Origin of the sequence: Pseudoduganella namucuonensis, assembly GCF_900116645.1 — a bacterium.
Taxonomy (GTDB): domain Bacteria; phylum Pseudomonadota; class Gammaproteobacteria; order Burkholderiales; family Burkholderiaceae_D; genus Rugamonas; species Rugamonas namucuonensis.
In genome coordinates this window covers 115,344-162,135 of sequence record NZ_FPBO01000017.1, presented here as the reverse complement: position 1 = coordinate 162,135, position 46,792 = coordinate 115,344, and the positions used below count along the sequence as shown (strand labels likewise).

General features: G+C 68.1%; 47 protein-coding genes (1 of these 47 running past the window's edge). 21 read left to right on the top strand and 26 right to left on the bottom strand.

Going from position 1 to position 46,792, the window contains the following annotated elements; translation table 11 throughout:
- Together BM436_RS18805 and BM436_RS18800 are read right to left on the bottom strand one after the other, a co-directional pair.
- The coding region (locus tag BM436_RS18805; RefSeq protein ID WP_093557059.1) for a GDP-mannose 4,6-dehydratase at window positions 1-875 on the bottom strand (875 nt) is incomplete at its 3' end.
- A 164-nt stretch (window positions 876-1,039) separates the two neighbouring features.
- The gene (locus BM436_RS18800; protein WP_093557058.1) at window positions 1,040-3,358 is read right to left on the bottom strand and encodes an NADP-dependent malic enzyme; all 2,319 of its coding nucleotides are present in this window, start codon (window positions 3,356-3,358) and stop codon (window positions 1,040-1,042) included.
- Window positions 3,359-3,691: 333 nt separating this feature from the next.
- Between BM436_RS18800 and BM436_RS18795 the strand changes: the two genes are divergently transcribed.
- From BM436_RS18795 to thiL, 3 genes are all read left to right on the top strand, one after another.
- A complete protein-coding gene (locus tag BM436_RS18795) occupies window positions 3,692-3,904 on the top strand; it encodes a hypothetical protein (RefSeq protein WP_093557057.1) in 213 nt (70 codons plus the stop codon).
- A 63-nt stretch (window positions 3,905-3,967) separates the two neighbouring features.
- Window positions 3,968-4,375: a hypothetical protein gene (locus tag BM436_RS18790; protein ID WP_093557056.1), complete on the top strand. Its 408-nt coding sequence runs from the start codon at window positions 3,968-3,970 to the stop codon at window positions 4,373-4,375.
- Window positions 4,376-4,393: 18 nt separating this feature from the next.
- Entirely contained in the window at window positions 4,394-5,365 is a 972-nt protein-coding gene (gene thiL / locus BM436_RS18785) for a thiamine-phosphate kinase (RefSeq protein WP_093557055.1), read from the top strand.
- Window positions 5,366-5,371: 6 nt separating this feature from the next.
- On the opposite strand, the gene BM436_RS18780 is transcribed toward thiL, so the two are convergent.
- The 3 genes from BM436_RS18780 to BM436_RS18770 are packed head-to-tail and all read right to left on the bottom strand — an operon-like array spanning window position 5,372 to window position 10,610.
- Window positions 5,372-7,966: an EAL domain-containing protein gene (locus tag BM436_RS18780; RefSeq protein WP_093557054.1), complete on the bottom strand. Its 2,595-nt coding sequence runs from the start codon at window positions 7,964-7,966 to the stop codon at window positions 5,372-5,374.
- Complete coding sequence (locus tag BM436_RS18775; protein WP_093557053.1) at window positions 7,963-10,011, bottom strand: sensor histidine kinase, YfiR-like protein-associated; 2,049 nt, start codon at window positions 10,009-10,011, stop codon at window positions 7,963-7,965. Before BM436_RS18775 ends, BM436_RS18780 begins: the two co-directional genes overlap by 4 nt.
- Window positions 10,008-10,610 (bottom strand): TOL_0243 family YfiR-like periplasmic protein, encoded by a 603-nt coding sequence (locus BM436_RS18770; protein ID WP_093557052.1) that lies wholly within the window; start codon window positions 10,608-10,610, stop codon window positions 10,008-10,010. Before BM436_RS18770 ends, BM436_RS18775 begins: the two co-directional genes overlap by 4 nt.
- A gap of 198 nt (window positions 10,611-10,808) precedes the next feature.
- Between BM436_RS18770 and BM436_RS18765 the strand changes: the two genes are divergently transcribed.
- From BM436_RS18765 to BM436_RS18745, 5 genes are all read left to right on the top strand, one after another.
- Window positions 10,809-11,291, top strand: coding sequence for a CinA family protein (locus tag BM436_RS18765; RefSeq protein ID WP_093557051.1), 483 nt, complete (start codon window positions 10,809-10,811; stop codon window positions 11,289-11,291).
- A gap of 81 nt (window positions 11,292-11,372) precedes the next feature.
- Window positions 11,373-12,101 carry a P-loop NTPase family protein gene (locus tag BM436_RS18760; RefSeq protein WP_093557050.1) on the top strand — a complete coding sequence of 243 codons (729 nt, stop codon included), beginning with the start codon at window positions 11,373-11,375 and terminating at the stop codon, window positions 12,099-12,101.
- Between the two features lie 13 nt (window positions 12,102-12,114).
- On the top strand, window positions 12,115-12,609 hold the full coding sequence (traM, locus tag BM436_RS18755) for a conjugal transfer transcriptional regulator TraM (protein WP_093557049.1): 495 nt from the start codon (window positions 12,115-12,117) through the stop codon (window positions 12,607-12,609).
- 94 nt (window positions 12,610-12,703) lie between these two features.
- Window positions 12,704-13,006, top strand: a complete 303-nt coding sequence (locus tag BM436_RS18750; protein ID WP_093557048.1) for an ArsR/SmtB family transcription factor — start codon at window positions 12,704-12,706, stop codon at window positions 13,004-13,006.
- Between the two features lie 4 nt (window positions 13,007-13,010).
- A complete protein-coding gene (locus BM436_RS18745; protein ID WP_093557047.1) occupies window positions 13,011-14,063 on the top strand; it encodes a cation diffusion facilitator family transporter in 1,053 nt (350 codons plus the stop codon).
- On the opposite strand, the gene cysK is transcribed toward BM436_RS18745, so the two are convergent.
- A complete protein-coding gene (cysK, locus tag BM436_RS18740) occupies window positions 14,057-14,992 on the bottom strand; it encodes a cysteine synthase A (RefSeq protein WP_093557046.1) in 936 nt (311 codons plus the stop codon). The genes BM436_RS18745 and cysK overlap by 7 nt on opposite strands.
- Before the next feature lie 94 nt (window positions 14,993-15,086).
- Window positions 15,087-15,584: an FKBP-type peptidyl-prolyl cis-trans isomerase gene (locus BM436_RS18735; RefSeq protein WP_093557045.1), complete on the bottom strand. Its 498-nt coding sequence runs from the start codon at window positions 15,582-15,584 to the stop codon at window positions 15,087-15,089.
- Window positions 15,585-15,645: 61 nt separating this feature from the next.
- Here BM436_RS18735 and thpR point away from each other — a divergent pair, with 61 nt between their 5' ends.
- A complete protein-coding gene (gene thpR / locus BM436_RS18730; protein WP_177307326.1) occupies window positions 15,646-16,194 on the top strand; it encodes an RNA 2',3'-cyclic phosphodiesterase in 549 nt (182 codons plus the stop codon).
- An 8-nt stretch (window positions 16,195-16,202) separates the two neighbouring features.
- Here the strand turns inward: thpR and tcdA are convergent, their stop codons facing one another.
- The gene (gene tcdA / locus BM436_RS18725) at window positions 16,203-17,054 is read right to left on the bottom strand and encodes a tRNA cyclic N6-threonylcarbamoyladenosine(37) synthase TcdA (protein ID WP_093557043.1); all 852 of its coding nucleotides are present in this window, start codon (window positions 17,052-17,054) and stop codon (window positions 16,203-16,205) included.
- Window positions 17,055-17,140: 86 nt separating this feature from the next.
- On the opposite strand from tcdA, the gene pdxH reads away from it, so the two are divergent.
- Both pdxH and BM436_RS18715 read left to right on the top strand, forming a co-directional pair.
- Window positions 17,141-18,373, top strand: a complete 1,233-nt coding sequence (gene pdxH, locus BM436_RS18720) for a pyridoxamine 5'-phosphate oxidase (protein WP_093557042.1) — start codon at window positions 17,141-17,143, stop codon at window positions 18,371-18,373.
- A gap of 79 nt (window positions 18,374-18,452) precedes the next feature.
- Window positions 18,453-19,688: a class I SAM-dependent methyltransferase gene (locus BM436_RS18715; RefSeq protein ID WP_093557041.1), complete on the top strand. Its 1,236-nt coding sequence runs from the start codon at window positions 18,453-18,455 to the stop codon at window positions 19,686-19,688.
- Here BM436_RS18715 and BM436_RS18710 read toward each other — a convergent pair.
- The 3 genes from BM436_RS18710 to msrA are packed head-to-tail and all read right to left on the bottom strand — an operon-like array spanning window position 19,649 to window position 23,773.
- On the bottom strand, window positions 19,649-22,189 hold the full coding sequence (locus BM436_RS18710) for a hybrid sensor histidine kinase/response regulator (protein WP_229490464.1): 2,541 nt from the start codon (window positions 22,187-22,189) through the stop codon (window positions 19,649-19,651). The genes BM436_RS18715 and BM436_RS18710 overlap by 40 nt on opposite strands.
- A 6-nt stretch (window positions 22,190-22,195) precedes the next feature.
- Window positions 22,196-23,230, bottom strand: a complete 1,035-nt coding sequence (locus tag BM436_RS18705) for an HD domain-containing phosphohydrolase (protein ID WP_093557040.1) — start codon at window positions 23,228-23,230, stop codon at window positions 22,196-22,198.
- A gap of 3 nt (window positions 23,231-23,233) precedes the next feature.
- Complete coding sequence (gene msrA, locus BM436_RS18700; protein ID WP_093557039.1) at window positions 23,234-23,773, bottom strand: peptide-methionine (S)-S-oxide reductase MsrA; 540 nt, start codon at window positions 23,771-23,773, stop codon at window positions 23,234-23,236.
- Window positions 23,774-23,903: 130 nt separating this feature from the next.
- Between msrA and BM436_RS18695 the strand changes: the two genes are divergently transcribed.
- Both BM436_RS18695 and BM436_RS18690 read left to right on the top strand, forming a co-directional pair.
- Window positions 23,904-24,407, top strand: coding sequence for a flavin reductase family protein (locus BM436_RS18695; RefSeq protein ID WP_093557038.1), 504 nt, complete (start codon window positions 23,904-23,906; stop codon window positions 24,405-24,407).
- A gap of 17 nt (window positions 24,408-24,424) precedes the next feature.
- Window positions 24,425-25,609 carry an acyl-CoA dehydrogenase gene (locus tag BM436_RS18690; RefSeq protein ID WP_093557037.1) on the top strand — a complete coding sequence of 395 codons (1,185 nt, stop codon included), beginning with the start codon at window positions 24,425-24,427 and terminating at the stop codon, window positions 25,607-25,609.
- Between the two features lie 65 nt (window positions 25,610-25,674).
- On the opposite strand, the gene BM436_RS18685 is transcribed toward BM436_RS18690, so the two are convergent.
- The 13 genes from BM436_RS18685 to BM436_RS18625 all read right to left on the bottom strand — a co-directional run bounded on the left by BM436_RS18685 (window position 25,675) and on the right by BM436_RS18625 (window position 40,078).
- A complete protein-coding gene (locus BM436_RS18685; protein WP_093557066.1) occupies window positions 25,675-26,355 on the bottom strand; it encodes an OmpW/AlkL family protein in 681 nt (226 codons plus the stop codon).
- 47 nt (window positions 26,356-26,402) lie between these two features.
- Window positions 26,403-27,776 (bottom strand): SGNH/GDSL hydrolase family protein, encoded by a 1,374-nt coding sequence (locus BM436_RS18680; RefSeq protein ID WP_093557036.1) that lies wholly within the window; start codon window positions 27,774-27,776, stop codon window positions 26,403-26,405.
- Between the two features lie 147 nt (window positions 27,777-27,923).
- Complete coding sequence (locus tag BM436_RS18675; RefSeq protein WP_093557035.1) at window positions 27,924-29,477, bottom strand: alpha/beta hydrolase family protein; 1,554 nt, start codon at window positions 29,475-29,477, stop codon at window positions 27,924-27,926.
- Between the two features lie 39 nt (window positions 29,478-29,516).
- Window positions 29,517-31,124 (bottom strand): alpha/beta hydrolase family protein, encoded by a 1,608-nt coding sequence (locus BM436_RS18670; RefSeq protein ID WP_143133215.1) that lies wholly within the window; start codon window positions 31,122-31,124, stop codon window positions 29,517-29,519.
- A gap of 51 nt (window positions 31,125-31,175) precedes the next feature.
- Window positions 31,176-32,348 carry an L-threonylcarbamoyladenylate synthase gene (locus BM436_RS18665; RefSeq protein WP_093557033.1) on the bottom strand — a complete coding sequence of 391 codons (1,173 nt, stop codon included), beginning with the start codon at window positions 32,346-32,348 and terminating at the stop codon, window positions 31,176-31,178.
- Window positions 32,345-33,553: a 5-(carboxyamino)imidazole ribonucleotide synthase gene (locus BM436_RS18660; protein WP_093557032.1), complete on the bottom strand. Its 1,209-nt coding sequence runs from the start codon at window positions 33,551-33,553 to the stop codon at window positions 32,345-32,347. Before BM436_RS18660 ends, BM436_RS18665 begins: the two co-directional genes overlap by 4 nt.
- A 1-nt stretch (window position 33,554) precedes the next feature.
- Window positions 33,555-34,055, bottom strand: a complete 501-nt coding sequence (gene purE, locus BM436_RS18655; RefSeq protein ID WP_093557031.1) for a 5-(carboxyamino)imidazole ribonucleotide mutase — start codon at window positions 34,053-34,055, stop codon at window positions 33,555-33,557.
- Between the two features lies 1 nt (window position 34,056).
- Window positions 34,057-34,953, bottom strand: a complete 897-nt coding sequence (locus BM436_RS18650; protein WP_093557030.1) for a phosphoribosylaminoimidazolesuccinocarboxamide synthase — start codon at window positions 34,951-34,953, stop codon at window positions 34,057-34,059.
- A 102-nt stretch (window positions 34,954-35,055) separates the two neighbouring features.
- Window positions 35,056-36,120: a class II fructose-bisphosphate aldolase gene (fba, locus tag BM436_RS18645; RefSeq protein ID WP_093557029.1), complete on the bottom strand. Its 1,065-nt coding sequence runs from the start codon at window positions 36,118-36,120 to the stop codon at window positions 35,056-35,058.
- Between the two features lie 68 nt (window positions 36,121-36,188).
- A complete protein-coding gene (pyk, locus tag BM436_RS18640) occupies window positions 36,189-37,637 on the bottom strand; it encodes a pyruvate kinase (RefSeq protein ID WP_093557028.1) in 1,449 nt (482 codons plus the stop codon).
- 100 nt (window positions 37,638-37,737) lie between these two features.
- Complete coding sequence (locus BM436_RS18635) at window positions 37,738-38,949, bottom strand: phosphoglycerate kinase (protein WP_093557027.1); 1,212 nt, start codon at window positions 38,947-38,949, stop codon at window positions 37,738-37,740.
- A gap of 63 nt (window positions 38,950-39,012) precedes the next feature.
- Window positions 39,013-39,345 carry an AzlD domain-containing protein gene (locus BM436_RS18630; RefSeq protein ID WP_093557026.1) on the bottom strand — a complete coding sequence of 111 codons (333 nt, stop codon included), beginning with the start codon at window positions 39,343-39,345 and terminating at the stop codon, window positions 39,013-39,015.
- Window positions 39,338-40,078 (bottom strand): AzlC family ABC transporter permease, encoded by a 741-nt coding sequence (locus tag BM436_RS18625; protein ID WP_093557025.1) that lies wholly within the window; start codon window positions 40,076-40,078, stop codon window positions 39,338-39,340. Before BM436_RS18625 ends, BM436_RS18630 begins: the two co-directional genes overlap by 8 nt.
- 150 nt (window positions 40,079-40,228) lie before the next feature.
- Here BM436_RS18625 and BM436_RS18620 point away from each other — a divergent pair, with 150 nt between their 5' ends.
- From BM436_RS18620 to BM436_RS18605, 4 genes are all read left to right on the top strand, one after another.
- The gene (locus tag BM436_RS18620) at window positions 40,229-40,435 is read left to right on the top strand and encodes a zinc-finger domain-containing protein (protein WP_093557024.1); all 207 of its coding nucleotides are present in this window, start codon (window positions 40,229-40,231) and stop codon (window positions 40,433-40,435) included.
- A gap of 26 nt (window positions 40,436-40,461) precedes the next feature.
- The gene (locus BM436_RS18615; RefSeq protein ID WP_093557023.1) at window positions 40,462-40,881 is read left to right on the top strand and encodes a YybH family protein; all 420 of its coding nucleotides are present in this window, start codon (window positions 40,462-40,464) and stop codon (window positions 40,879-40,881) included.
- A gap of 72 nt (window positions 40,882-40,953) precedes the next feature.
- Window positions 40,954-41,946 (top strand): YheT family hydrolase, encoded by a 993-nt coding sequence (locus tag BM436_RS18610; protein ID WP_093557022.1) that lies wholly within the window; start codon window positions 40,954-40,956, stop codon window positions 41,944-41,946.
- 3 nt (window positions 41,947-41,949) lie between these two features.
- Complete coding sequence (locus tag BM436_RS18605; RefSeq protein ID WP_093557021.1) at window positions 41,950-42,612, top strand: DUF2946 family protein; 663 nt, start codon at window positions 41,950-41,952, stop codon at window positions 42,610-42,612.
- A gap of 12 nt (window positions 42,613-42,624) precedes the next feature.
- Here the strand turns inward: BM436_RS18605 and BM436_RS18600 are convergent, their stop codons facing one another.
- Window positions 42,625-43,716, bottom strand: a complete 1,092-nt coding sequence (locus tag BM436_RS18600; RefSeq protein WP_093557020.1) for an FUSC family protein — start codon at window positions 43,714-43,716, stop codon at window positions 42,625-42,627.
- Between the two features lie 40 nt (window positions 43,717-43,756).
- Window positions 43,757-45,247, bottom strand: coding sequence for a beta-barrel assembly-enhancing protease (locus tag BM436_RS18595; RefSeq protein WP_093557065.1), 1,491 nt, complete (start codon window positions 45,245-45,247; stop codon window positions 43,757-43,759).
- A 120-nt stretch (window positions 45,248-45,367) separates the two neighbouring features.
- Here BM436_RS18595 and moaC point away from each other — a divergent pair, with 120 nt between their 5' ends.
- From moaC to BM436_RS18575, 4 genes are all read left to right on the top strand, one after another.
- On the top strand, window positions 45,368-45,883 hold the full coding sequence (gene moaC / locus BM436_RS18590) for a cyclic pyranopterin monophosphate synthase MoaC (RefSeq protein WP_093557019.1): 516 nt from the start codon (window positions 45,368-45,370) through the stop codon (window positions 45,881-45,883).
- An 80-nt stretch (window positions 45,884-45,963) separates the two neighbouring features.
- Window positions 45,964-46,170, top strand: coding sequence for a hypothetical protein (locus BM436_RS18585; RefSeq protein WP_143133214.1), 207 nt, complete (start codon window positions 45,964-45,966; stop codon window positions 46,168-46,170).
- Entirely contained in the window at window positions 46,170-46,631 is a 462-nt protein-coding gene (locus tag BM436_RS18580; protein WP_093557017.1) for a type II toxin-antitoxin system VapC family toxin, read from the top strand. The genes BM436_RS18585 and BM436_RS18580 overlap by 1 nt, the downstream gene beginning before the upstream one ends.
- Window positions 46,632-46,764: 133 nt before the next feature.
- Window positions 46,765-46,792, top strand: the 5' end (the start) of a protein-coding gene (locus BM436_RS18575) for a flagellar brake protein (protein ID WP_093557016.1). It continues 683 nt past the right edge of the window; 28 of the gene's 711 nt are visible here — the first part of the coding sequence; its start codon is at window positions 46,765-46,767; its stop codon lies off the right edge, out of view.

The window sequence follows — 46,792 nt, the reverse complement described above, 5'->3', positions numbered from 1 at the left end:
ACCAGCACCTTGCCGGTCTGGGCGTCGTGGCCGGTCTCATGGTCCGCGCTGCCCTGCCATTCGATGGCGATGTCCACCGCCTTGAAGGCCATGGTGACGAAGTCGCGCACGGTCTCGGTGCGGTTGGTCGCCAGCACGTAGGTGTCGGGCTGGTCGGCCTGCAGGATGCGCCACATGCCTTCCACGTATTCCTTGGCGAAGCCCCAGTCGCGCTTGGCGTCCAGGTTGCCCAGTTCCAGCGTCTCCAGCTTGCCCAGCTTGATCTTGGCGACCGAGTCGGTGATCTTGCGGGTGACGAACTCGCGGCCGCGCAGCGGCGACTCGTGGTTGAACAGGATGCCCGAGCAGCCGAAGATGCCGTAGGACTCGCGGTAGTTCACCGTCATCCAGTGCGCGTACAGCTTGGCCACGCCGTAGGGGCTGCGCGGATAGAACGGGGTGTCTTCCTTTTGCGGGATGGCCTGCACCTTGCCGAACATTTCCGAGGTCGACGCCTGGTAGAAGCGGATCTTCGGGTCGACGATGCGGATCGCCTCGAGCAGGTTGACCGGACCGACGCCGGTGATCTCGGCGGTGGTGATCGGCTGCTCGAAGGAGACGCCGACGAAGCTTTGCGCCGCCAGGTTGTAGATCTCGTCGAAGCCGCCCGTTTGCAGCAGGCGGATGCTCGAGCTCAGGTCGGTGAGGTCGTATTCGACCAGTTTCAAATTCGGGTGGTTCTGGATGCCGAGCTCTTCGATGCGCCAGAAATTGACCGAGCTGGTGCGGCGGTAGGTGCCGGTGACTTCATAGCCTTTGCCCAGCAGCAATTCCGCGAGGTAGGCGCCGTCCTGGCCGGTGATGCCCGTAACGAGGGCTTTCTTAGTCTTTTGCATGGTTTTTTTGCGTTTTCAACAAGCATAGATAGCCGAGCATTGTAACAGAGACATGCACGGACCCCGTGGACGCGCCGGGGCCATTACAACACTTACACATTGTTACAGGGAAACTTCTGGAAAGAAAAAAGCCAGCCGGAGCTGGCTTTTTCCCGAAACGCGGATCAGCCCTTGCGCTGGGCGACCGCGTCGACCACGCACAGCGCGGTCATGTTGACGATGCGGCGCACGGTGGCCGACGGGGTGAGGATGTGCACCGGCGCGGCGCAGCCCAGCAGGATGGGGCCGATCGCGATGCCGTTGCCCGCCGAGGTCTTCAGCAGGTTGTACGAGATGTTGGCGGCGTCGATGTTCGGCATCACCAGCAGGTTGGCGTCCTGCTTCAGATCGGAGTCCGGCATGAACTTGGTGCGCAGCTTGGAGTCCAGCGCGGTGTCGCCGTGCATCTCGCCGTCCACCTCCAGGTCGGGCGCCTTCTCGCGCACGATCTTCAGCGCGGCGCGCATCTTCTGCGCCGAGGCGCTGTTGGACGAGCCGAAGTTCGAGTGCGACAGCAGCGCGGCGCGCGGCGACAGGCCGAAGCGGCGCATCTCGTCGGCGGCCATCACGGTCATCTCGGCCACCTGTTCGGCGTCCGGGTTCTCGTTGACGTGGGTGTCCAGGATGGCCAGCTGGCGCTCCGGCAGCACCAGCACGTTCATGGCCGCGTAGATGTTGGCGCCCTCGCGCTTGCCCAGCACCTGGTCGATGTATTTCAGGTGCAGGTCGGTGGTGCCGAAGGTGCCGCAGATCATGCCGTCGGCGTCGCCCTTCTTGATCATCATGGCGCCGATCAGCGAGTGGCGGCGGCGCATTTCCAGCTTGGCGTATTCCGGCGTCACGCCCTTGCGGCTGGTGAGCGCGTAGTAGGACTGCCAGTAGTCGCGATAGCGCTCGTCGTAGTCCGGGTTGATGACGTCGTAGTCCACGCCCTGCTTCAGGCGCAGGCCGAACTTCTGCACGCGCGTTTCCAGCACGGCCGGACGGCCCACCAGGATCGGACGGGCCAGGCGCTCGTCGACGACGACCTGCACGGCGCGCAGCACGCGCTCCTCCTCGCCCTCGGCGTAGACGATACGCTTGAGTTCGATCGGGGTCTGCTTGGCCACCGAGAACACCGGCTTCATGAAGGTGCCGGAACGGTAGACGAATTGCTGCAGGCTGTCGGCGTAGGCTTCCAGGTCCTGGATCGGACGGGTGGCGACGCCGGACTCGAAGGCGGCCTTGGCCACGGCCGGCGCGATCTTGGTCAGCAGGCGCGGGTCGAACGGCATCGGGATCAGGTACTCGGGGCCGAAGGACAGGTTCTGGATGCCGTAGGTGGTGGCCACGATGTCCGACTGTTCCGCGTGCGCCAGCTCGGCGATCGCGTGCACCACGGCGATTTCCATTTCGCGCGTGATGGTGGTGGCGCCGCAGTCCAGCGCGCCGCGGAAGATGTAGGGGAAGCACAGCACGTTGTTGACCTGGTTCGGATAGTCCGAACGGCCGGTGCAGATGATGGCGTCGCCGCGCACGGCGCGCACGTCCTCGGGCAGGATCTCCGGATTCGGATTGGCCAGCGCCAGGATCAGCGGGTTGGGCGCCATCTGCTTGACCATGTCCTGCTTCAGCACGCCGCCGGCGGACACGCCCAGGAAGATGTCGGCGTCCGGGATCACCTCGGCCAGCGTGCGGGCGCTGGTTTCACGCGCGAAGCGCTCCTTGTCCGGGTCCATCAGCTCGGTGCGGCCCTTGTAGACCACGCCGGCCAGGTCGGTGACGAAGATGTTTTCCAGCGGGAAGCCGAGGTCGACGATCAGGTCCAGGCAGGCCAGCGCGGCCGCGCCGGCGCCGGACACCACCAGCTTGCATTCCTTGATGTTCTTGCCCACCAGCTGGATGCCGTTCAGCAGGGCCGCGCCGACGATGATGGCGGTGCCGTGCTGGTCGTCGTGGAAGACCGGGATCTTCATGCGGTCGCGCAGCTGGCGCTCGATGTAGAAGCACTCGGGGGCCTTGATGTCCTCCAGATTCACCCCGCCGAAGGTGGGTTCCAGCGACGCGATGATGTCGCACAATTTGTCTGGGTCCATCTCGTTGATCTCGATGTCGAACACATCGATGCCAGCGAATTTCTTGAACAGCACGCCCTTGCCCTCCATCACAGGCTTGGCGGCGAGCGGGCCGATATTGCCCAGGCCCAGCACGGCCGTGCCGTTGGTGATGACTGCTACGAGGTTGCCGCGGGAAGTGTATTTGTAGGCGTTGGCTGGGTCGGCGACGATTTCTTCGCATGGTGCCGCCACACCGGGGGAGTACGCGAGCGCCAGGTCGCGCTGATTGGAGAGTTGCTTGGTGGGGGTGACGCTGATCTTACCGGGCTTGGGACATTCGTGGTACTCGAGAGCTGCAAGACGAAGCTGCTGCCGAAGTTCCTCTTTTTTATCAGATGACGAATCCATGCTGTTGCTGCCTTCCTGTTTGTCTATCGGAAAGCCTCCGATTCTATCAGACTGATTCTTTCAATCAGGTAGGTATTTTCACCAATATGGGTTAAAAACTATCGACTTAAAGTCACTAATCGTTAAATTCTATCAATTTCGGCCGCCTTAAAACGATAAGCGAATATGGAGCGCGTTCTTATCAGGAGAAACGCATGTTCACAATGTGGTATGAAAATCATAGTGACGTGAAAACAAAACGCTGAAAAAACAGGTGTTTACAACAGTGCGCTCCTGGACATGCTCAAGTGTGCGCATTAGACTGGGCCAATTGTCTTCTTAGAAAGGCGCGCGATGAGCTACCAGTTCTGGCACAACTGCTTCCGTCTCTCCAGTGTGATCTTTCCCGTCAGCTCGGTCTGCCTGTTCTTCGCGCCGCAAGGCACGGAACAGGCCGCGTTGCTGGCGCTGACCGCGGTGGCCTCGGCCGGCCTGTGGCAATACAGCTCGGTGCGCCGGGTGCACTTCCTCAAGGCCCAGCGAAAGCGCAGCACCGACCGCGACTGACACCGCCCCCGTCTTGCGCTAGACTGGCGTGGCGTGCCTGACGCTGCCCCCGGGGAGAAAACCATGACCGCACTGGTCGCCACATCATCCGTCACCGACCTCGCCGAAGCCGGCGCCGACGGCGCCTGGCGCCGGCTGCTGGACTGGCAGCGCGACGGCCTGGACCTGGCCTTCGTCTACAGCCGCTCGCTGGGCGGCCTGATGCAGACGGGCCGCGGCAGGCTGGCGCGGCTGGCGCCCGAGTCGCTGACGGTGGAGGCGGGCCCGTGCAAGCTGCTGGTGATGCTGGCCGGCGCCGCCTACGAGGCCGGCCCGCAGCTGTTCTTCACGCCGGACCTGTCGGCCCGCTTCAACGTCGACGGCGTGGCCGTCAAGCTGGCCAACCACGACTGGCTGTTCTTCTCGGCCGAGACGGTGCCGGCCAACTTCGCCATCGGCCATATGCCGCTGACGCTGCCCGCCGCCGGCTAGCGGGCGGTAAAATGCCGCATGCTCTCCGAATTCGACCTCATCACTGAATACTTCGACCGTCCCCGCCCCACCCGCGCCGTGCTGGGCATAGGCGACGACTGCGCGCTGCTCGCGCCCACGCCCGGCGCGCAGACGGCGATCTCGTCGGACATGCTGGTCGAGGGCCGCCATTTCTTCGCCGGCGAGGACGCCGCGCGGCTGGGCCATAAGAGCCTGGCCGTCAACCTGTCCGACCTGGCGGCCATGGGCGCCCGCCCGGTGGGCTTCACGCTGGCGCTGGCGCTGCCCTCGTCCGACCGCGACTGGCTAGCCGGCTTCGCGCGCGGGCTGTTCGCGCTGGCCGACGCGCACGGCTGCGAACTGATCGGCGGCGACACCACCAGGGGGCCGCTCAACATCTGCGTCACCATCTTCGGCGAGGTCGCGCCCGGCCACGCGCTGCGCCGCGACGCCGCACTGGCGGGCGACGACGTCTGGGTCTCGGGCACGCTGGGCGACGCGCGCCTGGCGCTGGCCGCGCGCCTGGACCAGGACACCGGGCCGGCGCTGACCGCGGCCGAGCTGGCCGCGGCCGGCGCGCGCCTGTACACGCCCACGCCGCGGGTGGCGCTGGGCGCGCTGCTGGCGGGGTCGCGCCTGGCGCGCGCGGCGATCGACCTCTCGGACGGGCTGGTGGGCGACCTCGGCCACATCCTCAAGCGTTCGGGGGTGGGCGCCACGCTGGACGTGGACGCGCTGCCGGCCGGGCCGGTGCTGGCCACGCGCGACATCGCGCTGCGGCGCCGCTACACGGCGGCGGGCGGCGACGATTACGAGCTGTGCTTCACGGCGCCGGTCTCGGCGCGCGAGGCCGTCCTGGCGGCGGGCGCGCGCTGCGGCACGCCGGTGACGCGGGTGGGACGGATCGAGGCCGAGCCCGGCCTGCGGCTGGCGGACGCCGTCGGCGCGGCGCTGGACCTTCAATTGCGGGGGTTCGACCACTTCTCCTGAGCGCGCCTACGCCAGCGCGGTGTGGTCCTCGTTCGGGTCGCCGGCGCGGCGGCCGCTGCCGTGCATCAGCCAGTAGTGGTGGAACGCCAGCCGGATGTTGTCGCGCAGCTGGGTGTCGTCCCAGGGCTTGGTGTAGAAGCGGTAGATCGCGCCGCGGTTGATCGAGTCCAGCACCGCCTCCAGCCCCGTGTATCCGGACAGGATGATGCGTATCGTGTCCGGATACATCTCCTTGACCTTGCTGAGGAACTCGGTGCCGCTCATGATGGGCATGCGCTGGTCGCACACGATCACCTGCACCGGGTGCAGCGCCAGCAGCTCGAAACCCTCGGCCGGCGACACCGCCGTCAGGATGCGGTAGCCGTCGCGCCGGAACAGCCGGTGCAGCGAGGACAGCACGTTGACGTCGTCGTCCACGATCAGCAGCGTCTGCGGCGGCTCGGCCGCCTGGCCCGGGTCCGGCGGCAAGCCCTTGCCGGCCTCCACCAGCTGGCCCAGCTCGTCGGCCGGCAGCGGGCGGCTGAAGAAATAGCCCTGGATCTCGTCGCAGCGGTTGCGCCGCAGGTACTCCAGCTGCGGCCGCGACTCCACCCCCTCGGCGATCACGCGCAGCTTCAGGCTGTGCGCCATGCTGATGATGGCCAGCGCGATGGCCGCGTCGTTGGGATTGGTGGTGATGTCGCGCACGAAGGCGATGTCGATCTTCAGCTTGTCGATCGGGAAGCGCTGCAGGTAGGCCAGGCTGGAATAGCCGGTGCCGAAGTCGTCGATCGCGCATTTCACGCCGATCGCCTTGAGCCGCTGCAGCACGCCGATGGTGCGCTCGGCGTTCGACATCAGCGCCGTCTCCGTCAATTCCAGCTCCAGCAGTTCCGGCGGCACTTTGTGGCGCTCCAGCGCGGACTGCACCTCCGCCTCCAGGTCGCCCTCGACGAACTGGCGGCTGGACACGTTGACCGCCACGTGCACCGGCCCCACCAGCGAGCGGTTCCAGGCCGCGATCTGGCGGCAGGCGGCCTCGATGATCCAGGCGCCGACGCGCACGATCAGCCCCGTGTCCTCCAGCACCGGCACGAACTCGGCCGGGTACACCAGCCCCACGCCCGGACGCTGCCAGCGCAGCAGCGCCTCCACGCCGCTGATGCGGCCCGTGGTCAGGTTGACCTTGGGCTGGTAGTACAGCACCAGCTCGTCCTCGTCGAGCGCGCGCCGCAGCGCCATCTCCAGGTCCAGCCGCGCCAGCACCTGCACGTTCATGCCGGCCGTGAAGAAGCGGTAGCCGTCGCGCCCGGCCTGCTTGGCGCGCTCCATCGCGGTGTCGGCGTATTTCACCAGCGTCTCGGGATCGGTGGCGTCGTCCGGGTACATGGCGATGCCGATGGACGCCGTCAGCGCCGCCGGGTGGCCCTCCAGGTCGAACGGCGCGCGCAGCGCCTCGCGCACCTCGTTGGCCACCAGCACCGCGTCCTGCTGGTCGCGCGTCATGGTCAGGATCAGCGCGAACTCGTCGCCGCCCAGGCGGCCGACGGTGTCGCGGATGCGCACGCACTGCACCAGGCGGCTGCTGAACTGGCGCAGCAGTTCGTCGCCGGCGCCGGCGCCCAGCGAGTCGTTGATGTTCTTGAAACGGTCCAGCGCGATGAACAGCACCACGATGCGCCATTCCTTGTCGTGCGCCAGCTCGATGGCGTCGGCCAGCGTCTGGTAGAACAGCGTGCGGTTGGGCAGGCCGGTCAAGCTGTCGTAGTGCGCCATGTGCAGCAGGCGCTCCTCGGCCTGGCGCCGCTCGCTGATGTCGCGCGCCACGCAGATCAGCGTGCGCTGGCCGTCGCCCTGGTGGTCCTGGTCCTCCCGCTGCAGCTGCCAGTACACCTCCACCGGCACCCCGGCCAGGTCTTGCCGGGTCAGCTCCCGCTCGAACAGCTGCGGCGCGCGCGCGCCGTCCCCGGCCTCGCCGCCGCGGAGGGCCAGCTCCTCGGGCGAGCCGAGCCCGAGGCGCGACGGCTCCAGCGCCAGCAGCTGCTGGCGGCCGTAGCCCAGCATGCGGCAGGCGCCGTCGTTCACGTCCACCAGCGCCAGGCTGCCGGGGTCGATCAGGAAGATGGCGTCGGCGGTGGCGTCCATGGCGCTGCGGAAGCGCTGCAGGTCGGCGGTGCGCTCGCGCACGGTCCGCTCCAGCAGCGCGTTGTAGTTGGTCGCCTCGCGGTGCATCAGCCGCACCTCCAGCATGTTGCGGATGCGGGTCAGCACCTCCACCGGGTCGAAGGGCTTGCTGACGAAGTCGCGCGCGCCGGCCTCGAGCGCGGCCAGCTTCTTGTCCGGCTCGGCCGTCACCACCAGCACCGGCAGGTAGGCCTCGGCCTCCAGCGGGCGCAGCGCGTCCATCACGTCGAAACCGTTCATGCCGGGCATGTGCAGGTCGAGGATGATCAGGTCGTAGTTGTGCTGCTCGTGCCACGGCGCCACCACCCGCGGGTCGGTGGTGGCGCTGACGGCCTGGTAGCCGGTCGTCGTCAGCAGGTATTCCAGCAACTGCACGTTTACCGCCTGGTCGTCCACGATCAGTATCCTGGCGTTGAGGATATCCGTGGGCGTGATCATGACAATTCCTTGGTGGCCTTTCTGTCCGCTAGGTACGCCATGGTGCTGCTGATGGCTTCCGTGAATTCATCGATGTTGATCGGCTTGATGAGGTAACGGAAGAATCCTGCCGCAATTCCTTTTTCCACGTCGCGCGGCATGGCGTTGGCGGTCAGCGCGATCACCGGGATGTCGGCGGTGCGCCGGTCGGCGCGCAGCATGCGCATGGCGTCGATGCCGTTCAGGCCGGGCAGGTTGATGTCCATCAGGATGATGTCGGGCAGGTGGGCGCGCGCCAGTTCGATGCCCAGGTGGCCGTCCGGCGCCGACAGCAGCCGCATCTCGGGCCGGAAGCTGATGATCTCCTGCACCAGCTTGAGGTTGGCCGGATTGTCCTCGACATACAGCAGCGTGGTGGGGCGCGCCGGCTCGCGCTCGGCGTCGCCGGCCTCGCTCCCCTCGCCGCCCTCGCCCGGCGCGCGGCCGGCCCCCGCCTCCAGCAGCGACGGCAGCGGCTGGGTGGCGCGCAGCTCGATCCAGAACATGCTGCCCACGCCGGCGCTGCTGCTGATGCCGATCACGCCGCCCATCAGCTCCACCAGCCGCTTGGTCACCACCAGCCCGATGCCGGTGCCCTCCTCGGCCCCGGTTTCCTGGCCCAGCCGGTTGAACGGCTGGAACAGCTGGGCGATCTGCTCCTGCTTCAGGCCCATGCCGGTGTCCTGGACGGACAGGCGGGCCACGTCCGGCGCCTGCATGCTGCAATCGACCACCACGGCGCCGCCGTCGCGGTTGTATTTGATGGCGTTGGACAGCAGGTTGAGCATGATCTGCTTGAGGCGGGTGCGGTCGGCCTCGACGTTGATCATGCAGTCCTGCGGGAACAGCAGCCGGATGCCGCGGTTGGCCGCCAGCGGCGCCGTCATGGTGTGGCACTCCTGCAGGATCTCGCCCAGGTGCACCGGCTCCATCGACAGCGCCACCGCGCCGGACTCGATCTTGGCCAGGTCCAGGATCTCGTTGATCAGGGTCAGCAGGTGGCGGCCGGACTTGAGGATGTGGCCGGCGAACTCCTTCTTTTGCGCGATGGTCGAGGGCAGCTTGTCGGAGGTGAGGATCTGGGCGAAGCCGAGGATGGCGTTGAGCGGGGTGCGCAGCTCGTGGCTCATGGACGACAGGAAGGCCGACTTGGCCTGGTTGGCGCTCTTGGCCTCCTCCATCGCCATGGCCAGCTCGCCGTTGGTGGCCTCCAGCTGCAGGGTGCGCTCGTGCACGCGCTGCTCCAGGCCCTGGTTCAGGCGCATCACCTCGTCCTGCGCCTGGGCGCGCCGCTCGGCCTCGCGCGCCAGTTCCTCGTTCGAGGCCTGCAGGTCCTTGGCGCGCGTCTCGATCTCGCTCAGCATGGTGTTGAATGAGTCGACCAGTTGCGCCACCTCGTCCTCGCTGGTCCTGGCGGCGCGGCGCGAGTAGTCGCCGGTGGCCACCACGTCGCGCGCCACGTCGCGGATGTCGAGGATGGGGCGGGTGATGACGAAGTCGGTGCGGCGCATGATCAGGTAGGCGATGCCCATGGCCGGCAGCATCACCAGCAGCGCGATGCCCAGGTAGTCGCCGATGCGGCCCACCATCTCGTACTCGGCGCGCAGGTAGACCGTGCCCAGCAGCTCGCCGTTGTCGACGATGCGTTTGAACAGGGTCAGCTTGCCGTCCGCGTAGCGCACGCTGTCGGCCTCCACCTGGGCCGGAAAATGGTCGTCCTGGCCGGGCGCCACGTAGCTGGCGAACAGCTTGCCCTTGGCGTTGAAGATGGCGCCGGCGTTGACCTTGGGCCGCAGGCGCAGCAGCGCCAGCGTTTCCTGGGCCAGGCGCTTGTCGTCGAAGGCCAGCGCGGCCGAGCTCATATGGCCGATCAGTTCGGACTGGGTGCTCATGTCCGACGTCACGCTCTGGTGGTAGGCGCGCAGGTCGTAGGCGACCAGGGTGGCCAGCGACACCAGCAGCGCCACCAGCGTGGACAGCATGACCACGCCCAGCAGCTTCTGCCGCAGCGACCGCAGCTTGATCATGACACCCCCTGCTGCACGCGGTAGGCGGCCGACAGCATGCGCGCACTGATGCGGATGCGGGCGGCGGCCGCGTTCTTCAGCGCGACGTCGAAGCGCAGCCTGTCCTCCGCCACCACGAAGTTGATGATGCAGCCGGCCGCGAAGGCGTCCTCGTTGTCGGACACGGTCAGCAGCGGCTGGCTGCGGGCGGCGGCGATCACCTCCTGCAGCGCCGCCTTGTCCATGGCGCCCAGGAACAGCATGTGGACATGGCCGGGGGGCTCGCCCTTCCTCAGCCGCTTGACCACCAGCGGGTGGCCGTTGGCGCTGTGGCCGGCGACGATGCGCTCCAGCTGTTCGGCCATCGCGTCGGCCGCCATCACGCCGATCACCAGCGGACTGTCGGGCCGCACGAAGCTGCCCTCGGGCCATTCGACGAAGCCGGCGAATTTGTACAGGTAGGCCGCCTTGATCTGGCGCTCGATGGGCGTGCTCTCGGCGCGCGACGGGGCCGGCGCGAAGGCCAGCGCCAGCAGCAAGGGCAGCAGCAGCACGGAAAGCAGGGCGCGGCGCCATGCCTGCCGGATGCGGTGGGGGAAATGCAAATGCAATTGCGCCATGGACTATGGAACCCTGGGGACGGCAATCGGAGACGAGACGCGGGCAGCGCGCCGGCTCGCCTATTGTAGCCTGCAAGTACGTGTTTTGCGCGCAACATCGAACATGGCGGGACACGCTGGCCCGGCCGGCTATCGTTTTGCATGCCACCCGCCAGCCGCTAGAATAGGCTGGATCATCAAACGGACGGGGGAGCGGACATGACGAACGACATAGACCAACTGGCCACGCTGGTGGGCCAGGCGCTGCGGCAAAAGGGCCGCATGCTGGCCACGGCCGAATCCTGCACCGGCGGCGGCGTGGCGCGCGCCGTGACGGAGATCGCCGGCTCCTCCGGCTGGTTCGAGTGCGGCTTCATCACCTATTCCAACGCCTCCAAGACGGCGCTGGTGGACGTGCCGCCGGAGCTGATCGCGCTGCACGGCGCCGTCAGCGAGGAGGTGGCGGCGGCCATGGCGCGCGGCGCGCTGGCCCGCGGCAAGGCGCAGGCGGCGCTGTCGACCACCGGCGTCGCCGGGCCGGACGGCGGCACGCCGGACAAGCCGGTCGGCACCGTGTGCTTCGGCTGGGCGCTGGGCGGGCTGGTGCAGACCGAGCGCGTGGTGTTCGCCGGCGACCGGCGCGCGGTGCGCGAGCAGACCGTTGCGCACGCGCTACAGGGACTGCTGCGGATACTGGCGTGAACGGACGCTCGCCTAGCGGCACGCGCCGCTGTATAGTTCGGGCGGGCACAGGAACAAGCGGCAGCTAAATTGGAGCAATCGATGCGGAACACGGTACATTTCATCCTTCAGGGCAAAGGCGGAATCGGCAAGACCCTGGTGTCCACCATCCTGGCGCAATGGATCGCGGGCAAGGACGAAAGCCCCTTGCGCTGCTACGACACCGACCAGGAAAACGCCACCTTCTCGCGCTACAAGTCGCTCAACGTGAAGCACGTGCCGGTGATGACCGACGCGCGCACCATCGACCCCAAGCGCTTCGACACGCTGATGATCGACATCCTGGAAGAGGACGGCAATTGCGTGATCGACAACGGCGCCAACACCTTCTCGCCGCTGGTGGCCTACCTGATCGAGAACGACTGCTTCTCGCTGCTGCAGGAATCCGGGCGCAAGGTCTACATCCACACCATCGTCGGCGGCGGCGACACGCTGCACGACACGGCGATGGGCTTTTTGTCCACCGCCAAGTCGACCAAGGTGCCGCTGGTGCTGTGGGAAAACGAGCACTTCGGCCAGCTGGTGTCGGCCTCCGGCAAATCGTTCATCGAATCGCAGACCTACGCGGACAACGCGGCGCGCTTGGTGGGCCGGGTGGTGCTGTCGCAGCGCAACGCCGACACCTTCGGCGCCGACATCAAGAAAATGAACACGGCGCGCATGACGTTCAACGAGGTCAAGGAAAGCGACAAGTTCAACGTGATGGAAAAGCAGCGCATCAAGGTCGTGTTCCGCGACCTGTACGAGCAGCTGGACCAGGTGAACTGGTAACGGGGCCGGCGCCATGGATCAGCACAAGCTGCGTACCCTGGTATTCGAGAAAACCGGCGTCAAGGTCGATATCGACGATCCCATCTTCGCGCTGGTGGCGCTGAACGAGGCGGTGCTGGCCGAGGCGGTCGAGCGCCACATCGCGCTGCTGGACGCCGCCTCGCGCGAGCTGACCGAGCAGGTGCGGACGGCCGGCGGCTTGGCGGCGGCGCCCCACGCCGGCGGCCACCCGCCTGGCTACGTGCCCACGCCGGCCGCGCCGGTGAAAGCCATCCCCACGCGGGCCGCGCTGTTCTCGCCGCGCGAGTTGCGCCTGCTGGCCGCCGCCGCCGGCGTCGCCCTCTTGACCGCGCTGCTGGTGACCGGCCTGCACGCCGCCTTCAGCAAGCCGGCGGCCCTGACGCCCGCGCAGGCGGCCGCCATCGCCGAGGGCGAAAAGCTGGCCAAGGCGGTGGAAACGCTGGATCCCAAGGCCCGCGCCCAGCTCCGGGCGGAATTGCAAAAGTAATGGATGGGCGCCGGGCGCGCGCCCGGCCCGGACTTTCCTGGCCCCGTCGTCCACCAATGTGCTAACATGTGAATATCTATTCACATGTTGACCAATGGCCATCCATACCGAATCCGACGCCTCGGTGGCGCAGCTGGCGGACCTGTTCCACCTGCTGGGCGACCCGACCCGCCTGCGCATCGTGCTGGCCTGCGTGCGGGCGCCGATCGCGGTCAGCGACATCGCCGCCTCGCTCCAGCTGAGCAGCTCGCTGGTCAGCCACCATTTGCGCCTGCTGCGCGCCGCCCGCATCGTCAAGTCCGAGCGCCAGGGCAAGCAGGTCTTCTACTCCGCCGCCGATGCGCACATCAGCGGCGTCCTCCACGATATGCTCGAACATATCGCCGAACCGGACTGACACCATGGGCAAACACCACAGCCACGACCATGATCACCATGATCATGACCACGATCACGGGCACGATCACGGGCACGATCACGGGCACGATCACGAGGACGATCACAAGCACGGGCACGGGCACGGCCATGGCCACGGCGGCCACGACCACCACGGCCACGGGCACGGCCACCACCACCACGGCGACCCGAACAGCCAGGGCCGCGCCTTCGCCATCGCCATCGCGCTGAACTCGGCCTTTGTCGCCATCGAGTTCTTCTACGGCTTCGTGGCCAACTCCACCGCGCTGATGGCCGACGCCGGCCACAACCTGTCCGACGTGCTGGGGCTGATGCTGGCCTGGGGCGCGGCCATCCTGGCCAGGCGCGCGCCGAACGCGCGCTACACCTACGGCCTGCGCAGCAGCTCGATGCTGGCGGCGCTGTTCAACGCCATGCTGCTGATGGCGGCCTGCGGCGCGATCGCGTGGGAGGCGGTGCAGCAGTTGATGAACCCGACCCCGGTGGCGGGCGTGACGGTGTCGGTGGTGGCCGCGATCGGCATCGCCGTCAACGGCTTCTCGGCCTGGCTGTTCATGGCCGGCGCCAAGGACGACATCAACGTGCGCGGCGCCTACCTGCACCTGGCGGCGGACGCCGCCATCTCGCTGGGCGTGCTGCTGGCGGGCCTGGCCGTGATGGCCACCGGCTGGACCTGGCTGGACCCGGCGGTCAGCATCGCCATCGTGCTGATCATCATGGCCAGCACCTGGTCGCTGCTGCGCCAGTCGCTGGGCATGGTGATGGCGGCCGTGCCCGACTCGGTGGACGCGGCCGGGGTGGAGGGTTTCCTGCGCGCGCGCGACGGCGTGCGCGAGGTGCACGACCTGCATATCTGGGCCATGAGCACCACCGAGACGGCGCTCACGGCCCACCTGGTGATGCCGGACGGCCACCCGGGCGACCAGGCGCTGGACGACATCGCCGCGCGCCTGAAGGCCGAGTTTTCAATCCACCACTGCACCCTGCAGGTGGAAATGGGCACCACCGAGCACGCCTGCTGCCTGCAGGCTCACTGATCGGCCAGGCCGGCGTACAGGGCGGTGCTGAGGTAGCGCTCGCCGAACGAGGGGATGATGGTCACGATCAGCTTGCCCTCGTTCTCCGGCCGCCGCGCCACCTGGAGCGCGGCCCACAGCGCCGCGCCGGACGAGATCCCCACCAGCAGGCCTTCCTCGGCCGCCGCGCGCCGCGCGGTGCTGAAGGCGTCCTCGTTCTTCACGCAGATGACCTCGTTGTAGACCTTGGTGTTCAGCACGGCCGGCACGAAGCCGGCGCCGATGCCCTGGATCGGGTGCGGCCCCTTGGTGCCCTTGGACAGCATGGGCGAGGCCTCCGGCTCCACGGCGATGCACTGGAACTCGGGCTTGCGCGCCTTGATCACCTCGCCCACGCCGGTGATGGTGCCGCCGGTGCCCACGCCGGCCACCAGGATGTCGGCGCGGCCGTCGGTGTCGCGCCAGATCTCCTCGGCCGTGGTGCGGCGGTGGATGTCCGGGTTGGCCGGGTTGTTGAACTGTTGCGGCATCAGGTAGCGCCGGTCGGACTCGGCCAGCTCCTCGGCCTTGCGGATCGCGCCCAGCATGCCCTCGGAGCCGGGCGTGAGGATCAGCCCGGCGCCATAGGCGCGCAGCAGCGTGCGGCGCTCGCGGCTCATGGTGTCCGGCATCACCAGCGTGCAGCGGTAGCCGCGCGCCGCGCACACCATGGCCAGCGCGATGCCGGTGTTGCCGCTGGTCGGTTCGATGATGATGGTGTCGGGGCGGATCTGCCCGGCGGCCTCGGCGGCGTCGATCATCGACAGGCCGATGCGGTCCTTGACACTGTGGGCGGGGCTGTAGAACTCTAGCTTGGCGAGGATTTGCGCCGGGGCGCCGGCCGCCATCCGGTTGATGCGAACCAGCGGCGTGTTGCCGATCAGTTCAGTGACGTCGTTGGCAATCTTCATAGTGTGGTGTCTCCTCACGGGTGGCTGGAGCACCTAGTCTACGCCGATTTGCCCGCCGTGCGCGGACCCGCGGCCCGCGCACGGCGGGATCCGCTTATTTGACCTCGACCAGGTCCACGTCGAAGATCAGCGCCGAGTTGGCGGGGATGTCGTTGCCCATGGCGCGCGCGCCGTAGGCCAGCTCCGACGGGATGATCAGGGTGCGCTTGCCGCCCACCTTCATGCCCTGCACGCCCTGGTCCCAGCCCTTGATGACCATGCCCTTGCCCAGCGTGAACTCCAGCGGCTCGCGGCCGACCGAGGAGTCGAACTTCTTGCCGCGCTGGTTCTTGGCCAGCGGACGGTACAGCCAGCCGGTGTAGTTGACGCGCACGGTGTTGCCGACCATGGCCTCCTTGCCGTTGCCGACCTTGTGGTCGGTGACGATCAGCGCGTCGGCGGCGGGACCCGGCTGGGCGGAGCCCGCCACCACGGGGGCGGAGGAGGCCGGCGCGGCCTCGGCCTGCGCGAGCGCCTGGTCCTGGCCCGCGGCCTGCGTCATGGAAGCGGCGGCCGCGAACAGGAAAGCGAATAAAACGGAACTACGGGTCATGATGTATTCTTTCGTTGAGGTTCGTCTATCCCTGCCCGGATTCCGGGCAAAGCGCGGCATCATGATAACAAATCACAAGCTGTTTTTCGCACTCTGGCCGGACGATTCCGCGCGCGCGGCGCTGGCGCGGCTGCGGGCGCTGGCGCCCGGGCGCCACATCGCGCCGGAGAAACTGCACCTGACCCTGGCCTTCCTGGGCCGGCAGCCGTCGACGGCGCTGCCGGGGCTGCTCGGCATCCTGGAACGGCTGGAAGCGCCCGAGCTGCCGCTGCGGATCGATTGCCTGGGCTATTTCGCGCGGCCCCGCATCGCCTGGGCCGGCATGACGCGGCCGCCCGCCGCGCTGGCGGCGCTGCAGGCGGCGCTGATGGCCGAACTGGAGGCGGCCGGCTTCCCGCCGTCGATCCACGACGGGTTCAAGCCGCACGTGACCCTGGCGCGCGAGGCGGGGACGGCGCCGGCGGAGACGGCGTTCGAGCCGGTCGCGTGGCGCGCGCGGGAGGTGGCGCTGGTCGAATCGTTCCCCTCCGGCGAATACGCGCCGATCGCCGTCAAGGCGCTGGCCCGGGGCGCGGCACGCGAACTTGGATTCCCGCCCGCGCGGGAATGACGGGTTCGCTACTGGTCGCCGGTTTCCGCCGAAGCGGCATCGACAGGGGGCGCCACCTGCTCGGCCAGCTTGCGCAACAGGTGGCCGGCGGCGACCATGCCGAAGGTGGCGGTCACCACCATCGCCGAGCCGAAGCCGGCGCAGTTCAGGCCGGTGACGCCGCGCTCGTCGCCGTCCACCGAACACACCTCCCCCGTCTCGGGGAAGCGCAGCGGCTCCATCGAGAACACGGCGTCCACGTGAAACTTGTTCTTCATGCCGCGCGGGAAGCCGTAGTCGCTGCGCAGCCGGCGCCGCACCTTCTTCAGCAGCGGCTCCTGCTCGGTGCGCGCCAGGTCGCGCACCTCGATCTTGGTGGGGTCGGTCTGGCCGCCCGCGCTGCCGATCACGATCACCGGGATGGCCCGGCCGCGGCAGTAGGCGATCAGCGCGGTCTTGGCCTTGGCGCTGTCGATGGCGTCGATCACGTAGTCGTAGCCGCCCGCGCCTATCATCGCGTCCAGGTTGTCCGGGTCGACGAAGTCCTCGATCTGCGTGACCCGGCAATACGGGTTGATCTGCGCGACGCGCTCGGCCAGCGCGTGAATCTTGGCCTGTCCCACGGTGGAACTGAGGGCCTGGATCTGGCGGTTGATGTTGGATTCGGCCACGTTGTCGAGGTCGATCAGCGTCAGGCGGCCGATGGCGCTGCGGGCCAGCGCCTCGACGATCCAGGAGCCGACGCCGCCCACGCCGACCACGCACACGTGGGCGTGGCGGAAGCGGTCCAGCGCGGCCTGGCCGTACAGGCGGCCGATGCCGCCAAAGCGGCGGTCGAAATCGACCTCCGGGTGTATATCTAGCTTGGTAGGTTCAGTCATACCGCCATTTTAGCGGACGCGGCGGCCAAGGTATTCTAGAATGGCTGCCAACCGATCCATCCCACCGCACACCGACCGAGCACACCATGAGCACTTCCCTGATCGACACCGCGCCGGACTTCGGCCAGCCCATCGCCGTCCTCAAGCATTGCCACGACCGCATCCGCAAGCAGCTGGCCACGCTGGGCAAGCTGCCGGCCCACCTGGCGGCGCACGGCGCCGACGACGAGGCGGCCCAGGCGGCGCGCGCCGTGCTGAAATACTTCGACAACGCGGCCCACCTGCACCACGAGGACGAGGAGCGCAACCTGCTGCCGATGCTGGAGGCCACCGCCCGCGACGCCGACGCGGCGCTGCTGCGCGAACTGGCGCCGCGCATCGTTGCGCAGCACGCGCAAATGGACGCGGACTGGCTTATAATAAAATCGCAACTTGCCAAAATTGCCACTCAGACGGACGCGGCCTTGTCCGACGTCGACGTGCAAAAGTTCGTCAACGCCTACACGGGCCACATGGAGCAGGAGGAGGCGCACATCGCGCCCATGGCCAAGCGGCTGTTCAGCCCGGCGCAGATGCACGAGCTGGGCGAGGCGATGCGGCAGCGCCGCGGCGTGGCGCAAACCGCCGCGCCGGCGGCGGCGCCCGCCCCGCGGCCCGAGGCGGCCGCCCCCGTCGCCGGCGGCGTCGACATCGCCGACCTGCGCCTGGACTACGGGCGCGCCAGCCTGGACGAGGGCGACACGCTGGACCACCCGGTGGCGCAGTTCGCCAAGTGGTTCGACGAGGCGATGAAGGCGGAGGTGTTCGAGGCCAACGCGATGGCCGTGTCGACGGTGGGCCTGGACGGCAAGCCCACCTCGCGCATCGTGCTGATCAAGCAATACGACGCGCGCGGTTTCACCTGGTACACCAACTACGAGAGCCAGAAAGGCCGGCAACTGGAGGAAAACCCGAACGCGGCGCTGCTGTTCTTCTGGCGCGAGCTGGAACGCCAGGTGCGCATCGAGGGCCGCGTCGAGAAAACCTCGGCCGAGGACAGCGACAAGTATTTCTACAGCCGTCCCGTGAAGAGCCAGCTGGCGGCGGTCGCCTCGCGCCAAAGCGAGTGGATCGCCAGCCGGACCGAGATGGAGACGAACTTCGCGGCCGTGGAGGCCGCCAGCGGCGGCCAGCCGAAGCGTCCGGCGCACTGGGGCGGCTACCGTCTGGTGCCCGAGCGCGTGGAATTCTGGCAGGGACGCCGCTCGCGCTTCCATGACCGCATCGTGTTCACGCTGCAGGCGGATGGCGGCTGGAAGAAGGAACGCCTGCAGCCCTAGAACCAGAGGCGACTGCCGGGGTCCGACCCGCTCGGGTCGGACCCCGGACTCCACCTCTGGTTTTCACCGGAGGTGGATCATGTTTCTGCAAAACCGGCTCAGCGCGTGGATGGCCAGCGTGCGCAAGCAGATGGCGCTGCCGCTGCGCATCGAACTGTGGAACGGCCAGCACCTGGACTTTTCGGCCGACCCGCCGCGCGTGACGATACGGCTGCCGCGGGCCTCGGCGGCGCGCTACCTGCTCACGCCGTCGCTGGCCAACCTGGGCGCGGCCTACGTGGAGGGCGACATCGAGGTGCGCGGCGCGGCGCGCGACATGATCGCGGTGGTCAACGCGCTGGCGCGCTCCACGCTGAAGGCGGAGCGCGGCCGCTGGGCGCTCCTCGGCCGCCGCCTGGGCCACACCAAGGCGCGCGACGCCGACGCGATCCGCTACCACTACGACGTCTCCAACGAGTTCTACGCGCAGTTCCTGGACCCGGGCATGGTGTATTCCTGCGCCTACTTCGAGCGCGGCGACGAGGACCTGGCCACCGCCCAGATCAAGAAGATCGACCACATCCTGGCCAAGATCCGCCTGCGCCCGGGGCAGACGCTGCTCGACATCGGCTGCGGCTGGGGCGCGCTGGCGATGCGCGCGGCCAGCCGCCACGGCGCGCGCTGCGTGGGCGTCACGTTGTCGCAGAACCAGTACGCGCTGGCGCAGCGGCGGGTGCGGGAGGCGGGGCTGGCGCACCTGGTGGAGATCCGGCTGCAGGACTACCGCGACGTGCGGGGCCGGTTCGACCGCATCACCAGCGTGGGCATGTTCGAGCACGTGGGGTTGCGGCATCTGCCCGAGTACTTCGCCGCCATCGGCCGCCTGCTGGAGGAGGACGGGGTGGCCATGAACCACGGCATCACCTCCACCGACCCGGACAACGGCCAGACCCCGTACGGCGGCGGCGAGTTCATCGACAAATACGTGTTTCCGCAAGGGGAACTGGCGCACCTGGGACAGGTGCTCAAGGCCATGCAGCAGGGCGGGCTGGAGGCCTACGACGTGGAAAACCTGCGCCGCCACTACGCCCGCACCTGCGGCATCTGGACCGAGAATTTCGAGGCCGCCGCCGACCGCGTGCGGGAACTGGCGGGCGACAAGCGCTTCCGCATCTGGCATGTGTACCTGGCCGGCTGCAGCTACGCGTTCGAGCAGGACTGGATCAGCCTGTACCAGATCGTGTGCGGCAAGGCGGGGCGGCATCCGCGCGCGCTGCCATGGTCGCGGGGCTACATCTACGGGGACGGCTCCAGCAGCCCGGCCAGCGCCTCGTAAAGTTCGCGCACCGCCTCCTCCAGCGCCGCCATCGCCTCCTCCGCCTCCGCCTCCGGCCCCGCGGGCGGCGTGGCCGGCGCGGGCGGGTCCCCGGCATCGGCGCCCGCCGGCGCCCGCACCGCCTCCCCCAGCCGCGTGGCGGCCGCGATGGCGCGCATGGCGCCGAAGTTCACCAGCACGCCCTTGAGGCTGTGCACCGCGCGCGCCGCGCGCCCGGTCTCGCCGGCGGCGGCCGCCTCGCGCAACTCGCGCAACAGCTGGGGGCCGTCCTCCAGGAACAGCGCGGCCAGTTCGCGCAGCAGTTCGGCGTCGCCATCGAGGCGCTGCAAAGCGGCCGCCCAATCCAGCACCGGCGCCCGCCGCTCGGGCGCCAAGGGCGGCGCGAAGCGGGACAGCGTCCGCCGCAGGCGCGCCAGGTCGATGGGCTTGGACAGGTAGTCGTCCATGCCCGCCTCCAGGCATTGCTCGCGGTCGCCCGCCATCGCGCGCGCCGTCATCGCGACGATGGGCAGGTGGCGGCCGGCGCCGGACCCGTCGCCTTCCCGTTCCCGCTCCCACTGGCGGATGTGGCGGGTGGCCGCCAGGCCGTCCAGGCCGGGCATCTGCAGGTCCATCAGCACCAGGTCGTACGAGGCCAGGATGGCGTGGTCCACCGCGGCCAGGCCGCTGTCCACCAGCGTGGCGCGGTGGCCCAGTTTTTCCACCAGACGCAGCGCCAGGCGCTGGTTGACCGGATTGTCCTCCGCCAGCAGGATGCGCAGGCTGTCCGCGCGCGCCTCGGCGGGATGGCCGGGCCGGCCCGCCCCGGCCGGGTGCTTGCGCGGGGCGGGGCCGCCCGGCGCGGCGCCCCCGTTGCCCTCTTTGCCATCGTTGCCCCGATCCGCGCCGGGCGTCCCGGCCGCGGCGAGCGGGACGCGCCCCCCGGCCCCGTGGGTGGGAGCGGCGGGGGCGGCGGGTTCGTCCTCTTCGGCCAGCAGGCCGCCGCCGCCCGGTTCCAGCGGCGGCAAGGGCGCCACCACCGTCAAGCCCGTGTGCCGCAGCGGCACGGTGAAGCTGAAGGTGCTGCCCGCGCCCGGCTCGCTGTCGACGTCGATCCGGCCCTGCATCAGGATCACCAGGCGGCGGCAGATGGTCAGCCCCAGGCCGGTGCCGCCGTACTGGCGCGTGGTGGAGCCGTCCACCTGCGCGAAGGGCTCGAACACCAGCTTCTGCTTTTCCAGCGGGATGCCGATGCCGGTGTCGCTGACGGAGAAGGTGATCTCGCAGCGGTCCTCCTCCTCGCCGCCCACCGCCAGCGCCACCTCGACATGGCCGCTGGCGGTGAACTTGATGGCGTTGCCGATCAGGTTGATCAGCACCTGCCGCAGCCGGCCGGGGTCGCCCTTGACGTTGCGCGGCAGCGCGGGCGGCAGCTCGCAGCGCAGGTCCAGGCCCTTCTTGCGCGCGCGCAGCGCCATCACGCGCACCGCGTCCTCCACCATCTGGCGCAGGTCGAAGGGCACGTCCTCGATGTCGAGCTTGCCGGCCTCGATCTTGGAGAAGTCCAGGATGCCGTCGACGATGGTGAGCAGCGCGTCGGCCGAGGCCTTGACCAGGGCGATGTCGGCGCGCTGCTCGGGCGTCAACCCGGACTCCAGCACCAGCTCGGTCATGCCGAGGATGCCGTTCATCGGCGTGCGGATCTCGTGGCTCATGTTGGCCAGGAATTCGCTCTTGGCGCGGCTGGCCGCCTCGGCCGACTCCACCGCGCGCTGCATGGCGTCGCGCGCGGCGCGCTGCTCGCTGATGTCGATGAAATAGCCCAGCAGGTAGGAATGGCCGCCGCTGTTGATGACGTTGCGGCTGACCAGCATGTCGCGCGGCGGGTCGAAGCTCATCATGCGCCGCTCGCTGGTCACCAGCTGGCCGGACCAGGCCAGCGCGTCCTCGCGGTGCGTGATCTCGGCCCAGCGCGGCGAGGAGATGGCGTCGATGGTGCGGCCCAGGATGTCCTCCCGCGAGCGCTGCGTGACCTCCTCGAAGCGCTTGTTGAAGCGCAGGAAGCGGCCCTCGCGGTCCTTCAGGAAGACCGGGATAGGCAGCTGGTCCAGGATCTGCTCGGTGAGCTCCTGGCGGTGCCGCGCCTCCTCTTCCGGTTCGAACAGCGATCGCTGCCGCCGCAGCTCGCGCAGCTTGCGCGTGAGGCTGCGCGCCTTGCGGCCGCGCGCGCCGCCGCCCCGGCCGCCACGCCCGCCCTGCCCCGCCTCCAGCCCCGATGGCGCGGCCTGGCTCCGCAGCAGGCGGTTCTCGCTGCGCAGCAGCGCCAGCTCGGCCTCCACCTCGCGCAGGCGCGGCTGCAAGCCGGGGTCGGCGCGCTGGCCCTCCTGCAGCAGCGCCACCAGGCCGTTGGCCAGCGCGGTCTCGCCGATGGCGCGCAGCGCCGCCAGCCGGTGCGCCATCTCCTCCTCGCCCAGCGCCCCCAGCGCGCGCTGGACCAGGTTGAGCAGGCGGACATATTGCATGGCCGCTCAGGCGCCCTGCTCGTCGTCCTGGTAGCGGGCGCGGATTTCGCGCACGGCGTCCCAGCGCGCCAGCAGCGCCGCCACGCAGCGCGGGTCGAAATGGCCGCCGCTGTTCTCCTCCAGATACCGGCGCGCCGCCTCCATGGTCCACGGTGCCTTGTAGGGCCGCCGGCTGGTCAGCGCGTCGAACACGTCGGCCACGGCGACGATGCGGCCCGCCAGCGGGATGTCCTCGCCGGCGCGGCCGTTCGGATAGCCGGCGCCGTCGTAGCGCTCGTGGTGGGTCAGCGCGATGTCGGCCGCCAGTTGCAGCATGCGGGCCTGGCTGCCCTTCAGAATGTCGTAGCCCATTCGCGCGTGCTGGCGCATGACGATCATCTCCTCCTCGTTCAGGCGGCCCGGTTTCAGCAGGATGTGGTCGGGCGTGCCGACCTTGCCGACGTCGTGCATCGGGGCGGCGTTCAGGATGTCCTCCTGCTCCTGTTCCGACAGCCCCAGTTCCGCCGCGATCAGCTGCGAGTAGTGCGCCATGCGCAGGATGTGGGCGCCGGTCTCCGGGTCGCGGTATTCGGAGGCGCGCGCCAGCAGCATGATGGTCTCCTGCTCGCGCGCCCGCAGTTCGGCGGTGGCCTTGCCGACCTCCGCGCGCAGGCCGACGGTGGCGCGCCGCAGCTGCAGCATGTTGCGCGTGCGCGCCAGGAATTCCACCTTGTCGATCGGCTTGATCAGGAAGTCGCTGGCGCCGTTCTCCAGCGCGCGGTGGCGCACCTCGACGTCCATGCTGGCGGTGACCATCAGCACCGGCGGGCGCTCGCGCGCGTTCGCGTGCACACCCCCTTCCAGGCGCGCGATCAGTTCCAGCCCGTTCATGTCAGGCATCATGTAGTCGATGATCAAGAGGTCCCAGGGCTGGCTGTTGCACCAGTCCAGCGCGGGCCGCGCGGCCTGGAAGGTGACGGTCTCCACGTCCTCCAGCTTGCCCACCAGGCGTGACATCAGCACCAGGTTGATGTGCGTGTCGTCGACGATCACGACCTTCATGCGCTACTTCAGCCGGCCGGCGTGCGTCTTGCGGAACTTGGCGACCTTGGGCGCCACCACGAAGGCGCAATAGCCTTGCATGGGATGCTGGGCGAAGTAGTTCTGGTGGTAGTCCTCGGCCGGGTAATAGGGCTGCGCCGGCGACAGTTCGGTGACGATGGGGGCGTCCCACACCACCGCCATCTCGGCGATCACCTGGCGCGCCGTGGCCTCCTGCTCGGGCGACTGGTGGTAGATCACGGAACGGTACTGGGTGCCGACGTCGTTGCCCTGGCGGTTCAGGGTGGTGGGGTCGTGGATGGTGAAGAAGATCTCGAGGATGTCGCGGTAGGTGACGACGGCGGGGTCGAATTCCAGCTTGACCACCTCGGCGTGGCCGGTGCCGCCGGCGCAGACCTGCTCGTAGGTCGGATCCGGCTGCTGGCCGCCCGAGTAGCCGGATTCCACCCGGTTCACGCCGCGCACTTCCAGGTACACCGCCTCGATGCACCAGAAGCACCCGCCCCCCAGAACGGCTATGTCCAGCGCCGCATTCGTTGTCATACCGCCCCCTGCAATGAGTACTTTTTGGATTGCTTTTATCTCCCTAATGTAACGCAAAGCGCCAGCGCGCGCACCTGCAAACTGTTGCGTGGCAATCTTTGGCATAATGGCGGAAAGATACAGGCCTTTTATGAACATAAGCTCCCCCCGCGCCGAGGCGCGAGAATTCGACGCGCTGCATTTCCGCCAGGCGTTGTCCCAGTTCGCCACCGGCGTCACCGTCATCACCACCCGGCTGGCCGACGGCACCTTCCGCGGCCTGACCGCCAGTTCCTTCAATTCCGTGTCGCTGGACCCGCCGCTGGTGCTGTGGAGCCTGGGCACGGCCGCCAACAGCCTGCCCATCTTCAGCGGCAATTCGCACTACGTGATCAACGTGCTGGGCGCCGAGCAGGCCCACCTGGCCAAGCTGTTCTCGCGCCGCTCGGAGGACCCGTGGAACGGCGTGGAATTCGAGCTGTCGCGCACCGGCCAGCCCATCCTGAAGGGCGCGGCGGCGTGGTTCGAATGCCACAACCGCAGCCGCTATCCCGAGGGCGACCACGTGATTTTCGTCGGCGAGGTCGAGGAATGCGCGTGCGCGCCCCAGTCGCCCCTGATCTTCCACAACGGCCAGTTCGGCGCGCTGCGCTGAAAATCGAGGAAAACACCATGAGCCACGCCCGCGCGCAGTTCCACTGGGACGACCCCCTGTTGCTGAACGAACAGTTAACCGACGACGAGCGCATGGTGCGCGACGCCGCCGCGGCCTATTGCCAGGACAAGCTGGCGCCACGCGTCCTGGAAGCGTTCCGCCACGAGCGCATGGACACGTCCATCTTCCCCGAAATGGGCGAACTGGGCCTGCTGGGCCCGACCATCCCCGAGCAATACGGCGGCCCCGGCCTCAATTACGTGGCCTACGGCCTGATCGCGCGCGAGGTCGAGCGCATCGATTCGGGCTACCGCTCGATGATGAGCGTGCAATCGTCGCTGGTGATGGTGCCCATCTACGAGTTCGGCACCGAGGAGCAGCGCCGGCGCTTCCTGCCCAAGCTGGCCAGCGGCGCCTGGATAGGCTGCTTCGGCCTGACCGAGCCGAACCACGGCTCCGACCCCGGCTCCATGATCACCCGCGCAAAAAAGGTGGCGGGCGGCTACGCGCTGAGCGGTTCCAAGATGTGGATCACCAACTCCCCGGTGGCGGACGTGTTCGTGGTGTGGGCCAAGGACGACGAGGGCGCGATCCGCGGCTTCATCCTGGAAAAAGGCATGGCCGGCCTGTCCGCGCCCGCCATCCACGGCAAGTTCGGCCTGCGCGCCTCCGTCACCGGCGAGATCGTGATGGACAATGTGTTCTGCCCTGAGGAGAACGCCTTCCCGGACGTGCGCGGCCTGAAGGGGCCGTTCACCTGCCTGAACTCGGCCCGCTACGGCATCGCCTGGGGCGCGCTGGGCGCGGCCGAGTCGTGCTGGCACACGGCGCGCCAGTACGTGCTGGACCGCCACCAGTTCGGCCGTCCGCTGGCCGCCAACCAGCTGGTGCAGAAGAAACTGGCGGACATGCAGACCGAGATCACGCTGGGCCTGCAGGGCTGTTTGCGGCTGGGCCGCATGAAGGACGCCGGCACCGCCGCCGTCGAAATCACCTCCATGATGAAGCGCAATTCCTGCGGCAAGTCGCTGGACATCGCCCGCGTCGCGCGCGACATGCTGGGCGGCAACGGCATCTCCGACGAGTTCGGCATCATCCGCCACATGGTGAACCTGGAGGTGGTCAACACCTACGAGGGCACGCACGACATCCACGCGCTGATCCTGGGCCGCGCGCAGACCGGCATCCAGGCATTCCAGTAACACCGGCGCCATGAAAAAACGCCGCGGGCCGTGCGGCCCGCGGCGTTTTTCATTGAAGCGCCCGCTTAGAAGTTGTAGCCGATGCCGATGCAGACCGCCAGCGGATCCAGGCGCGCCTCCATGGTCTGGCCGGTCGAGTAGGTCGCGGTGCTCTTCAGCTTGCTCTTGGCCACGGACACGTCGGCGAACCACTGCTTGTTGATCGCCACGGTCGCGCCCAGCTGGACGGCGACCGCCCACTTGTTCTGCATCGAGAACGTGGCCGGCGGGCCGCCCGGGTTCAGCAGCGCGGTCAGCTGGCCGGAGCCGGTCTCGTTGCGGAAGTAGGCGTAGGTCAGGCCCAGGCCGGCGTACGGACGCACCACGCTGTCCGGCTTGAACAGGCGGTACTGCGCGAACAGGGTCGGCGGCAGCACTTCCGAGGTGGCCAGCGCGCCCGTGCCTTCCAGCGAGCCGGCGCCGTAGATCTTGTGCTTGTACGGCACGCCCAGGTGCAGCTCGAGCGAGATGTTGTCGGTCAGCATGCGGCCGACGGTGAAGACCGGCTGCACGTCGGCGCCGATGTCGGCCCGGCTTTCCGGCAGGGCCGGCGCGGTCACGTTGCCGCTCTTGACGTCCGGTTCGATCTTGTTCAGGCCGACCTGGGCCATCCATTGCCCCGCCGACTGCGCCGAGGCGCCCGTGGCGACGGCCAGCGCGGCGGCCAGCGCCAGCAGTTTGAGCGCGCCGTTGACACGCGTATTCATCTTGTTGTTCATCTTCTTATTCACCTTGTATGTGCGGACCGGGCGGCTTACAGCCAGCCTTTCACAACCATTTTCTCGGAAACGTAGCGCGCCAGCAGCCAGTTGTTGAATGGCGTCGGGTGCACATCGTCGGCGAAGGCGTAGTGGCTCACGTCGCCGGACTTCAGGTTGCTGGCGTTGCAAGTCAGCGAGCTGCCCAGCGGGTTCTTGGCCGCGCTCAGGTCGCACGCGGCTTCCTTCACATTGGTCAGGCCGTACGGACCCGGGTTGGTGGCCTGGTCGTGGCTCACGTAGTAGACGTCGACGATCAGCACGTTGGAGACACCGTTCAGGCCGGCGGTCAGCTCGTCGTTGAAGGCCTTCACCATGGCGGCGATCAGTTGCTGGGTCGAGGCCGGCTGCGCCAGCGCCGACGGCGTGATCGACACGTCCGGCAGATTGTTGACGGTGACGTACTTGGCGCCGTTGGCCACGATCTGGTTCTTGACGATGGCGGCCAGCTCGCGGCCGGCGGCGGCCATGGCCACCACCAGTTTCGGTCCCTCGGCGGCGGCGTAGTCGGTGCCGGCCTTGGTGCCGGCGGCGGTGCCGTCGGCCTGGGCCTTGGCGACCATCGGGCCGTACACGGCCAGCGAGGCGACGGCGGTGTTGCCGGCCTTCACTGCGGCGGTCACGGCGGCGGCGACCACGGAGGCGTCGGTCTTGGCCGGATTGGCGGCCTCGGTGGCCAGCGCCAGGCCGATCGCCTGCGCGGCGGTCTGCGGATTCGGCGCGCCGGCGGCCAGCTGGCCGACCAGGCTGGTGGCGAAGGCGGTGGCGCCCGCGGCGGTGCCGGCGGCGGTGGCGCCGGAGGACAGCGCGCCCAGGTTGAACAGCACGTCGTTGCCGCCGGCCATCACGAAGACGATCTCGTCACCCTTGAACTTGCCGCCCACGGCGGCCAGGTGGTTCTTCACCTGTTGCACGACCGGCACGGTCAGCTGGCCCAGCGCGCTGCCGGTCAGCTTGTTGCCGGGGCCGACCGGGTTGGTCACGCGGGCGCCGCCCTGGGCGTAGCCGTAGCAGCCGGCGTTGTTGGTGACGGGCACCTTGAAGCCGCGCGCGGCGTCGCCGTCCAGGCCGGTCATGGCCGCGCACGGGGCGGGCAGGCCGAACTGGGCGGCCATCAGCTCGGTCCAGTTCTTGCCGGTCAGCTCGGCGTTGACGCCGGTGTTGTTGCCGTTGATGGTGTATTTGCCGCCGCCCAGCGCCTTGACCGTGCCCACCGCGTAGGTGCCGACGTCGGACAGGCTGTCGCCGAAGGAGACCTGGGATGCGAATTTGACTTTGAGCGTCTGGTCGCCGCCATTGGGTTTGCCGCTGCCGCAAGCCGCCAGGATGGCCGCCGACATGACCGCGAGCGCTAGTTTGGTGTAACGCATTCTGTCTCCTAAGAAATAATTGTTCTATTTATAGTACGTACGTGCTATAACAACCGGCTAAGTTTGCCAGCCCCGCACGAGGTTGTATAGAGCAATTTTGTAAATTGGCTATGTTACCGAAGCAACATTCTAGTGCTTTGCGGAAACTCAACGGGCCCGGAAGAAGTCGCGCGCGGCGCGCAGGCAGAACGGCGCCACCAGGCCGGCGTGGTAGGACTCGCGCACGGCGGTGTCGCCCGAGCCGCCGGTGACGGCGGCGTTCAGCCGCAGCGCCGACTTGGCGGCCAGGAAGCCCAGCTTGGCCTGCGCGTAGTCGTCGCCCAGCCCCGGCGTGCTGTCCACGTTGACCACGTGCAGCGAGGCGCCGGACTTGCCCTGGGCGCGGAAATAATCGCCCGCCGCCGAGGTGTTGAAGTAAGGCACCAGCGGGTCGGCGTCGCCGCCGCACAACAGCATGGGCGCGGCCGGCACGTAGTTGCGCAGGTCGTTGCGCAGCAGCCACTTGCGCAGCGTGTGCGTGGGCGCGCAGGCCAGCGGATCGCCGCTCTTCTCGTCGCAGGGGCGGTTGCGCATGTCGGCCGTGTAGCCGTCGCGGTAGGCGGTCTTGAGCAGGTTGCCGTCGCCGAAATAGGCGCCGCTGCCGCTCGCCTGCGGCGCGGAGTTCCACGCGAACAGCGCGTTCGCGGGCAGGCGGCCCGTGCTGGCCAGTTCGCCCAGGCTGGACGCGCCGGGCAGGATGTTGTCGATGCCGCCGGCGTAGCGGCTCTCGTACAGGTCCGACGGACTGGCGTACAGGCCGGCGTTGGCGTGCTGGCCGGCGTTGACCAGCATGGGGATGAAGGCGGTGGCGCCCAGCGTGGGCGCGCCGCCGAAGATGCTGTCGCCGAACTTGACCAGCGCGTAGGGGCCGGACAGGCCGGCCACCGCGCTGACGTTGAACTCGGCGGCGTGGCGCAGCTGCATCGCGCGCTGCGTGGCGACGGCCACGTGGCCGCCCTGCGAATAGCCGGTCACGTACAGCTTGGACGAGGCGCTGGCGCCGATCTGATCGAACACCTTGCGGGCCGCGCGCAGGCCGTCGACCATGTCGGCCGACTGCTGTTCCGCGTCCAGGTAGGAGTGGTAGGCCAGCGAGGAACCGGCGTAGCCGGCGTAGTTGGGCGCCACCACGATGTAGCCCTGGGACGCGAAAATGGCCGCCACCAGGCGTGCCTCGGTGCCGCCCAGGTTGGCCATGTCGTAGCTCTTCAGCGGCGAGGTGCCGTGCGCGTACAGCACCACCGGGCGCGGCCCGGCGCAGGCCGGATCGGCGCCGGAGGGCACGAAGATGGCGGTGCTGGCCTCGGTGTCCTCGTTGGCGCCGCCCACGGTGCGGTAGCGCAGCGTGTGTGTGGAAACCGAGCACACCGGATCGCTGGTGAGGCCGCTGGCGCCGGTCTGCGCGGCTTCCAGCAATTGCTTGAATTGTTGCGGCGTCAGCGTTGCAACCGCGCCACTGCCGGTGGCGACCGGGACCGCCACGGGACCGCCGACCAAGTTGCCGCGCGTGTTGACCGCGGGCTGTTCCGGCAGCGTGACGGTGCCCCCGCCGGTCTGCCCGCCACCACTGCCGCCACTGCCGCCACCGCTACCGCCCGCTCCGCCGCCGCATGCCGACAGCAAGGCGGTACCGATCACCGCCACCCTTCCAATGTGTCGCATCGACAACTCCTGATTTCACAATCAGGCCAGAATACCAGATCATTGCGGTGCGGCATTAAAAAAATCGCGGGCCGCCATCAGACAGAACATCGACGCCAAACGGGTGTGGTAACGGTCCGCCACGGCCTTGGCCGGGTCGTTGCCTTTTTTGACAGCCTCCGCGTAAAGCTCCTGGCGCTGGCGCGCGAAGCCCTGCTTGTAGGCCGCGTAGGGGTCCTGCGGCAGCACGGTTTCCAGGTCCACCAGCACCGTCGGGGCGCCGCGGGCCTTGAAATACGCCTGGGCGGCGGTGGCGTTGGCGAACGGCACGACGGGGTCGCCGCCGCCGCCGCACAGCATCAGCGGGCTTTGCGGCGCGTAGCTGCGCAAATCGTTGCGCACCATCCAGCGGCGCAGGCTGTGCCGCGGCTCGCAGGCCAGCGGCGCGGCCGGGTCGCCGTCGCAGGGGTGGGCCGCCATGTCCTCCAGGTAGGCGTTGCGGTAGCTGGTGCGCACCAGGTTGCGGTCCGCGAAGAAGGCGGACGCGTCGGCCGCCTGCGGCTGCGAGTCGCGCGCGAACAGCGCACCCTTGGGCAGCCTGCCCTTGCTCACCAGGTCGTCCAGCCTGACCTTGCCCGGGAACAGGCCCTCGATGCCGCTGGCGTAGCGCGCCTCGTACAAGTCCTCCGGCGCGGCGTACAGGGCGGCGCCGGCGCGCTGGCCGGAGGTGGTCAGCATCGGCAGGTAGGCGGTGACGCCGGTGTTGGGGCGGCCGCTGAAGATGTCGTCGGCCATCCGCGCCAGCGCGTAGGGGCCGGACAGGCCGGCCGCTGCGGTGACGCGGAACTCGTCCGCGTGGTCGCGCTCGATGGCGCGCTGCGTGGCCAGCGCCACGAAGCCGCCCTGCGAATAACCGGTGATGTAGAGGCGCGGCGCCGGCCGCACGCCCAGCACGCCGTAGGAGGCGCGCGCGGCGCGCAGCGCGTCCACCATGTCGGCTGCCTGCTGCTCCGCGTTCAGATAAGGATGGTAGGACAGCGACGAGGCGCCGTAGCCCGCGTAATCGGGGGCGACCACGATGTAGCCCTGGGCCACGAACATGGCGGCCACCAGGCGCGCCTCGCCGCTCAGGCGGGCCATGCTGAAGTTCCGGTCCAGCACGGTGCCGTGCGCGTACAGCATCACGGGGCGCGGGCCCGCGCACTGCGGGTGCGATCCGGACGGCAGCATGATGACGGCGCCGGCGTCGGCCGGCTCGCCGTGCCCGCCCACGGTCTGGTAGCGCACGCTGTGGATGGCGATCGCGCAGCGCGGCTCGCCCGTCACGCCCAGCAGGCCGTCGCGCAGCTTCAGCAGCCGGCGCAGCAACGCCGGCTCCAGCTTTTCCACGGTTTCGGTGACGATGTCGATGGGGACCGGCGCCGGCCCGGCCAGCAGGGTGCCGCGCGGATGGGCCGGCGGCGTGCGCGACGGGGTGGCCAAGGTGGCGGCCGCGGCGGACACCGGCAGGCCCGAGGCGGCGGCGCCGCCGCCGGAGGCGGACTCGGCTGCATTCGGGACGGCGGCGGGAGCGGCCTCGGTCGCGGCGGACGCCGCGAGGGCGGCGGGCGCCGAACACGCGGCGACCAGGAAAGCGCAGGACAGCACTGCATACAAGGTTCGGGCCATGGCGACCTCCAGGTTCTTGTCATGCGCGCCGGCCGGAACCGGCGTGGTTCCTCAGGAGCGCAGGAACATCTCAACAATACCAGAAGAACCGTGTGCCGCGCGCCGCAAACGATCATTGACGCCAAGCCAGTTCGTTTCCTGCGGCGGCGTCTCGACCAGGATCAACTCGGCGCCGGTCTGGTCCATCGCGCGCAGGGCCGCGTACAGGCCGAAGGCGTAGCCGGGCGCGTCGGCCGGCATGGCCTGGTGCAGGCCGGGCTGCGTGTTTTGCTGCGTGTAATGGATGACGGCGGCCTTGCGGCCCTTGGCGGCCAGGCGGCGCATGACGTCCGGCAGCCGCGCGCCGTCGACCAGCGCCACCGGCGCCTTCGGCGCGTAATGCGACTCCAGCGTGCCCGACGCGCGCGGCGCGCCCTGGTCCGGCAGGTTGGGCATGACGCCGATCACGTCGGCGATGTCCTGCGCGCCGATGTGGCCGGGACGCAGCAGCACCGGGCCGTGCGTGGCCAGGCGCGACAGGTCGAGGATGGTCGATTCGATGCCGACCTGGCTGGAACCGCCATCCAGCACGGCCAGGCGCAGGCCGGCCGCGCCGGGACCGGACGGCCGCGTCGCGCCGCCGGCGGCGCCGGGGAAACCGGCCGCATCCCCGCCGCCCAGCCGCGCCATCGCGGCGGCCACGGCGGCGTGCGCCGCCGCCTCGGCCAGTTCCGAGCGGTCCATCACCATGTCGCAGAACTCGTCGCGCACGTGCTGCGCGGTGGTCGGGCTGACGTTGCCGAATTTGTTGGCCGACGGCGCCGCCACGCCGCCCTTGCCGCCCTTGAAGGCGGACAGCAGCGCGATGGCGACCGGGTGCGAAGGGCAGCGCATGCCGACCGTGTCCTGGCCGCCGGAGACGGCGTCGGGAATGTGGCTGGCGCGCTTCAGGATCAGCGTGAGCGGGCCGGGCCAGAAGGCGGCGACCAGTTGGCGCGCCGCCTCGGGAATGTCGGTGACCCAGTAATCGAGGTCGGCGCCGGGCGCCACGTGCACGATCACCGGGTGGTCTTGCGGACGGCCCTTGGCGGCGTAGATGGCGGCCACGGCGTCCGGGTTTTCGGCGTCCGCGCCCAGCCCGTACACGGTCTCGGTGGGGAAGGCGACCAGCCCGCCCGCCCGCAGGACGGCGGCCGCCGCCCCGACTGCGGCCTGGTCGACCGCGATCTGGCTCGGCTCGCTCACGGCGCGATGCCCAGCACGGCGCAGGCGGCGTCCAGCTGGCGCCGGGCCTCCTCCAGCGTCGGCGCGACGAAGGTCAGGTGGCCCATCTTGCGGGCGCGGCGCGGGTCGTCCTTGCCGTACAGGTGCAGGCAGGCGCCCGGCAGGGCCAGGACTTGGTCCCAGGCCGGCTCGCGCGGCTCGTCGGAATCGCCCTCGAACCACACGTCGCCCAGGATGTTGAGCATGACGGCCGGCGAATGCTGGCGCACGTCGCCCAGCGGCAGGCGCGCCATCGCCCGCACCTGCTGCGCGAACTGGCTGGTGACGCAGGCGTCGATGGTGTAGTGGCCGCTGTTGTGCGGACGCGGCGCCATCTCGTTGACCACCAGCGAACCGTCGGCCAGCACGAAGAACTCGATGCATAGCACGCCGACATAGCCCAGCTCGGCGACGATGGCTTGCGCCGCCCGCTGCGCGGTCCCGGCGCAGGCGTCGGACACGTTAGGGCCCGGCACGGTGGTGGTGAACAGGATGCCGTCGCGGTGCACGTTCTCGGCGATCGGATAAACCACCGACTGCCCGTCGGCGCCGCGCGCGGTCAGCACCGACACCTCGTAGGCCAGCGGCAGCATCTTTTCGAGCAGGCAGGTCACCTGCCCCATGCCGTCGAAGGCGGCGCGCACGTCCTCGCGGCTGCGCACGCGGACCTGGCCCTTGCCGTCGTAGCCCATGCGCACGGTTTTCAGGATGCCCGGCAGCAGGTCGTCGCCGATGGCGGCTATATCCTCCAGCGAGGCGATCACCTTGTGCGGCGCCGGCATCACGCCCGACTTGGGCGCGCAATCGACGAAGAAGCGTTTTTCTGCGATGCGGTCCTGCGCCACCGACACGCCGTGGGCGTTCGGTGCGACAAAGACTTGCCGCGCCAGCCGGGACAGGCTGTCGGCCGGCACGTTCTCGAACTCGGTGGTGACGGCCAGGCATTGCGCGGCCAGGGCGTCGAGCCCGTCCGCGTCGCCGTAGCCGGCGTTGACCAAGCGCTGGGCGACCTGCCCCGCGGGGCAGTCGTCGGCCGGTTCCAGCACGGCGACCTGGAAGCCCATGCTTTGCGCGGCTTGGGCGAACATGCGGCCGAGCTGGCCGCCGCCCATCACGCCCAGCCAGGTTTGCGGGTTCGCGGCGGGCAAAAATGGAGAGAACTGCGGCGATAACTTCTGATTACTCATTTCATTCCAGGGGCAGTGTCATGGCCTTGGCGGCGGCGGTCTGCTGGGCGCGGAAGGCTTCCAGCCGGCTGGCGAGGGCATCGTCGTTGGTGGCGATGATGGCCACCGCCGTCAGGGCCGCGTTGGCCGCGCCGGCCTCGCCGATGGCGAAGGTCGACACCGGCACGCCCTTGGGCATCTGCACGATGGACAGCAGCGAATCCTCGCCGCGCAGGTACTTGGACGGCACGGGCACGCCCAGCACCGGCACGATGGTCATCGCGGCCACCATGCCCGGCAGGTGGGCCGCGCCGCCGGCGCCGGCGATGATGGCGCGCAGGCCGCGCTCGCGCGCGCTTTTCGCGTAGGCGTACATCTCGTCCGGCATGCGGTGCGCCGAGATCACCTGCGCCTCGAACGGCACGCCGAACTGCTTGAGGATGGCGACCGCGTTCTGCATCACGTCCCAGTCCGAGGACGAGCCCATGATGACGCCGACCAGGGGTTTCTGTTGGTCGGCCATGTTATACCTTCAGCTTTTCGCCGGTGAGGCGCTCGATGGCCTCGAAGTACTTGGCCTGGGTTTTTTCAATGACCTCGGCCGGCAGCGCCGGCGCCGGGGCGGTCTTGCCCCAGTCGGTCAGCGTTTCCAGGTAGTCGCGCACGAACTGCTTGTCGAACGACGGCGGCGACATGTCCGGCGCGTAGGAGTCGGCGGGCCAGAAGCGCGAGGAGTCGGCCGTCAGCACCTCGTCCATCAGGTGCATGACGCCGTTCTCGTCCAGGCCGAACTCGAACTTGGTGTCGGCGATGATGATGCCGCGGGTGGCCGCGTAGTCGGCGGCGGTCTTGTACAGCTGGATGCTGATGTCGCGCATCTTGGCGGCCAGTTCGGCGCCGATGCGGCTTTCCATGTCGGCGAAGCTGATGTTCTCGTCGTGCTCGCCCAGGTCGGCCTTGGCGGCCGGGGTGAACAGCGGCTCGGCCAGCTTGTCGGCCTGGCGCAGGCCGGCCGGCAGTTCGATGCCGCAGATGCTGCCGGTGGCCTGGTAGTCTTTCCAGCCGGAACCGATGATGTAGCCGCGCACCACCGCCTCGACCATGATCGGCTTCAGCCGCTTGGCGACCACGGCGCGGCCCTTGACCTGCTCCACCTCGTCCGGCGCGACCACCGATTCCGGCGCCACGCCGGTCAGGTGGTTGGGCACGATGTGGCCGAGTTTTTCGAACCAGAAGTCGCTCATCTGGTTCAATACCATGCCCTTGCCGGGGATCGGTTCGTTCATGACGACGTCGAAGGCCGACAGGCGGTCGGTGGTGACGATCAGGATCTTGTCGTCGCCGACGGCGTAGTTGTCGCGGACTTTGCCGTGGCCGAGCAGTGGCAGGGACTTGATGGAGGATTGGTAAAGGCTGTTCATAGCGGAGGGGGATGTCTTGATAAGCGAAACCGGCGGGTGGTCGTCGCCCGCCGGTGTGAGTGTCGGGCCGGGGCGCCGCCCCGGTCCGTTCCAAACAGGATTTTACTTCACAATCTGCGCCAGCGAGCCGGACTTGTAGCGCTCGGCCATTTTTTCCAGCGCCAGCGGCTTGATCTTGCCGGCCTGGCCTTCGCAGCCGAACGACAGCAGGCGGGCCTTGACGATCTCCTCGGCGGCGGCGCGGGCCGGCTTCAGGTAGTCGCGCGGGTCGAACTTGGACGGGTTCTCGAACAGGTATTTGCGGATCGCGGCCGTCATCGCCAGGCGGATGTCGGTGTCGATGTTGATCTTGCGCACGCCGTGACGGATGCCTTCCTGGATTTCCTCGACCGGCACGCCGTAGGTTTCCTTCATGTCGCCGCCGAATTCGCGGATGATGGCCAGCAGTTCCTGCGGCACCGACGAGGAACCGTGCATCACCAGGTGGGTGTTGGGGATGCGGGCGTGGATTTCCTTGATGCGGTCGATCGCCAGGATGTCGCCGGTGGGCTTGCGGGTGAACTTGTAGGCGCCGTGCGAGGTGCCGATGGCGATGGCCAGCGCGTCGCACTGGGTGCGCTCGACGAAATCGGCGGCCTGCGCCACGTCGGTCAGCAGCTGTTCGCGGGTCATGGTGCCGTCGGCGCCGTGGCCGTCTTCCTTGTCGCCCTTCATGGTTTCCAGCGAACCGAGCACGCCCAGTTCGGCTTCCACCGTCACGCCGATGGCGTGCGAGAACTTCACCACTTCGCGCGACACGTCCACGTTGTAGTCGTAGGAGGCCACCGATTTGCCGTCCGCCTCCAGCGAGCCGTCCATCATCACCGAGGTGAAGCCGGAGCGGATCGCGGCCATGCAGACCGCCGGCGACTGGCCGTGGTCCTGGTGCATGACGACCGGGATGTGCGGGTAGGCCTCGACGGCGGCGTCGATCAGGTGGCGCAGGAAGGCTTCGCCGGCGTATTTGCGGGCGCCGGCCGAGGCCTGCATGATCACCGGGCTGTTCAGCGCGTCGGCGGCGGCCATGATGGCCTGCACCTGTTCCAGGTTGTTGACGTTGAAGGCGGGAATGCCATAGCCGTTTTCGGCGGCATGGTCCAGCAGTTGACGCATGGATACGAGAGACATGGTATTACTCCAATAACAATAAAAAAACCGGTGCGCAGTAGCGGAGCAATGGACCGCCGGCTGCCGTGTCAGGCGAACTCCCCGACTTTCACAATCTTAAGCGCATTGGTGCCGCCCACTTGGCCCATGGGCTCGCCCCAGGTGACGACGATCATGTCGCCCTTGCGCACGATGCCGTACTCGACCAGCAGGTCCTCGACCTGGCGCAGCACCACGTCGCTGTCGGCGCCCTGCGCCAGCTGGTAGGCGCGCACGTTGCGGTACAGCGAGGCCTTGCGGGCCGTGGCCACGCTGGGGGTCAGCGCGAAGATCGGCGTGTCGATGCTGTGGCGGCTCATCCACAGCGCGGTCGAACCGGACTCGGTCAGCGCCACGATGGCCTTCACGCGCAAATGATGCGCGGTGAACAGGGCGCCGTAGGCGATGGACTGGTCGATGCGGGTGAAACGCACGTTGAGGAAGTCGGCGTCGAGCTTGTTGTACTCGGACTGTTCCGCCTCCACGCAGATCGCGGCCATCATTTCGACGGTCTCGATCGGATACTTGCCGGAGGCCGTCTCGGCGGACGTCATCACGGCGTCGGTGCCGTCCAGCACCGCGTTGGCCACGTCCGACACCTCGGCGCGGGTCGGCACGGCGTTGACGATCATGGACTCCATCATCTGGGTCGCGGTGATGGCCAGCTTGTTCGATTCGCGCGCCATCTTGATCATGCGTTTTTGCAGCGCGGGGACGGCGGCGTTGCCCACCTCGACCGCCAAGTCCCCGCGGGCGACCATGATGCCGTCGGAGGCGTCCAGGATCTCCTGCAGCGCGGGGATGGCCTCGGCGCGCTCGATCTTGGCGATCATCATCGGCTTGTGGCGATACGGCTCGCCGGCGATGTTGGCCAGCTGGCGCGCCATCGCCATGTCGGTGGCGTTCTTGGGGAAGGAAATGGCCAGGTAGTCGCACTGGAAGCTCATCGCCGTCTTGATGTCCTCCATGTCCTTCGCGGTCAGGGCCGGCGCGGTCAGGCCGCCGCCCTGGCGGTTGATGCCCTTGTTGTTCGACAGCTCGCCGCCGATCTTGACGGTGGTGTGGATCTCGCTGCCGTTGATGCGGTCCACCACCAGCACGATCAGGCCGTCGTTCAGCAGCAGCGTGTCGCCGGGGCGCACGTCGGCCGGCAGGGCCTTGTAGTCCAGGCCCACGCGCTCCTGGTTGCCCAGCTCGCCGTTCTCGCCCCACTTGGCATCGAGGATGAACTTGTCGCCGTTGGCCAGTTCGATCCTGCCGTTCTCGAACTTGCCGATGCGGATCTTCGGTCCCTGCATGTCCGCCATGATGGCCACCTCGCGGCCGCACTCGGCCGCCGCTTGGCGCACCAGCGCCGCGCGGTCGATGTGGTCCTGCGCCTTGCCGTGCGAGAAGTTCAGGCGCACGACATCGACGCCCGCCCGTATCATCTTGACAAGAATGCCGAAGTCGGTGGAGGCCGGGCCGATGGTGGCGACGATTTTGGTACCACGGGACATAGAGTTCCTTAGCGTGAGGGGCGGATCAGAACTTGAAACCAGCGGCAAAGGCCGGGGTCAGACCCGGCGGGTCCGACCCCATAAGTTGCCTTGGGTTGTATTACTTGAAACGTTGCGTCAGGATTTCCACGGCCGGCAGGGTCTTGCCTTCCAGGAACTCCAGGAAGGCGCCGCCGCCGGTCGAGATATACCCGATTTTATCGGTAATGTCATATTTTGCAATCGCCGCCAGCGTATCACCACCGCCCGCGATCGAATATGCCTTGGAGCCGGCGATGGCCAGCGCCAGCGTCTTGGTGCCTTCGCCGAACTGGTCGAACTCGAACACGCCGACCGGGCCGTTCCACACCACGGTGCCGGCGGCGGCGATCTTGTCGGCCAGCAGTTGCGCGGTTTTCGGACCGATGTCCAGGATCATGTCGTCGTCGGCCACGTCGGCCACGTCCTTGGTGGTGGCCACGGCGGTCGGCGAGAACTCCTTGGCGCACACCACGTCCACCGGAATCGGCACCTCGGCGCCGCGCGCGGACATGATGTCGATGATGGCCTTGGCCTCTTCCACCAGGTCGTTCTCCACCAGCGACTTGCCGATGTTCAGGCCGACCGCCTTCATGAAGGTGTTGGCGATGCCGCCGCCGACGATCAGGCCGTCCACTTTCTCGGACAGCGCCTTCAGGATCGACAGCTTGGACGACACCTTGGAGCCGGCCACGATGGCCAGCAGCGGACGGGCCGGGGCGCCCAGCGCCTTGCCCAGCGCGTCCAACTCGGCGGCCAGCAGCGGGCCGGCGCAGGCGACCGGCGCGAACTTGGCGATGCCGTGGGTCGAGGCCTCGGCGCGGTGCGCGGTGCCGAAGGCGTCGTTGACGTAGACGTCGCACAGGGCGGCCATCTTCCGGGCCAGCTCATCCGCGTTCTTCTTTTCGCCCTTGTTGACGCGGACGTTTTCCAGCAGCACCACCTGGCCGGCCTGCAGGCCTTCCAGGCCGGCGCCTTCCACCCAGTTCTGTTTCAGTTCGACCGGCTGGCCCAGCAGCTCGGACAGGCGCGCGGCGACCGGCGCCAGGCTGTCTTCCGGCTTGAACTCGCCCTCGGTCGGACGGCCCAGGTGGGACGTGACCATCACCTTGGCGCCGGCGTCCAGCGCGGCGCGGATGGCCGGGACGGAGGCGCGGATGCGGGTGTCTTCGGTGATGTTGCCGGCATCATCTTGCGGCACGTTCAAGTCGGCGCGAATGAACACGCGCTTGCCTTGGAGCGCGTTTTGCGCGATCAGATCTTGCAGACGAATGAAGTTCAGAACAGCTTGCATGGCTACCCAGGAGATGAATGTTGGAAAGATCGCTATTTTACCGCAACGCGGCAATCGAATCCCTTAGAAAACGTGCAACAGTCTGAGCGCTGTGAACACCGCCATGCCGAAAATGATGGTTTCCAGCATGTTGCGGCGGAGCAGGTAGAAGGCGATCGCCAGCACGCCGGACACCAGTTTCAGGTTGTCCAGGGCCAGGTGCACCTGGCCGGCGCCGTCCAGCAGCAAGTCCGGCGCGACGATGGCGGCCAGCGCGCAGCCGGGCGCGTAGCGCAGCATTTCCTGCACCCGTTTCGGGATGTTGATGTGGTGCCCGACCACCCAGAACGAGGCGCGCGTGGCGGCCGTGGCGACGGCCAGGGCGACGATGGTGGCCCAGATTTCCCAGTCAGCCATGCTTGTGCGCCCTTTTCGCCGCCAGTTCGTCGACCGCCATGGCGGCCAGCATGCCGACCACGATGGCGGCCAGCAAGCCCAGTTTGTACGGCAGGCCCACCAGGGCCACGGCCACCGCGCCGGCCACCGCGACACCGGCCAGGGCGGGACGGTTCATCACCAGCGGCACCATGATGCAGACGATGGCCAGCGTGCCGGCGAAGCCCAGGCCCCATTCGGCCGGCACGGTGCTGCCCAGCAGGATGCCGGCGATGGAGCCGACCTGCCAGGAGATCCAGTTCGGGTACATCAGGCCCTTGAGGAAGGCGGCCTTGCCGGGCACGGGCGCGTCGGTCGGGTATTTTTGCAGGAACAGCGCGGCGGTCAGGTCGCCGGAGCAATAGCCAAGGATGAAGCGCTGGCGCAGCGGCAGATGGGAGAAATGGGGGGCCAGCAGGGCGGAGAAGATCACGAAGCGCAGGTTGACGGCGATGGCGGTGCAGAACACCACCCAGATCGGCGCGCCGGCCGCGATCAGCGGCAGCGAGGCCAGTTGCGCGGAACCGGCGAAGGCCATCAGGGTCATGCCGAAGGCCTGGGGGACGCTCAGGCCGCTCTTGATCATGGCCACGCCCACCACCAATCCCCAGGCGCCGATGCCGAACAGGGTCGGCATGCCGGTTTTCACGCCTTCGCGCCAGGCGGCTTTTTCGGGATCGTCTACTGCGGGGGGCGCGGGCTGGGGTTCGGTCATGTGGTTTTCCAGCCACACGCGTCTTATCGTACTGAAAACGATTGCGCTGGCCGGTGCTTTTATCAGGCGCTATTTTACCGATGATTTTTGTTGACTGCGCGAATCCGTTAAAATCGGTGTTTTAGCTATAGTTTTCCGGAGAAAGCAAAGATGACCAACGCCACCACGCCAGCGGCCGCAGCCGCAGTTGAGCTGGAAGGAAAAGACCTGCCGGCGCACTGCCCGAATCCAGCCATGCCACTGTGGTCCTCGCACCCGCGCGTATTTTTGGATTTCAACCACGACGGCCAGGCCAAGTGCCCGTACTGCGGCACCGCCTACCGCCTGAAACCGGGCACCGTGGTTTCCCACCACTAACGAGCAGCCGCCGGCCCGGAGCGACTATGAAGAAGAAGCAGTTGAACGGCAGCGCCACGGAAGTCGAAGCCGCTTTCTACGACGCGCTGAACCGGGCCGACCTGGACGCCTTGATGGCGCTGTGGGCCGACGACGACGAGATCGTCTGCATCCATCCGGGCGGACCGCGCCTGGTGGGCCACCGCGCGATCCGCGAATCGTGGGGCATCATCCTCGAGCACGGCGGGCTGCACATCATGCCCTCGCTGCTGCACGAGACGCATAATCTGATGAGTTCCATCCACTCCGTGGTGGAGGGTGTGACGGCCGCCAGCGGCGAGCCGGCGCACCTGGTCGCCAGCAATGTCTATATCAAGACGCCGAAGGGCTGGCGCATTGTGCTGCATCACGTGTCGGTCGCGCCGGGTCCCGTACCATTGCAGAACCCCGCGCAGATACTGCATTGAAAACCAACCGCAACTGCCGGGGTCAGACCCAACGGGTCTGACCCCTGAATTCGCCTTTGGTTTATTGACACCATGAAATACACCGCCCCACTCTGGTTGCCCACCGGCCATCTGCAAACGATCTACCCGGCCACCTGCATCGCCAAGCCGAGCGTGCCCTTCCGACGCGAGCGCTGGCAGGCGCCGGACGGCGATTTCATCGACGTCGACTTCGTCGACGGCCAGCCCGGCCAGCCCTTCGTGGCGCTGTTCCACGGCCTGGAGGGCTCGTCCGACAGCCACTACGCGCGCGCCCTGATGGCCGACGTGGCCGCGCGCGGCTGGTCCGGCGCGGTGCCGCACTTCCGCGGCTGCTCGGGCGAGCCCAACCTGGCGCCCCGCTTCTACCACTCCGGCGACGCCGTCGAGCTGGACTGGATCATCCGCCGCCTGCACCCGCGCGCCAGGGATGGCGCGTGCAGCCGCTTCTACGTGGCCGGCGTCTCGCTGGGCGGCAACGCGCTGCTGCGCTGGCTGGGCGAATCGCAGCACCAGGCCGAGTTCGTGGACGCCGCCTGCTCCGTGTCCGCCCCGCTGGACCTGGCGCGCGGCGGCGACGCGCTGTCGCGCGGCTTCAACCGCTTCTACACGCGCATGTTCCTGAACACGCTGAAACCGAAGTGCGTGGCCAAGCTCAAGCAGTTCCCCGGCCTGTTCGACCTGGAGGCGCTGATGGCGGCCAACGACCTGTACGCCTTCGACAACGTGGTGACCGCGCCGCTGCACGGCTACCGCGACACCGACGACTACTGGGACCGCGCCAGCGCCAAGCACGTGCTGCCCGACATCACCGTGCCCACCCTGGTGCTCAACGCGCAGAACGATCCCTTCCTGCCCGGCATCCACTTGCCACGCAAAGCGGCGTCCAGCGTGGTTCTGGATTATCCTGAGGCGGGCGGCCATGTGGGCTTCGCCGCCGGCGGCCCGCCCGGCCACCTCAATTGGCTGCCGCGGCGGCTGATCCAATTCCTGGAAGACGCGACCGCTGGCAAGGCGGCGCGCTCCGACCACTCGTGCGAAGCGTGAAACATGGATGACATCGTCAAACAGGCCATGGCCAAATGGCCGAACGTGCCCAACTGTTACGGCTGGCTGGGGCTGGACGCGCGCGGCAACTGGCGTATGCGCGACGAGCGCGCGCAGCAACTTGGACTGGCGGGCGACAAGCTGAGCAATCCGGCGCTGGTCGGCTTTATCGTGCGCAATTACGGCAGTGACGAGCGCGGCTGCTGGTATTTCCAGAACGGCCCGCAGCGCGTGTACCTGAACCTGGAAACCACGCCGTTCGTGGCGCGCACCGATCCGGCGGCCGGCTTCGCGCTGCACACCGGCGCCGCGTTCGCGCCCGAGGCCGCGTGGCTGACGGAGGCCGGCGAGCTGGTGCTGCGACAAGGGGATACCGTGGCCCAGCTCGACGACCGCGACATGGCGCAGGCGATGGAACGCCTGGAAATCGGCGGCCGGCCCGCCGGCGACGACGCCCTGCTCGCCTGGCTATCCGCAGCCGACGCCACCCGGGGACAGACCCCGGATCGGACGGCGCCGGCCACGGACGCGGCGCCGAACCGGGGTCTGTCCCCGGTTTCCGCGCCGCTGGTGCTGCGCGCGGGCGGGCGCGACATCCCCGTCCAGCATCTGCGCAGCGAAGACATCCCCTCGCGCTTCAACTTCCAGCGCCTGCCCGCCGCCTGACCCTGCCCCACGCTAGGGCGACAACTTCCCCAGCCCCCTGCGCAGCGCCCCGCCCGCCACCGCGCGGAAACGCGGACCATGCAGGCATACGCCACCGGCCAGTCCCACCAGGCAACCCAGCACGGTGTCGGCGAAGCGCGCGGCGACCAGCCCCGCGCCCGCGCCATGCCCCAGCGTGGCCGCCTCCGCCAGCAGGATGGTCATCGGCGTGATGAACAGGACCGCCAAGCCATAGTGGCGCACGACCATCATTTCGATAATGAAGGTCAGCAGCATCATGACCAGCGAAATCCGCCACGCGTCCAATGGCAGCAGCAACAGCGCCCAGGCCAGCGCCAGGCCCAGCGCCGTGCCCAGCACGCGTTGCAGCTGCTTGGTCCACAGGGCGCGCAGGGTCTGCGCCTGCATCACGGCCAGGCAACTGATCGGCGCCCAGTAAGCCTTCTCCATGCCCAGCGCCTGGGCCAGGGCCAGCGATCCGCCGACGAACACGCCGATCACCACGGAATCGAAGACCACGAAATCGAAGCCGGGTTCGGGCAGGGGGCGCACCGGGTCCGCCGGGCGCAGCCGCAACGACAGCAGGCTGTAGAAGAACGCGACGACGCAGGCCAGCAAACTCCCCAGCGCGCACAGGCCCACCATGCGCGGTATCTCCGCCAGCGCGGTGGGCGTGTACGCGCCGATGGCGGCGGCCATGATGAAGAACAGGCTGCCCGGCGGCCCCAGCTGGTAAAAGCGGCAGATCATGGTGACGACGATGGCGATGAAGGTCAGCATCGGCATCATCAGCGCCGGCACCAGATGGCTGAGCATGCCCAGCGCGTAGCTGGCCGTCATGCCGAAGGCGCCGGCCAGCAGCAGCACCATGCGGTGCGACATCGGCGTGTGCGGGCAATACAGGAAGACCATGCCGCCCAGCGAGGCGACCAGGCCGTGTTCCAGATTGCCGAACCAGGCGCCCGCCAGCAGCGGCAGGCCGGTGGCCAGCGCGGCGGCGAAGGGCATCTGCCAGAGGCGGTCGCTGGCGTTGACGGCCAACAAGGCGCGCGCCTCGGCCGCCAATAGCGCGCGCAGCCGGGCGATACCGTCGCCGGTGCTCATCCGGCATTCCTTGCCTGAGTCCTTGATGAGGGCATGCTTGCTACGGCTCTTTGTACTTGTCGCCCATCGCGTCCTTGCGGCGCTGCTTGAAATCGCGTTCGCGCGCGTCGATCTGGGCCTGGTCGTAGAACGACGCGTCGCTCGATTTGCGCGCCAGCGCCAGCTGGTCCAGCGCCGCCAGCGTGCCGCCCTGCAGCATGTACGACTCCGCCAGCGCCATGTGCTGCAAGGCCATCTTGCCCTGCTTGGAATAGGCCTTGGCCAGCAAGTCCTGCAACTCTGGCTCCTCGCGGTACAGCTGCGCCTGCTCGCGCAGGAAGCGCGCCGCCTCCTCGTGCTTGCCGGACGCCAGCATCGCCTCCGCGTACTGGTGCGTGATGCCGCGCGACAGCGGGAACGTCAGGTGCGCGGCCGAGGCCTCGGCCAGCGCCGCCGCGATCGCCTCCTGATTCGATTCCTGCCCCAGCTTGATGTCCAGCGACAAACTGGTGAACACGGCCGGCGCCGTGTCGCGCTTGCCCGGGCTGAAGGTGCCCTTCGGCGGCGGCGCCTCGATGGTCGCGCGCGCCTTGTCCAGCCAGCCCTGCGCGGCGGCCCAGTCGCGCTTCTTGTACATCGCGAACGCCATGCCGTACTGGCCGGCCGTCTTCTGCTGGCGGCTGTCCTGCTCGATCTGGCCCTGGAAATACTGCATGGATTCGGCCAGGCCCTGCGAACTCTCGTCCTGCAGCACGCGCGCGCGCGAACGCACCAGATAGAACTCCAGGCTGTCCAGCCGCTGCTTGTAGGGCTGCTCGCGGATGCGGGCCTGGATGTCGGCGATGCGTTCGGTGGTCAGCGGGTGGGTCAGCAGGTAGGCCGGCACCAGGTCGCTGTGCGAACGGCTGGCCGCCTGCATGCGCTGGAAAAAGCCGACCATGCCGCTGGTGTCGAAACCGGCCTCGCCCAGGATCTGGAAGCCGACCCGGTCCGCCTCGCGCTCGGCGTCGCGGCCGAAGTTGAGCTGGCGCTGGATGGCCAGGCCCTGGCCGCCCATCATCACGCCCATCGCCGCGTCCGTGTTCGACTTGGCGGCCAGCACCGCCAGGATCATGGCCGCCAGCGGAATCAGCGCGTCCTGCTTCTGCTGCCCGAGCTGGCGCGCGATGTGGCGCTGGGCGACGTGGCCGATCTCGTGTCCCAGCACGGACGCCAGTTCCGATTCCGTCTGCGCCGCCAGCAGCAGCGCCGAGTGCACCGCGATGAAGCCGCCCGGCAGCGCGAACGCGTTCAGCTGGCCGTCGCGCACGGCGAAGAAGAAGTAGTTGAAGCTGGCCTCGCCGCGCGCGCCCGGGTGGGCCGACACCAGCGTCGAGCCCAGGCTGTTCAGGTATTCGGTGATGGGCGCGTCGTCCAGGTAATCCTTGTTGCTGCGGATGTCATACATGATCTCCTCGCCCAGCTTGCGCTCGATGAGCGGCGACAGCTCCTGCCGTTCCGTGTCGCCCAGGTTGGGCAGGTTCAGCGGCTTGGACGGCATCATCTGCGCCATGCCCGGGGGCGCGGCGAACAAGAGGGAAAGGGCCAGGGAGACTATCAGGCGGGAGGGGCAACGTTTTGATTTCACGGTGATATGATACCTGTCAACACCAGCTACGGACTTCCACTATACATGAACAGCTCCACCCAAGACCCGGCGCCAAACGCGGGTCTCACCCACTTCGATTCCACCGGCCAGGCGCACATGGTCGATGTCGGCGCCAAGCAGGAAACCCACCGCGTCGCGGTCGCCAGCGGCAGCATCCGCATGAAGCCGGAGACACTGGCGATTATTGTATCGGGAACGGCCAAGAAGGGTGACGTGCTGGGTATCGCGCGCATCGCCGCCATCATGGGCGCCAAGCGCACCAGCGACCTTATCCCCTTGTGCCACCCGCTGGCGCTGACGCGCGTGAAGGTCGACCTGACCGCCGACGAGGCCACGTCCAGCGTGCATTGCACGGCGCAGGTGGAAACCCATGGCAAAACCGGCGTCGAAATGGAAGCGCTGACGGCCGTGCAGGTCGGCCTGCTCACCGTGTACGACATGTGCAAGGCCGTCGACCGGGGCATGGTGATGGGCGACATCCGCGTGATGGAGAAGCATGGCGGGAAGTCGGGGGATTGGACGGCCGATATGGATAAGTAATGCTGAGGAGGCGCTCGGCGACACTGAACCTGATACACGCTACACTAACTGCAACGTAGATGCTTATTGGGAGGTCTGCCATGGCCATATTGAGACATTCGCTGGACCATCATCAATTGGTCGACGCGGCCACTGATGAAGGCCCTGCCGTTGAGGACACAGTTGAAGCTCGCCGAGCTCGCCGTATGGTCGCCCTTAAAAAAGTGGCCGGCATCTGGTCGGACCGGTCGGACATTCCTGCCGACGGCTTGGAATACCAGCGCGAATTGAGGGCTGAAAGGCGCTAGTGCTTTTCGACACCAATATCCTGATCGACTGGAGCAAAAACTACCCAGAGGCATTGGCGGAACTGGCGTACTGGGATGGCCCAGCCATCAGCGCCATTACCTGGATGGAGCTCTATGGGGGCGCGAACGCGGATGAGATTCCACGGTTTGACGCGTTCATGGCTGAATTCGGGTTGGAGATCATCGAAATCGACGCCGAGATCATGCAAGCCGCTGCAGCGCTGGTAGCGGAGCGGCGGCGGATTGGACCAAAAATTTCGCTCCCCGACGCCATTATTGCCGCGACCGCCAAAATCAAAGGCTTAACCCTCATCACTCGCAACACCAAAGATTTCAAAGGGCCCAATGTACGTGTCCCTTATCGACTTGAAACGTCCATCACCGTTCGCATCGTCGATGTTAGCCCGCCGGGTGAAACGCCCACCAGTGGCACGCGCCCAACACTAACTCGCAAGAAGTAGGGTCCCCGCAGGGGACGCCGGCGCATCTCCGCAGCGGCGAGGCGAAGGCATAAGCGCCATCTTGCCGTGCTGCCGATGCCTGGATGGCCGTATATAATTGAAAAGATGAAATAGGCACAACAAAAGGCAGCGCATGACCAGCACCACTTCGCCGGCCGAGG

Bases quoted from the DNA above. Each gene is read 5' to 3' on its own strand.
- BM436_RS18800 (WP_093557058.1), bottom strand. From the start codon at position 3,358: ATGGATTCGTCATCTGATAAAAAAGAGGAACTTCGGCAGCAGCTTCGT.
- BM436_RS18795 (WP_093557057.1), top strand. From the start codon at position 3,692: ATGAGCTACCAGTTCTGGCACAACTGCTTCCGTCTCTCCAGTGTGATC.
- BM436_RS18790 (WP_093557056.1), top strand. From the start codon at position 3,968: ATGACCGCACTGGTCGCCACATCATCCGTCACCGACCTCGCCGAAGCC.
- thiL (WP_093557055.1), top strand. From the start codon at position 4,394: ATGCTCTCCGAATTCGACCTCATCACTGAATACTTCGACCGTCCCCGC.
- BM436_RS18780 (WP_093557054.1), bottom strand. From the start codon at position 7,966: ATGATCACGCCCACGGATATCCTCAACGCCAGGATACTGATCGTGGAC.
- BM436_RS18775 (WP_093557053.1), bottom strand. From the start codon at position 10,011: ATGATCAAGCTGCGGTCGCTGCGGCAGAAGCTGCTGGGCGTGGTCATG.
- BM436_RS18770 (WP_093557052.1), bottom strand. From the start codon at position 10,610: ATGGCGCAATTGCATTTGCATTTCCCCCACCGCATCCGGCAGGCATGG.
- BM436_RS18765 (WP_093557051.1), top strand. From the start codon at position 10,809: ATGACGAACGACATAGACCAACTGGCCACGCTGGTGGGCCAGGCGCTG.
- BM436_RS18760 (WP_093557050.1), top strand. From the start codon at position 11,373: ATGCGGAACACGGTACATTTCATCCTTCAGGGCAAAGGCGGAATCGGC.
- traM (WP_093557049.1), top strand. From the start codon at position 12,115: ATGGATCAGCACAAGCTGCGTACCCTGGTATTCGAGAAAACCGGCGTC.
- BM436_RS18750 (WP_093557048.1), top strand. From the start codon at position 12,704: ATGGCCATCCATACCGAATCCGACGCCTCGGTGGCGCAGCTGGCGGAC.
- BM436_RS18745 (WP_093557047.1), top strand. From the start codon at position 13,011: ATGGGCAAACACCACAGCCACGACCATGATCACCATGATCATGACCAC.
- cysK (WP_093557046.1), bottom strand. From the start codon at position 14,992: ATGAAGATTGCCAACGACGTCACTGAACTGATCGGCAACACGCCGCTG.
- BM436_RS18735 (WP_093557045.1), bottom strand. From the start codon at position 15,584: ATGACCCGTAGTTCCGTTTTATTCGCTTTCCTGTTCGCGGCCGCCGCT.
- thpR (WP_177307326.1), top strand. From the start codon at position 15,646: ATGATAACAAATCACAAGCTGTTTTTCGCACTCTGGCCGGACGATTCC.
- tcdA (WP_093557043.1), bottom strand. From the start codon at position 17,054: ATGACTGAACCTACCAAGCTAGATATACACCCGGAGGTCGATTTCGAC.
- pdxH (WP_093557042.1), top strand. From the start codon at position 17,141: ATGAGCACTTCCCTGATCGACACCGCGCCGGACTTCGGCCAGCCCATC.
- BM436_RS18715 (WP_093557041.1), top strand. From the start codon at position 18,453: ATGTTTCTGCAAAACCGGCTCAGCGCGTGGATGGCCAGCGTGCGCAAG.
- BM436_RS18710 (WP_229490464.1), bottom strand. From the start codon at position 22,189: ATGCAATATGTCCGCCTGCTCAACCTGGTCCAGCGCGCGCTGGGGGCG.
- BM436_RS18705 (WP_093557040.1), bottom strand. From the start codon at position 23,230: ATGAAGGTCGTGATCGTCGACGACACGCACATCAACCTGGTGCTGATG.
- msrA (WP_093557039.1), bottom strand. From the start codon at position 23,773: ATGACAACGAATGCGGCGCTGGACATAGCCGTTCTGGGGGGCGGGTGC.
- BM436_RS18695 (WP_093557038.1), top strand. From the start codon at position 23,904: ATGAACATAAGCTCCCCCCGCGCCGAGGCGCGAGAATTCGACGCGCTG.
- BM436_RS18690 (WP_093557037.1), top strand. From the start codon at position 24,425: ATGAGCCACGCCCGCGCGCAGTTCCACTGGGACGACCCCCTGTTGCTG.
- BM436_RS18685 (WP_093557066.1), bottom strand. From the start codon at position 26,355: ATGAATACGCGTGTCAACGGCGCGCTCAAACTGCTGGCGCTGGCCGCC.
- BM436_RS18680 (WP_093557036.1), bottom strand. From the start codon at position 27,776: ATGCGTTACACCAAACTAGCGCTCGCGGTCATGTCGGCGGCCATCCTG.
- BM436_RS18675 (WP_093557035.1), bottom strand. From the start codon at position 29,477: ATGCGACACATTGGAAGGGTGGCGGTGATCGGTACCGCCTTGCTGTCG.
- BM436_RS18670 (WP_143133215.1), bottom strand. From the start codon at position 31,124: ATGGCCCGAACCTTGTATGCAGTGCTGTCCTGCGCTTTCCTGGTCGCC.
- BM436_RS18660 (WP_093557032.1), bottom strand. From the start codon at position 33,553: ATGAGTAATCAGAAGTTATCGCCGCAGTTCTCTCCATTTTTGCCCGCC.
- purE (WP_093557031.1), bottom strand. From the start codon at position 34,055: ATGGCCGACCAACAGAAACCCCTGGTCGGCGTCATCATGGGCTCGTCC.
- BM436_RS18650 (WP_093557030.1), bottom strand. From the start codon at position 34,953: ATGAACAGCCTTTACCAATCCTCCATCAAGTCCCTGCCACTGCTCGGC.
- fba (WP_093557029.1), bottom strand. From the start codon at position 36,120: ATGTCTCTCGTATCCATGCGTCAACTGCTGGACCATGCCGCCGAAAAC.
- pyk (WP_093557028.1), bottom strand. From the start codon at position 37,637: ATGTCCCGTGGTACCAAAATCGTCGCCACCATCGGCCCGGCCTCCACC.
- BM436_RS18635 (WP_093557027.1), bottom strand. From the start codon at position 38,949: ATGCAAGCTGTTCTGAACTTCATTCGTCTGCAAGATCTGATCGCGCAA.
- BM436_RS18630 (WP_093557026.1), bottom strand. From the start codon at position 39,345: ATGGCTGACTGGGAAATCTGGGCCACCATCGTCGCCCTGGCCGTCGCC.
- BM436_RS18625 (WP_093557025.1), bottom strand. From the start codon at position 40,078: ATGACCGAACCCCAGCCCGCGCCCCCCGCAGTAGACGATCCCGAAAAA.
- BM436_RS18620 (WP_093557024.1), top strand. From the start codon at position 40,229: ATGACCAACGCCACCACGCCAGCGGCCGCAGCCGCAGTTGAGCTGGAA.
- BM436_RS18615 (WP_093557023.1), top strand. From the start codon at position 40,462: ATGAAGAAGAAGCAGTTGAACGGCAGCGCCACGGAAGTCGAAGCCGCT.
- BM436_RS18610 (WP_093557022.1), top strand. From the start codon at position 40,954: ATGAAATACACCGCCCCACTCTGGTTGCCCACCGGCCATCTGCAAACG.
- BM436_RS18605 (WP_093557021.1), top strand. From the start codon at position 41,950: ATGGATGACATCGTCAAACAGGCCATGGCCAAATGGCCGAACGTGCCC.
- BM436_RS18600 (WP_093557020.1), bottom strand. From the start codon at position 43,716: ATGAGCACCGGCGACGGTATCGCCCGGCTGCGCGCGCTATTGGCGGCC.
- BM436_RS18595 (WP_093557065.1), bottom strand. From the start codon at position 45,247: ATGGCGCAGATGATGCCGTCCAAGCCGCTGAACCTGCCCAACCTGGGC.
- moaC (WP_093557019.1), top strand. From the start codon at position 45,368: ATGAACAGCTCCACCCAAGACCCGGCGCCAAACGCGGGTCTCACCCAC.
- BM436_RS18585 (WP_143133214.1), top strand. From the start codon at position 45,964: ATGGCCATATTGAGACATTCGCTGGACCATCATCAATTGGTCGACGCG.